The 57,671-nt window shown below is 59.0% G+C and carries 49 protein-coding genes and 1 tRNA gene (2 of these 50 cut by a window edge); 28 read left to right on the forward strand and 22 right to left on the reverse strand.

What is annotated here, in order from left to right; all coding sequences use genetic code 11:
* Positions 1 to 964: the 3' portion of an FAD-dependent monooxygenase gene (locus tag KIN_RS06455; protein ID WP_159805091.1), read on the forward strand. 191 nt of this gene lie to the left of the window's left edge; only the last 964 of its 1,155 coding nucleotides appear in the window; its start codon lies off the left edge, out of view; the stop codon is at positions 962 to 964.
* On the opposite strand, the gene KIN_RS06460 is transcribed toward KIN_RS06455, so the two are convergent.
* From KIN_RS06460 to KIN_RS06470, 3 genes are read right to left on the reverse strand one after another with little or no spacing between them, the layout of a single operon-like run.
* Entirely contained in the window at positions 955 to 2,535 is a 1,581-nt protein-coding gene (locus KIN_RS06460) for a ComEC/Rec2 family competence protein (RefSeq protein WP_159805092.1), read from the reverse strand. The two genes, KIN_RS06455 and KIN_RS06460, sit on opposite strands and share 10 nt — an antisense overlap.
* Complete coding sequence (locus KIN_RS06465) at positions 2,532 to 4,754, reverse strand: gluzincin family metallopeptidase (RefSeq protein WP_159805093.1); 2,223 nt, start codon at positions 4,752 to 4,754, stop codon at positions 2,532 to 2,534. Before KIN_RS06465 ends, KIN_RS06460 begins: the two co-directional genes overlap by 4 nt.
* Positions 4,751 to 5,914 (reverse strand): patatin-like phospholipase family protein, encoded by a 1,164-nt coding sequence (locus tag KIN_RS06470; RefSeq protein ID WP_159805094.1) that lies wholly within the window; start codon positions 5,912 to 5,914, stop codon positions 4,751 to 4,753. The genes KIN_RS06465 and KIN_RS06470 overlap by 4 nt, the downstream gene beginning before the upstream one ends.
* 328 nt (positions 5,915 to 6,242) lie before the next feature.
* Between KIN_RS06470 and ppk2 the strand changes: the two genes are divergently transcribed.
* The gene (ppk2, locus tag KIN_RS06475) at positions 6,243 to 7,109 is read left to right on the forward strand and encodes a polyphosphate kinase 2 (RefSeq protein WP_243144845.1); all 867 of its coding nucleotides are present in this window, start codon (positions 6,243 to 6,245) and stop codon (positions 7,107 to 7,109) included.
* Positions 7,110 to 7,186: 77 nt separating this feature from the next.
* Here ppk2 and KIN_RS06480 read toward each other — a convergent pair whose 3' ends face one another.
* The 3 genes from KIN_RS06480 to KIN_RS06490 are packed head-to-tail and all read right to left on the reverse strand — an operon-like array spanning position 7,187 to position 10,504.
* Positions 7,187 to 8,155, reverse strand: coding sequence for a glucokinase (locus KIN_RS06480; RefSeq protein ID WP_159805096.1), 969 nt, complete (start codon positions 8,153 to 8,155; stop codon positions 7,187 to 7,189).
* Positions 8,152 to 9,471: a GH1 family beta-glucosidase gene (locus tag KIN_RS06485; RefSeq protein WP_159805097.1), complete on the reverse strand. Its 1,320-nt coding sequence runs from the start codon at positions 9,469 to 9,471 to the stop codon at positions 8,152 to 8,154. Before KIN_RS06485 ends, KIN_RS06480 begins: the two co-directional genes overlap by 4 nt.
* Position 9,472: 1 nt before the next feature.
* Positions 9,473 to 10,504 carry a LacI family DNA-binding transcriptional regulator gene (locus KIN_RS06490; protein WP_159805098.1) on the reverse strand — a complete coding sequence of 344 codons (1,032 nt, stop codon included), beginning with the start codon at positions 10,502 to 10,504 and terminating at the stop codon, positions 9,473 to 9,475.
* A gap of 267 nt (positions 10,505 to 10,771) precedes the next feature.
* Here KIN_RS06490 and KIN_RS06495 point away from each other — a divergent pair, with 267 nt between their 5' ends.
* The 5 genes from KIN_RS06495 (at position 10,772) to KIN_RS06515 (ending at position 17,128) form a co-directional block, all read left to right on the forward strand.
* Positions 10,772 to 12,115: an ABC transporter substrate-binding protein gene (locus KIN_RS06495; RefSeq protein WP_159805099.1), complete on the forward strand. Its 1,344-nt coding sequence runs from the start codon at positions 10,772 to 10,774 to the stop codon at positions 12,113 to 12,115.
* A 96-nt stretch (positions 12,116 to 12,211) separates the two neighbouring features.
* Positions 12,212 to 13,192, forward strand: coding sequence for a carbohydrate ABC transporter permease (locus KIN_RS06500; protein ID WP_159805100.1), 981 nt, complete (start codon positions 12,212 to 12,214; stop codon positions 13,190 to 13,192).
* A 13-nt stretch (positions 13,193 to 13,205) separates the two neighbouring features.
* Positions 13,206 to 14,330 carry a carbohydrate ABC transporter permease gene (locus tag KIN_RS06505; protein WP_159805101.1) on the forward strand — a complete coding sequence of 375 codons (1,125 nt, stop codon included), beginning with the start codon at positions 13,206 to 13,208 and terminating at the stop codon, positions 14,328 to 14,330.
* A gap of 37 nt (positions 14,331 to 14,367) precedes the next feature.
* The gene (locus tag KIN_RS06510) at positions 14,368 to 16,017 is read left to right on the forward strand and encodes an alpha-glucosidase family protein (protein ID WP_159805422.1); all 1,650 of its coding nucleotides are present in this window, start codon (positions 14,368 to 14,370) and stop codon (positions 16,015 to 16,017) included.
* Between the two features lie 13 nt (positions 16,018 to 16,030).
* Positions 16,031 to 17,128, forward strand: coding sequence for an ABC transporter ATP-binding protein (locus tag KIN_RS06515; protein ID WP_159805102.1), 1,098 nt, complete (start codon positions 16,031 to 16,033; stop codon positions 17,126 to 17,128).
* A gap of 1 nt (position 17,129) precedes the next feature.
* On the opposite strand, the gene KIN_RS06520 is transcribed toward KIN_RS06515, so the two are convergent.
* Positions 17,130 to 17,492 (reverse strand): hypothetical protein, encoded by a 363-nt coding sequence (locus KIN_RS06520; protein ID WP_159805103.1) that lies wholly within the window; start codon positions 17,490 to 17,492, stop codon positions 17,130 to 17,132.
* Positions 17,493 to 17,651: 159 nt separating this feature from the next.
* On the opposite strand from KIN_RS06520, the gene edd reads away from it, so the two are divergent.
* From edd to KIN_RS06535, 3 genes are all read left to right on the forward strand, one after another.
* Positions 17,652 to 19,457: a phosphogluconate dehydratase gene (edd, locus tag KIN_RS06525; protein ID WP_159805104.1), complete on the forward strand. Its 1,806-nt coding sequence runs from the start codon at positions 17,652 to 17,654 to the stop codon at positions 19,455 to 19,457.
* 93 nt (positions 19,458 to 19,550) lie between these two features.
* Entirely contained in the window at positions 19,551 to 20,192 is a 642-nt protein-coding gene (eda, locus tag KIN_RS06530; protein ID WP_159805105.1) for a bifunctional 4-hydroxy-2-oxoglutarate aldolase/2-dehydro-3-deoxy-phosphogluconate aldolase, read from the forward strand.
* A gap of 48 nt (positions 20,193 to 20,240) precedes the next feature.
* On the forward strand, positions 20,241 to 21,032 hold the full coding sequence (locus tag KIN_RS06535; RefSeq protein WP_159805106.1) for a DUF2189 domain-containing protein: 792 nt from the start codon (positions 20,241 to 20,243) through the stop codon (positions 21,030 to 21,032).
* Between the two features lie 4 nt (positions 21,033 to 21,036).
* On the opposite strand, the gene KIN_RS06540 is transcribed toward KIN_RS06535, so the two are convergent.
* The 3 genes from KIN_RS06540 to KIN_RS06550 form a co-directional block, all read right to left on the reverse strand.
* Positions 21,037 to 22,593 carry a trimethylamine methyltransferase family protein gene (locus KIN_RS06540; protein WP_159805107.1) on the reverse strand — a complete coding sequence of 519 codons (1,557 nt, stop codon included), beginning with the start codon at positions 22,591 to 22,593 and terminating at the stop codon, positions 21,037 to 21,039.
* A gap of 225 nt (positions 22,594 to 22,818) precedes the next feature.
* Positions 22,819 to 23,619 (reverse strand): isocitrate lyase/PEP mutase family protein, encoded by an 801-nt coding sequence (locus tag KIN_RS06545; RefSeq protein ID WP_159805108.1) that lies wholly within the window; start codon positions 23,617 to 23,619, stop codon positions 22,819 to 22,821.
* Positions 23,616 to 24,788, reverse strand: coding sequence for a pyridoxal phosphate-dependent aminotransferase (locus tag KIN_RS06550; protein WP_159805110.1), 1,173 nt, complete (start codon positions 24,786 to 24,788; stop codon positions 23,616 to 23,618). The genes KIN_RS06545 and KIN_RS06550 overlap by 4 nt, the downstream gene beginning before the upstream one ends.
* Before the next feature lie 321 nt (positions 24,789 to 25,109).
* On the opposite strand from KIN_RS06550, the gene cysS reads away from it, so the two are divergent.
* From cysS to KIN_RS06565, 3 genes are all read left to right on the forward strand, one after another.
* On the forward strand, positions 25,110 to 26,507 hold the full coding sequence (cysS, locus tag KIN_RS06555) for a cysteine--tRNA ligase (RefSeq protein WP_159805112.1): 1,398 nt from the start codon (positions 25,110 to 25,112) through the stop codon (positions 26,505 to 26,507).
* 145 nt (positions 26,508 to 26,652) lie between these two features.
* A complete protein-coding gene (gene cimA / locus KIN_RS06560) occupies positions 26,653 to 28,269 on the forward strand; it encodes a citramalate synthase (protein ID WP_159805114.1) in 1,617 nt (538 codons plus the stop codon).
* On the forward strand, positions 28,266 to 29,030 hold the full coding sequence (locus KIN_RS06565; RefSeq protein WP_159805116.1) for a squalene/phytoene synthase family protein: 765 nt from the start codon (positions 28,266 to 28,268) through the stop codon (positions 29,028 to 29,030). Before cimA ends, KIN_RS06565 begins: the two co-directional genes overlap by 4 nt.
* Here the strand turns inward: KIN_RS06565 and KIN_RS06570 are convergent.
* Genes KIN_RS06570 through cobA form a run of 3 tightly spaced genes read right to left on the reverse strand, consistent with a single transcriptional unit; the run spans position 29,027 to position 32,385 of the window.
* A complete protein-coding gene (locus KIN_RS06570) occupies positions 29,027 to 30,253 on the reverse strand; it encodes an MFS transporter (protein ID WP_159805118.1) in 1,227 nt (408 codons plus the stop codon). The genes KIN_RS06565 and KIN_RS06570 overlap by 4 nt on opposite strands.
* Positions 30,254 to 30,271: 18 nt before the next feature.
* Positions 30,272 to 31,543 (reverse strand): cobyrinic acid a,c-diamide synthase CobB, encoded by a 1,272-nt coding sequence (locus tag KIN_RS06575; RefSeq protein ID WP_159805120.1) that lies wholly within the window; start codon positions 31,541 to 31,543, stop codon positions 30,272 to 30,274.
* The gene (gene cobA / locus KIN_RS06580; RefSeq protein ID WP_159805122.1) at positions 31,540 to 32,385 is read right to left on the reverse strand and encodes a uroporphyrinogen-III C-methyltransferase; all 846 of its coding nucleotides are present in this window, start codon (positions 32,383 to 32,385) and stop codon (positions 31,540 to 31,542) included. Before cobA ends, KIN_RS06575 begins: the two co-directional genes overlap by 4 nt.
* A 117-nt stretch (positions 32,386 to 32,502) precedes the next feature.
* On the opposite strand from cobA, the gene KIN_RS06585 reads away from it, so the two are divergent.
* From KIN_RS06585 to KIN_RS06605, 5 genes are all read left to right on the forward strand, one after another.
* Entirely contained in the window at positions 32,503 to 33,561 is a 1,059-nt protein-coding gene (locus tag KIN_RS06585; protein ID WP_159805124.1) for a cobalt-precorrin-5B (C(1))-methyltransferase, read from the forward strand.
* A complete protein-coding gene (locus KIN_RS06590; RefSeq protein ID WP_159805126.1) occupies positions 33,558 to 34,295 on the forward strand; it encodes a cobalt-precorrin-6A reductase in 738 nt (245 codons plus the stop codon). The genes KIN_RS06585 and KIN_RS06590 overlap by 4 nt, the downstream gene beginning before the upstream one ends.
* Positions 34,282 to 34,905: a DNA-3-methyladenine glycosylase family protein gene (locus KIN_RS06595; protein WP_159805128.1), complete on the forward strand. Its 624-nt coding sequence runs from the start codon at positions 34,282 to 34,284 to the stop codon at positions 34,903 to 34,905. The genes KIN_RS06590 and KIN_RS06595 overlap by 14 nt, the downstream gene beginning before the upstream one ends.
* Complete coding sequence (locus KIN_RS06600) at positions 34,902 to 35,573, forward strand: alpha/beta hydrolase (protein WP_159805130.1); 672 nt, start codon at positions 34,902 to 34,904, stop codon at positions 35,571 to 35,573. The genes KIN_RS06595 and KIN_RS06600 overlap by 4 nt, the downstream gene beginning before the upstream one ends.
* Positions 35,574 to 35,757: 184 nt before the next feature.
* Complete coding sequence (locus KIN_RS06605) at positions 35,758 to 36,342, forward strand: HNH endonuclease (RefSeq protein WP_159805132.1); 585 nt, start codon at positions 35,758 to 35,760, stop codon at positions 36,340 to 36,342.
* 10 nt (positions 36,343 to 36,352) lie between these two features.
* Here the strand turns inward: KIN_RS06605 and KIN_RS06610 are convergent, their stop codons facing one another.
* Positions 36,353 to 37,312 (reverse strand): radical SAM protein, encoded by a 960-nt coding sequence (locus tag KIN_RS06610; RefSeq protein ID WP_159805134.1) that lies wholly within the window; start codon positions 37,310 to 37,312, stop codon positions 36,353 to 36,355.
* 124 nt (positions 37,313 to 37,436) lie between these two features.
* Here KIN_RS06610 and zwf point away from each other — a divergent pair, with 124 nt between their 5' ends.
* From zwf to pgi, 3 genes are read left to right on the forward strand one after another with little or no spacing between them, the layout of a single operon-like run.
* On the forward strand, positions 37,437 to 38,891 hold the full coding sequence (gene zwf / locus KIN_RS06615) for a glucose-6-phosphate dehydrogenase (RefSeq protein WP_159805136.1): 1,455 nt from the start codon (positions 37,437 to 37,439) through the stop codon (positions 38,889 to 38,891).
* The gene (gene pgl / locus KIN_RS06620; protein WP_159805138.1) at positions 38,888 to 39,547 is read left to right on the forward strand and encodes a 6-phosphogluconolactonase; all 660 of its coding nucleotides are present in this window, start codon (positions 38,888 to 38,890) and stop codon (positions 39,545 to 39,547) included. Before zwf ends, pgl begins: the two co-directional genes overlap by 4 nt.
* Positions 39,544 to 41,142 carry a glucose-6-phosphate isomerase gene (pgi, locus tag KIN_RS06625; protein WP_159805140.1) on the forward strand — a complete coding sequence of 533 codons (1,599 nt, stop codon included), beginning with the start codon at positions 39,544 to 39,546 and terminating at the stop codon, positions 41,140 to 41,142. The genes pgl and pgi overlap by 4 nt, the downstream gene beginning before the upstream one ends.
* Here the strand turns inward: pgi and KIN_RS06630 are convergent.
* The 7 genes from KIN_RS06630 to KIN_RS06660 all read right to left on the reverse strand — a co-directional run bounded on the left by KIN_RS06630 (position 41,128) and on the right by KIN_RS06660 (position 46,480).
* Complete coding sequence (locus tag KIN_RS06630; RefSeq protein ID WP_243144831.1) at positions 41,128 to 41,652, reverse strand: acyl-CoA thioesterase; 525 nt, start codon at positions 41,650 to 41,652, stop codon at positions 41,128 to 41,130. The two genes, pgi and KIN_RS06630, sit on opposite strands and share 15 nt — an antisense overlap.
* Complete coding sequence (locus KIN_RS06635; protein WP_159805142.1) at positions 41,606 to 41,923, reverse strand: hypothetical protein; 318 nt, start codon at positions 41,921 to 41,923, stop codon at positions 41,606 to 41,608. The genes KIN_RS06630 and KIN_RS06635 overlap by 47 nt, the downstream gene beginning before the upstream one ends.
* A 53-nt stretch (positions 41,924 to 41,976) precedes the next feature.
* Positions 41,977 to 42,050 (reverse strand) — tRNA-Gly (locus KIN_RS06640).
* 49 nt (positions 42,051 to 42,099) lie between these two features.
* On the reverse strand, positions 42,100 to 44,151 hold the full coding sequence (locus KIN_RS06645; RefSeq protein WP_159805144.1) for an ASKHA domain-containing protein: 2,052 nt from the start codon (positions 44,149 to 44,151) through the stop codon (positions 42,100 to 42,102).
* A 3-nt stretch (positions 44,152 to 44,154) separates the two neighbouring features.
* Positions 44,155 to 45,216 carry a methyltetrahydrofolate cobalamin methyltransferase gene (locus KIN_RS06650; RefSeq protein WP_159805146.1) on the reverse strand — a complete coding sequence of 354 codons (1,062 nt, stop codon included), beginning with the start codon at positions 45,214 to 45,216 and terminating at the stop codon, positions 44,155 to 44,157.
* Positions 45,217 to 45,231: 15 nt separating this feature from the next.
* Positions 45,232 to 46,161, reverse strand: a complete 930-nt coding sequence (locus KIN_RS06655; protein WP_159805148.1) for a methylenetetrahydrofolate reductase — start codon at positions 46,159 to 46,161, stop codon at positions 45,232 to 45,234.
* A gap of 19 nt (positions 46,162 to 46,180) precedes the next feature.
* A complete protein-coding gene (locus KIN_RS06660) occupies positions 46,181 to 46,480 on the reverse strand; it encodes a virulence factor (protein WP_159805150.1) in 300 nt (99 codons plus the stop codon).
* A gap of 242 nt (positions 46,481 to 46,722) precedes the next feature.
* On the opposite strand from KIN_RS06660, the gene KIN_RS06665 reads away from it, so the two are divergent.
* On the forward strand, positions 46,723 to 47,865 hold the full coding sequence (locus tag KIN_RS06665) for a Ppx/GppA phosphatase family protein (RefSeq protein ID WP_159805152.1): 1,143 nt from the start codon (positions 46,723 to 46,725) through the stop codon (positions 47,863 to 47,865).
* 75 nt (positions 47,866 to 47,940) lie between these two features.
* The gene (locus KIN_RS06670; protein WP_159805154.1) at positions 47,941 to 48,654 is read left to right on the forward strand and encodes an RlmE family RNA methyltransferase; all 714 of its coding nucleotides are present in this window, start codon (positions 47,941 to 47,943) and stop codon (positions 48,652 to 48,654) included.
* On the opposite strand, the gene KIN_RS06675 is transcribed toward KIN_RS06670, so the two are convergent.
* Positions 48,651 to 49,100: a YaiI/YqxD family protein gene (locus KIN_RS06675; RefSeq protein ID WP_159805156.1), complete on the reverse strand. Its 450-nt coding sequence runs from the start codon at positions 49,098 to 49,100 to the stop codon at positions 48,651 to 48,653. The two genes, KIN_RS06670 and KIN_RS06675, sit on opposite strands and share 4 nt — an antisense overlap.
* A gap of 114 nt (positions 49,101 to 49,214) precedes the next feature.
* Here KIN_RS06675 and guaB point away from each other — a divergent pair, with 114 nt between their 5' ends.
* The 5 genes from guaB to alaS form a co-directional block, all read left to right on the forward strand.
* Positions 49,215 to 50,663: an IMP dehydrogenase gene (guaB, locus tag KIN_RS06680; RefSeq protein ID WP_159805158.1), complete on the forward strand. Its 1,449-nt coding sequence runs from the start codon at positions 49,215 to 49,217 to the stop codon at positions 50,661 to 50,663.
* Positions 50,664 to 51,848 (forward strand): RsmB/NOP family class I SAM-dependent RNA methyltransferase, encoded by a 1,185-nt coding sequence (locus KIN_RS06685; protein ID WP_159805160.1) that lies wholly within the window; start codon positions 50,664 to 50,666, stop codon positions 51,846 to 51,848.
* 86 nt (positions 51,849 to 51,934) lie between these two features.
* On the forward strand, positions 51,935 to 54,268 hold the full coding sequence (locus KIN_RS06690; protein ID WP_243144832.1) for an ATP-binding protein: 2,334 nt from the start codon (positions 51,935 to 51,937) through the stop codon (positions 54,266 to 54,268).
* A 263-nt stretch (positions 54,269 to 54,531) separates the two neighbouring features.
* The gene (recA, locus tag KIN_RS06695; RefSeq protein ID WP_159805162.1) at positions 54,532 to 55,617 is read left to right on the forward strand and encodes a recombinase RecA; all 1,086 of its coding nucleotides are present in this window, start codon (positions 54,532 to 54,534) and stop codon (positions 55,615 to 55,617) included.
* Between the two features lie 178 nt (positions 55,618 to 55,795).
* A protein-coding gene (gene alaS / locus KIN_RS06700) for an alanine--tRNA ligase (RefSeq protein ID WP_159805164.1) crosses the window boundary here: on the forward strand, positions 55,796 to 57,671 show its 5' portion. 788 nt of this gene lie beyond the right edge of the window; the window shows 1,876 of its 2,664 coding nt (coding positions 1-1,876); the start codon lies at positions 55,796 to 55,798; its stop codon lies off the right edge, out of view.

Raw genomic sequence — 57,671 nt, forward strand, 5'->3', positions numbered from 1 at the left:
GTTTTTCGAGCCCGAGGCAATCACGCTGAGATCGGGGAAGACCGGCCGCGTTCTTTTCCGCTTGCCGATGAAAGACACAGCAACCGAGCGGTGGGGCGCGCCGTTCATGCAGGTCCACCGCGCGGATCTGCATGACGCGCTGCTCCGGGCCGGGCAGTCCCTTGGCGTCACTCTGAAAACCGGATTGGATGTCCGCAGCTACCGGTCGGATGGCGTCGTTTTCACGGACACGCAGGACTTTGACGGCGATCTGGTCATCGGGGCCGATGGCGTCAGGTCGGTGATCCGGGATCAGATGCTGGGTGCCGATCCTGCGCGGTTCACCGGCAATGTTGCATGGCGTCTGACAGTCGATGTCGATACGCTCTCCGATCCGCCGCCGCCCGAGGGTGCGATCTGGGCGGGGCACAAGCGGCACGCTGTGACAACCCGGATCCGCAGTGGCCAGATGGTGAACTTCGTGGGCATTGTCGAGCAGGAGGATTGGACGGAAGAGGGATGGTCGATCCCCGGCGATCCCGACGTGTTAAAAGCAGATTTTGGAAATTGGGCGCCCCCGTTGCAAGAGATCATCAAAGCGGCGGATGCGCCGTTTCGATGGGCGCTGTTCGACCGCCCACCTTCACCGAAATGGTCAGACGGTGTCGTCACGTTGGTGGGCGACGCAGCCCATCCGATGCTGCCATCCATGGCTCAAGGTGCTGTTCAAGCGTTAGAGGACGCCGCTTGTCTTGCCCTGTCTTTGCGCAAAACCCGAACCCGTCCGGCGCTTGAGGCGTACCATGCCCGTCGCATCGACCGGGTCAGCGCTATTCAGGCGCGGTCGGCGCAAAACCTGCGGATGTTTCACAAAAGCGGTCCGGCGCTGGTGCCATTCTGGGTCGCAGGGCGGGCTGCACCCGGTGTCTTGCAATCCAAGCAGGACTGGATTTACGGCCATGACCCACTGTCTCTTCAGCCATGATCCAGGCTATCGGGCACCCAAAGCTGCCGGAACATCTTTTCCTCGGGCGGGCTGCATCGCTGCCGGAATTTATCGAACGTGGCCTCTTCCTGCGCAGCGCGCGGCCCGTCGGGCAGTATACCGTTCAGCGTGATGATCCGGCCTGACGCCTTGTGGCGAAGCGCCCGGTCAATGGCTTTCAGCGGATGGCGCCACGGAAAGGGTCGCACTGTGCTGGCCCACACCTCGTTCGACGGAATCATGGCTGTGAAGTGCTTGGCATAGGGGCCACGGGCCAACCAAGACAGGTTCGGATGATCACTTTGCGGCGTGCCGTTCAGCGTGGCATTGTGAGATCCGTGGTGGCCGACTTTGTAGAAGGTGCACCGTCCCAAAAGATCGAGCGCCGTCTGCGAGACGCCATCCACAAGCCATTTCAAATCCGCCCAACTGCGCCAACTGCCTGCTTGCGCATCCCCTGTAAACAAAAGTGTCTGGCCGCTGCCCATGAGTTCGAACAGCAGAACCAGCGACGTGTTGTTGACCTCTGAGTTCAACCGTAATGCGAGGTTTTCGGCATCGTCCGCCGAGATGTCGTCAATCTTGCGATCTTGCTCGCCGTCCGTCCGGTAGGTGCGCGCCAAATACGCTTCGCCCAGATCGTTGCGGTCGATCTTACCTTCGAGAATTTGCGCCTCGTCAATGGAAAACCGCGGTGCAAAGGGGCTGTCATGACGCTTCAAGACCGCCCCGCTGAAAGCCGCGAACAGCGCACTGCCGTCGGACCCCGCCGCAAACGCAGGGCTTGTGTGAAACTCCTCCCGCCGGAACGGATTCAACCGCGTCAACAGATGCGGATCGCGGGGCGGGCCAAAAGGGTAGAGCCGCACATTCTCGACGCCGGGCAGCGGGATCGGCCCATCGCCGGGAGACAGATACTTGATGCGCACGCCGGGCATGTTGCGCAGATATTGCAGCCGCGTCTTGTAGCGAAACCCCCGGATTTTGCGCCGCGCGTTCAGAGCGAGACCGAAATTTTCCATCGCGTCGTCTGAGGGTGCGTCCACAGCCTGTTTCAGAATTTCTGCGCCGTCGCGACTGCCGGTTTCGCTTTCCAGAAAGTCAGCAATCACATCAGCGCTGTGCGTGACCCCGCTTTGATGCGATAACCTGTCATGGGCCAGCGCAAGGGTCAGTAACTGATCCCCGAAACTGTCGCGCAGATCATTGGCGTCGTCATCGTCCGGATCTTCTGTCCAGGCCAGCCACAACTCTTTCACCGTGAAGGTCGCGAACGGATGATCCTCGTCGCCCCGTTTGGGAAATCCGCTCACGTGGTCTTCATGCTCGTGGGTCACAACGACCACATCCAGAACGCCGCCCGTTGCCGCGTGAATGTCGCGCAGAACCCCGTCCATGGTCGGACCGTCCGCGATACCTGATCCGGCCTTCATGCCGCAGTCAAGCAGCATATGAAACGGGCGGTCATCTTCAGGCGCCCGCCGGAAGGTCAGCAAAAAGCAATCTCCGTGCCCTTGCCGATACATGCGGATCAGGACGCCGCTTTCGGGTGGGCTCAATCGATCGGTCATGCGGGCCATCCCGTGCCATCGCCCGCGCTTTGGGTATGGCGGTGCAAATCTGTGAACGCCTGAGCCGAGCCAGCGTCATGTCCGCCGAAAAACGCGGTCTGGTGCGCCTGATCGATCCGCCTGAGATGGGCGCGCTGCCGGTCCACGCCACGGTCATCAGAGATCGTGAACGGCGTGCGGATCAACCGCCTGATCTTGTAGGTGCGCGTGTCGATCAGAAAGGTCGTTCCCGCGCGGTAGATGAAATCGCTCCCGTCGCAGGGCAGTTCACCGGCATCAGCCGCCGCCTGATCCGCAGGGTCCAGAAAGCCATGACGGCTCTGGATCAGTTCGATGACATATTCCTGATCCAATTGCCCCCGCTGGCCCATCCGCGTCGCGATCCGTACCGCGTGAACATGCAGGGATGGAAGGTCGGTGTAGGTCGATCTAAGCACTGTGAGCGGCGCCGTCTTGTCGAACTCAATGCCGATAAGCTGCGCAAACGGCGTCGATTCCTCCCGCGTCAGGAGGAACCAGAGCAACCGCTTGTAGTGGTTCATCACATGAAACTGCACGCAGCGCGGCAGGGTCGCGCCGATGTCCAGAACGTTGGTCTGAAACATCTGCGTCTTGCTCAGGGCATCGACCGTGCTGGCCGTATCCTTGCGCTGCGTGGCGAGCGCCATCAGCCGCGTCCGCATCGCCCGCGCGGCCTGTTTCAGATCGTCGTTCGTCTGCCGGAACAACAGTTTCAACTGACGCTTGCGCGCGAAGGGCAGACCGGCGTCATCGCGCATCTGGCGGCACAGTTCTTCCAGAACCAGACGCGGGTTGCTCATCAACATGCCAATATGGCCGCTCACCTCGTCAAGGTCCACCGACCGGATTGCATCCGCGCGCGAAGCCTGCCGATCCCGGTCTGCGGTCTGGATGTCCGGCCAGCACAGCGCAGGTTCCGACAGGATAGGCATTCCCGCCGGGACAATTCCCCATGCGGTGAACGCCTCGATAAACGCGTCGCGGTAGCCTTGCTTGTCCTCGGGAAACAGATCCCGGTCGGCGGTGATGATCGCGCGAAAGTAATCGCCAAAGCTGACATTCACCGGCGGCACGTAATCCATCGCCCGGATGCAGATCCTCATGACCCGGCGGGCGCATTGGGCAGCCTCAGCGGCAAGACGTTTTTTCAGGTCGGGGTCGATTTCGCCCGACCGCAGAATGCCCGAGCCGTTGGAGGCGATGCGGAAGAGGTCGCTGACCCGCGTCTTGTAGATCGTCAGGAACGCCCGAAATACCGCCGCAACCAGAACGGCACCCCGTGCATGCGGGCCTTCCGCTCCGTCCAGGGCCAGCTTGTCGGGCGCGCGCAAAGTCCATTCGCCGCGGTCCATCTGACCCAGAAAATCCCGAAGCGCATGGCCCCGCCCCACGCTCAGCCCGAACTCCTGCGCCAATTGGCCAAGAATGCTTTGCTTCCCCAGATCGCCACGGGTCTTTGCAATCTGATCCTCCAGCACCTCGGGAAAGGAGAAGAGCTGAAACAGTGCGATGATATCGGCGAAGGCTTCGTGCAAGGCACGCATGTCGGGGCCGGAGTTTTCGGCAAACCGCGGATGAAGCCCATCAAGGATCGCGTGGACTGTCTCGTGAACAACGATGTCATGGCTCAGGCAGGTAAACACGGTCGTGCCGGGCGGCGCGCCTGCGCTCTCTGCATCCGCCGTGAAGTAGCCAAACAGCAGCGCCTTCTTGTCCGGGTTGTAGAACGCGTTTGCCTCGCGCAGGGCATGGGGATAGATCCGCAGCCGTTGCACGAACTGCTCTTCCCAGAGCCCGTCTTCCGATTTCTTCGACACCGGCGCCCAGTGTAAACGCCGTCCCAACGCCTCTTCGAACACCGCGATTGTGTTCATGGCAACCGCATACACCATCTGCTGGTGAAACTTCGGGTTCTCTGGCGAGGGCGGCAGCCCATCATCGAACTGGACCGCATCTGCGTTCAGGTCGATGGGTGCGTAGAACACGCGGCTCGCGGGGTCATAATCAATGACCTCCAGATATTCGCCGCTTGGTCCCAGTTTTGGCGCGACCCGGTCATCGGGGTCCAGATCATGGGGCAGGGAGATCGTCACATACCGCGCGGCGCGGTTCTTGAAATCTCGACCTGCCGTCGGATCAAACGCAAATACCCGCAGACGTCGGGGACGCTTGGTTCCCAGATAGGGTGCTTCGGTCATGGCAAGACTGGCTCACTCGGGGCGGGCGCGTTGGGCATCAGGTATTTTCTTACGGTGCCGTCGGCATAGGAGTATCCCGCCAGAATGGCCGCGCGCTGGACCTCGGGTTCGAACCGCTTGAGACGGGTGTCCATGTCACGCGCGATCTGCAGCATCGCGTCCGAGGCCTTATAGCCGGTCCACTCCAGATCATCGGGATCCGTTGCGATGGACCAATAGGCCCCACGCCGCTCGGGCAGGCCATCCCGAAGCATATTGCGGTAGAGATTGATCAAGCTGCGTTCCCGCCAATCGACCGACACATCCAGAAAGCTGTTAATGATCCGCATCATCATACCCGGCCACCACTGGAACTGCTTGTGAAGTGATGGAATGTTCTGCCCCGCATTGGCCGCGATCAGAATCCCGCACCGCTTCCAGATCGGCTCCAGCCCGATATTGTCATAGGTTCCGCCGTCAACCAGAACCGGCGCGGTTTGCAGCGCAGGATCTGTGTAGCGCGCACCGGCCGGACAACTGACATCCTCCCCACTCAAATCAAGCCGTACCGGCGCCAATATCGGCGGAAACGCCGAGGACGCCGCGACCGCTGTGCTGAGCTTGATGGTCTTTGTCGTCGACCGAAACGCCCGCCAATCTGCGACGTAATGGTGGTTGAACCGGGTCAGCCCGCCGGTCTGCAGGTTCATGGCACAAAAAATGAAACGGGTTTTCTTGGTGATCGTGCTGAGTTTGCGATCGTGGAAGATATGCCGGTCATAGGCGCGGGCCAGTGCATTGCCGCCCGAGATGCCAGGGATCAGACCCTTCAGCGTGGTCATGATATCGACAGAGGTCGAGGTTGCCGCCAGAACCGGCTTGATGAAATGGTCGATCATCTGGTCATGAGATGCGCGACCGCTGTCCCAGCTCATCAGGTCCCAATTCATCGCAAGGATGCCTGTTGCGATGGACCCGCCGGACACAGACGTGATCCGCTGCGCACGCCCCAGAATACCAAGCTCATTCAACCGCAGCAGGGCGCCCGCGTGAAACAGCGTGGCCCGATATCCGCCGCCGGAAAAGGCAAGACCGATGGCAGTTGGATCATATTTCGGGGACAGTTCCGACGATTTAAAGTAGCCGGATTCCGACGATGCGGATGGGAAATCATCAAGCATAAAAACTCTCGAAAAAATGAAACTTGTAAAAATATACTGGCGCTACGTTAACCGAAAATCGGGTGATTTGGCGAGTTTTTTTTCGCAACGTCCGGGCAAACACCGGTCACCTGGGTCGGTATCCCTCGGCTGTGTTCCGTCGTCTCCGGCGTATTTTGCACAAGTTCCGGGCGCGATTCCGGGTCCTTCAACGAGATGCCGCGCGAGAATTGCATCGCCCCACGAGGCATTGTGTTGATGACTCAGATCAAAGCGGGTCGTAAAGTTTTCCGACAGCATTCGGAAAACCTTCAGGAGTGCGGATATGTCGAAAACAAAGACGATCGAGATGCCAGAGCAATTGCCCAAACGCACGGATGCCATCATCGGATTTGAGCGCGGGGAGTACCCCTATGCCGAACGCGTAAGCCGGGAAGTTTACGAGAAGGAAAAGGCTGAGCTTCAGGTTGAATTGCTGAAGGTGCAGCATTGGGTTCAGGAAACCGGCCAGAAATTCGTTCTTTTGTTTGAAGGGCGCGACGCGGCTGGCAAGGGCGGCACCATCAAGCGCTTCATGGAGCATCTCAACCCCCGCAGTGCGCGTGTCGTGGCCCTGAACAAGCCAACCGACGAAGAGCGCGGCCAGTGGTTTTTCCAGCGATATGTGAAGCATCTGCCGACCTCGGGCGAGATCGTTCTCTATGACAGATCCTGGTACAATCGCGCGGGCGTCGAGCGCGTCATGAACTTTTGCCAGCCTCAGGACTATCTGGAATTCATGCGGCAAACGCCGGAATTTGAACGCATGCTGGTGCGCAGTGGGATCAAGTTGTTCAAGTACTGGTTTTCGGTGACACAGGAAGAACAGAAGCGTCGCTTTGAGTCTCGCGAAACGGATCCTTTGAAACGGTGGAAGCTGTCGCCGGTTGACCGCGCGAGTCTCAGCAAATGGGACGACTACACCGAGGCCAAGGAGGCGATGTTTTTCTACACCGACACCGCTGATGCCCCATGGACCGTCATCCGCTCCAACGATAAGAAACGTGCCCGGCTGAACTGCATGAAGCATTTTCTGTCGCAACTGGATTATGACGACAAAGACGAGACCGTGGCGACGCCTTTCGATTCGAAGATCGTCCATCACGCAGGAAGCGTCGTGCACAATTCCGATCATATCTTAGCCGCGTCCCTACATCCGAAGACACGCAGATCCTGACACCTGGATGTCGCTGATCCGTGGCAGGCGGCTTACTAAAAACGCCGTCGATACGTTCTTTGTCCCGCGCGGACCGGCTAGGTTCCCGACATCAAACAGGTCGCGCAGCCGGTGAGGGCGGCGTAGTCGTCCTCGATCACGTGGACCGAGAAGTTCTGCATAAACCCCGAGAACCGCCCCTTGTCGCGGAACGCCTCCGCGAAGCCAAGACTTGCGAAATGCGGCGTGAACGCCCGGGCCACGCCGCCCGCAAAATAGACCCCACCGAACGGCAACTGGATCAGCGTCAGGTTGCCCGCAACCGTGCCTAGCATCCGCACAAACATGCGGGCCGCTTCGACCGCCCGGGGATCACTTCCGGATTCGAAATCGGCCACGATCGTCTGCGCGTTTTTCTCGGCCGGGGCGCCGCCTTCGGTGCAAAGCCAAGTATACACCCGCTCCAGCCCGCGGCCCGACAGCATGTCCTCGACCGCGGGAAATCCATGGGCCGTTTCGAAATACCGAATGAGCCGCAACTCCGCTTCGGACCGGATCGGCAGGTTGGCATGACCGGATTCTGACGGCGTCACCAGCCGCCCCGCAGGTGTCTCGAACACCGGGGCGATGTTGAAGCCCGTGCCCACGCCGATCACCAGCTTGGTTGCCTCAGGCGGGCTGTCATGACCTTCCAGAAGCTGCGTGACAGACCCATGGGCGAGATGCCCAATAGAATGACCTTGGGCCTGTAAATCGTTGAGAAGACGCACGTTATCGGCCTTGGCGGCGCGCGAGATCGTGGTCTCGTCGATCTCCCAATTGAGGTTGGTCAACTCGCCGCGACCATCCTTCACGGGGCCTGCAATGGCCACGCAGGCCCCCTTGCAATCCACATCGTCGTGATCGGCGAGAAACTTGCGCAGTACCGTCTCAAGCCCGGGAAATTCGGCATTGCGATAACGCGTCACGGTCTCGGTCAACAATTGGCGACCGTCGGCCAGAGCCACACGGGTGTTCGTCCCGCCGATATCGGCCACGAGGGAGTATGTGTTGTCAGGCAGGCTCATCGGGCGAGGGCTTTCTGTAGCGCGTGGTACGAGGCTTTGGGTGTGCGCGTCAGGGTTTCGAAATCGACATGGATCAGACCAAACCGCTTTTCGTATCCAAGCGCCCACTCGTAATTGTCCAGAAGCGACCAGAAGGTAAAGCCCTTGAGTGGCACGCCCGTCTCCATCGCGCGCTTCGCGGCCGCCACGTGGGCCTCGATATAGTCTGTGCGCGCCGTGTCTGGGATGCCCGGGCGGTCGTCATTGGCCATCCCGGATTCAGTGACATAAAGCGGCAGACCCTTAGTGTAGGTCTCATGCGTCCATGTCAGAAAATGATAGAGGCCGTCCGGGTAGATCTCCCACTCCATCTGCGTGGTGGGCAGGGGGCCCGGCACTTCCTCATGAGCGGGCCATGGGCCTGATGTCGGCGCAATCCGTTTGCAGGTGTAATAGTTCAGCCCAAGCCAGTCGAGCGGCGCTTGGATAACATCGAACTCATCCTGCCACCCCCGCGGCATATGCGACTCAAGGCCCGCCATGACATCGTCGGGGTAGGCCCCTTTGAACAGACCTCCCAGAAAGAAGCGGTTGTAATACCCGTCATAAAGCCGCGCGGCCTCTCGTGCTTCGCGGGTATTGTTGGCCGCATGGGCAAACTCGAAATTGCATACGGCGCCAAGGTTTTTCACACCCAAGGCGCGCATCGCGGCAATCGCCCGACCATGGCCCGTCATCACGTGGTGCATCGCATGAGCGGTGGCACGGATATCGCGAACACCCGGCGCGTGATGACCCAGAAAATGCGACAGCCAGCCCACACACCAAGGCTCATTGATCGGGGCGGCGGAATAAACCCGATCCCCGATGCGCGACATGATCACAGTGGCAAAATCCGCAAACCAGTGAGAGATGTCGGGATTGCGCCACCCGCCCAGATCGGCCAGCGGCACGGGCAGCTCCCAATGGTAGAGCGTTGCCTGAGGTTTAAGACCACGTTCCAGCATCGCGTCGACCAGACGATCGTAGAAATCCAGCCCCTCAGCGTTCGGCGTGCCGCGCCCCTCCGGCAAAACCCGCGCCCAGGATGTGGAAAACCGATAGGCATCAAGGTTCATCGCGGCGGCGAGATCCAGATCCTCTTCAAACCGGTGATAGTGATCGCAGGCCAACGCGCCGCGCTCGGCCCGGACGACATTGCCCGGCGTTGCGGCGAACGTATCCCAATGGGTGGCACCCGCCCCGCCAAAGCCGTGGCCCTCAATCTGATAGCTGGACGTGGCGGCTGAAAACAGGAAATCAGGTGGAAAATCAGCGCGTTGAAAGGCAAGGCTCATGTCAGGACTCAGACGGCGCGGGACCGGTGGAAGGTCCAATCACAAGTTCCGCCTCCCACTGCTCGTGCTGCTCCTCGGGCATTTCGTCGTTGATCTTGGCGATTAAAAGCTCGGCGCAACGCCGCCCCGCCGCCCGAACAGACGATTTCAATGCCGTGAAAATTGGCTTGTCCGATCCGTTCGGCAGATAGGAAATGTCATCGTCAAAACAGACCACCGAGACATCGCGGCCCATGATCAACCCCCGCTCTTCGATGGCGCGCCGGACGCCCAACGCCATCACAAAAGATGACGCGATAAAGGCTGTCGGCGGGTTCGGTTGATCGAGCATCTCGCCCCCGGCTTTGTAGCCGAACGGCTCTGTCATCTCATTGGATCGCATCAAGCTGGTATCGGCTGCGATCCAGGCGGCCTCAAGCGCGCCCAGATAGCCCGACCGACGCCGGATCGCGAAATCGTAGCTTTCCAATCCGTTGAGCAGGGCAATGCGGCGATGCCCCAGCTCCAGCAAATGTTCCGTGGCGCGCTGGATCGCCCGGCGGTTGTTGACGTCAAGCCAACTGTAGGGGGTCTCGGTGCCGGTCGCGCGGCCATGGACGAGGAACGGCAGCTTAAGACTGTCCAGCAGGGGAATGCGCTGATCGTTCTCGGACGGTGCATGCAGCAACACCCCGTCGACAACACCATTGGCCTTCATGTCTTCGTATATTTCCACCTCATCCGCGTCGCTGACAACGGACAACCGCATGGCATATCCGTTCTGCGCGTAAATCTCGCCAGCGCCCGCCAGAAAATCGGTGAAGATGATGTTTACCATCTCCTCCCGCGCGGACAGGGGAATGACGTGGCCGATCATCATGGTGCGACCCGTGGCAAGGCTGGTCGCGCGCAGACTTGGACGGTAATTATGACGCTCGGCGGCTTCACGCACGCGTACGCGCGTTTTTTCGCTTACTTCGGGGTAGCCGTTCAGCGCACGGCTCACGGTGGTCTGGGACAGACCAAGAACTTCGGAAAGTTGACGTAGATTCATGGCGTATTCTGCCCCTGTTGCGCTTGACGCGCTTTCGAGTTGCGCACTGGTTTAGAAACCAATTGACGTGCCGTCAAAGGGGAAATCCAAAGGTGGGGGATTTCGCAATTTCCATACGCTTTGTGGCAGGTTACACTTTTTACTTGATCATTGTTGACACGGACTGGACGTTAGGTCACCGTTTAACAGCCAAATCGCTTTGGATAATTTTCCAAAGCAGCATAGAGAGCGAAGCAGGATCGGGAAATCCTGCAATGGGAGGACATAATGAAAAGACGTTATTTCGCTGGCGCAGCTGCGCTGGCTCTTGTTGCTGGTATGGCGCAAGCGGATGGACATCAGCCTTTCGCGGTGGGTGAGGGCGACTTCAACTGGGACAGCTACAACGCGTTTGCCGAGAAGTATGACCTGAGCGGTCAGACCATCACGATCACCGGACCATGGACCGGGTTGGACAATGACAACGTCACGCAAGTGCTCAGCTATTTCGAAAGCGCCACCGGGGCGACCGTGAACTACTCGGGCTCCGACAGCTTTGAGCAGGACATCGTGATTTCCGCCCGCGCGGGCTCCGCACCGAACGTCGCCGTGTTCCCACAGCCGGGCCTTGCGGCCGACCTTGCCTCCCAGGGGCTGCTGACGCCGCTGCCAGAAGGCACGGGCGACTGGGTGCAAAGCAATTACGCTGCCGGTCAGTCCTGGGTCGATCTGGGCACCTATCCCGGTCAGGATGGTACCGAGGACCTCTACGGCTTCTTCTATAAGGTCGATGTGAAATCCCTCGTCTGGTACTCGCCCGAGGCCTTCGACGAAGCGGGCTACGACATCCCGGAGACTATGGAAGAGCTCAAGGCGCTGACCGATCAGATCGTCGAAGAAGGCGGCACGCCGTGGTGCATTGGACTGGGCTCCGGCGCGGCCACAGGCTGGCCTGCGACCGACTGGGTTGAAGACATGATGCTGCGGACGCAATCGCCCGAAGATTACGATGCATGGGTCTCCAACGAGATGAAGTTCGATGATCCCAAGGTCGTCGCCGCCATCGAGGAATATGGCTACTTCGCCCGCAACAACGACTATGTGGACGGCGGCGCATCCGCCGTGGCCAACACCGACTTCCGCGACAGCCCTACGGGCCTCTTCGACATTCCGCCGAAATGCTACATGCACCGCCAGGCATCCTTCATCCCGACCTTCTTCCCCGAAGATGCAGAATTCGACTTCTTCTATTTCCCCGCCTACGAGGGCAAGGATCTGGGCAAGCCCGTCCTTGGGGCCGGGACACTTTGGGCGATCACCAATCCGTCCGATGGTGCGAACGCGTTGATGGAATACCTGCAGACGCCCATTGCGCATGAAACATGGATGGCGCTGTCAGGCTTCCTGACACCTCATTCCGGCGTGAACACGGACCTCTATGCGAACGCGACCAACAAAGCGCTCGGTGACGTTCTTCTGAACGCCACCACATTCCGCTTTGACGGATCCGACCTGATGCCCGGCGAGATTGGGGCAGGCGCGTTCTGGACAGGTATGGTAGACTACACCACCGGCAAGGATGCCGCCGAGGTCGCCAAAGGCATTCAGGACCGTTGGGATACGATCCAGTAAGGCGGGCTAAGACCTGCTGAAAAGACCGACCGCGGCGCACAGGCGCCGTGGTTCAACAAAAAGGCAAAGCGCCGCAAAAATCTGGGAGGGCTCGTGATGTCACCGCTGCTGCAAGGTGTTCTCACCATTCTGATCGGTGTGGGGGGATGTGTAGGATACTTCTACGCGTCCAACCTGATCCTCGACAAAGTGATTTTCCCGCCCACGAAGACTGATCCGGGCCGCAACATCAACCGCGCCAACATCGTTCGTCCTTGGCTGTTTCTCTTCCCCGCACTCTTCGCCCTTGGCCTTTATCTGGTCTACCCGGTCATCGGATCGTTCTGGCGGTCGCTCTACAATCGCGCAGGTGACGAGTTCATCGGCTTTGGCAACTACACCACGATGTTCGGCGACGCGGGCTTTCAGACCGCGCTCTTCAACAACTTTCTCTGGGTGCTGGTCGTCCCCGCCGCCTCCACCTTCTTCGGGTTGCTCGTGGCACAGCTCACCGACCGGCTCAGCTGGGGAAATATCGCGAAATCGCTGATCTTCATGCCCATGGCCATCTCTTTCGTGGGGGCCTCGCTGATCTGGAAATTCGTCTACGCCAACAATGCAGATATCGGCCTGATCAACGCAATCCGCGATCTTTTCGGCGCGTCGGAGCCGCTGGACGTCCTGCAATTGCGCTTCTGGAACAACTTCTTCCTGATGTTCATTCTGGTCTGGATCCAGACGGGCTTTGCCATGGTGATCCTGTCGGCGGCCCTGCGTGGCATCCCCGAAGAAACCGTGGAGGCCGCTATCATTGACGGGGCCAACCCGTTTCAGATCTTCTTCAAGATCAAAGTGCCGCAAATCATGGGCACCATTGTTGTGGTCTGGACCACGATCACCATCCTTGTGCTGAAGGTCTTCGACATCGTCTACACCATGACCGGCGGCAATTTCGGAACAGAGATCCTGCCAAGTTATATGATGAGCTACATGTTCCGCGACGATGGGCGCGCGACTGCCGTGGCCTTCGTGATCATGATCATCGTGCTGCCTGTGATGATCTGGAACATCCGCCAAGCGCGCGCAGAAATGCGCTAAGGGAGGACGACTTATGGACAATATCGCTGGAACAAAATCCTCGCTCTCCTGGGCCGTCAATATCTCGGTCGTGCTGCTGGTCCTCATCTGGTTGATCCCGACAATTGGTCTTCTGGTGTCGTCTTTCCGGGACCGGGATCAGATCTCGGCCTCCGGCTGGTGGCTGTCGCCCTTCGCGGTAGAACAGAACTTTCAGGTCCGCGCCTCGGCCGACGATGCCGTGGAGCGGGACGGTGTCTTTGTCATTGAAGGCAATGTCTTTGAAGATGGAGAGGGCGAAGTTCTCCGCTTTGGCGGCGCGCGCAGCAACCCAACCGCAAGTGGGGCGGGCGAGCGGGCGGAACTGACCCGCGACCGGACCCTGCAACTGGAGGCCAACGGCGACTACGTCTACACCTCCCCGGCAGAGATCACGCGCGATCCCAGTATCTATTTCTCAACCGCGACCCCGCCGGAATTCTCGACCGAGAATTATCAGACGATCATGGCTTCCGACAACATGGACCGGGCCTTTATCAACACCCTGACGGTCACGATCCCCGCCACAATCATCCCGATCCTGATCGCAGCCTTCGCGGCCTATGCATTGGCATGGATGGATTTCCGGGGCAGGGGATTCCTGATCGCGATGGTGGTCGGTCTTCTGGTTGTGCCCTTACAGCTGGCCCTCGTACCGCTCTTGCAACTGCACAATCAGGTCGGAATCGGTCAAAGCTTCCTCGGCATCTGGCTGGCGCATACGGGCTTCGGTCTTCCGCTCGCCATATATCTCTTGCGAAACTACATGGTCGGTCTTCCGCGTGATATCATCGAAAGCGCCAAGGTCGACGGGGCAACCGATTTTCAGGTCTTCACCAAGATTGTTCTGCCCCTCAGTTTCCCCGCCTTGGCCTCTTTCGCCATCTTCCAGTTTCTCTGGACGTGGAATGACCTTCTGGTCGCCAAGGTGTTCCTGCCCTCCAACAGCGAAAGCTGGGTCATGACCGTAAAGATCGCCGATGACCTTTTGGGCTCGCGTGGGGGTGACTGGGGTATTCTCGCCGCGGCAGCGTTCATTTCGATCGCCGTTCCGCTTGTCGTATTTTTCACAATGCAACGCTATCTGGTGCGCGGTCTCTTGGCCGGCTCCGTGAAGTAAGCCCTTTTGAAGGACAGGTTTTCTTCCCATGACACGGATGGACACACTTACAATGCCCAAGCCCGAAGGACCAATTGACGAAGACTGGTGGCGCGGCGCCGTCATCTACCAGATCTATCCCCGCAGTTTTCAAGACAGCACCGGGGACGGGATCGGCGATTTGCGCGGCATCACATCGCGTTTGCCCTACGTGGCGTCGCTGGGTGTGGATGCGATATGGATTTCGCCGTTCTTCCGCTCGCCCATGAAGGATTTCGGCTATGACGTCAGCGACTACCGCGACGTGGATCCGATGTTCGGCACTCTGGAGGATTGCGACCAGCTGATCGAAAAGGCCCATTCGCTGGGCCTCAAGGTCATCATCGACCTCGTTCTGTCGCATACCTCTGACCATCACCCGTGGTTTCAGGAAAGCCGCATGTCGCACGACAACCAGAAGTCGAATTGGTACGTCTGGTCCGATCCCAAGCCCGACGGAACGCCACCGAACAACTGGCTGTCGATCTTTGGCGGCTCTGCGTGGCAATGGGACGCGCGGCGCGAGCAGTACTACCTGCACAACTTCCTGACCTCCCAGCCCGATCTGAACTTCCATGAACCCGAGGTCCAGGACGCGCTTCTGGACATCACCCGGTTCTGGCTGGAACGGGGTGTCGACGGCTATAGACTGGATACCATCAATTTTTACTTCGCCGACAAGGACTTGCGCGACAATCCTCCGTTGCCGCCCGAAAAGCGCAACGCGAATATCGCGCCGTCCGTGAACCCCTACAATCATCAGGAACATCTCTACTCCAAGAACCAGCCGGAAAACCTTGGGTTCCTCGGACGGTTCCGGGAACTGCTGGACGAATATCCCGGCTCCACCGCCGTGGGCGAGGTGGGCGATGCGCAGATGGGGCTGGAGCTTTTGGGCCAGTACACCAAAGGCGTCGGCGGCGTGCATATGTGCTACGCCTTCGAGTTTCTCGCGCGCGACGCACTGACCGCCCAACGGGTCGCCGAAGTCATGAACAAGGTGGACGCCGTTGCCGCCGATGGCTGGGCCTGCTGGGCCTTCTCGAACCACGACGTGGAACGCCACGCCTCCCGCTGGGACCTGAGCGAACCGGCCAAGCGCTGCTACGCCACGCTTTTGATGACCCTGCGCGGCTCGGCCTGCCTCTATCAGGGGGAAGAGCTTGGCTTGGGCGAGGCGGACGTGCCTTTCGAGGATCTGCAGGACCCGTACGGCATCCAGTTTTGGCCCGAATACAAAGGCCGCGACGGCTGTCGCACGCCCATGGTGTGGGAGGCGTCCAACGACACGGGCGGCTTCTCAGAAGGCAAGCCGTGGTTGCCCGTGGGCGCTGAACACCTGACCGTTTCGGTGGCGGATCAGGAAAGCGACGAGGACGCGATGCTGCACCACTACCGCCGCGCCATCGCCTTCCGCCAAGCGCATTCCGCCCTGACCAAGGGGTTGCAGGAAGACCTGAAGGTCGACGGCGACACGCTTAGCTTCGTGCGGCAAAGCACGGACGAGACGATCTTTTGTGCCTTCAATCTGTCGGACGAACCCACCGAAATACAACTGCCCGCAGGCAGTTGGAGCGGGCTGACCGATCTTGGCGGGCCCGTTGCCGGACAAGATAAGACGATAGCGTTGGAGCCTTGGGACACGGCTTTCGCTCAAAAACAGGACTAGGGGAGAAAAACAAATGGCAAACCTGAAACTGACGGATGTGGGCAAAGCCTACGGCGGCACGGTCGAGGTGTTGAAGGACATCAATCTCGACATCACCACGGGGGAGCTGATTGTTTTCGTGGGGCCCTCCGGCTGTGGCAAGTCCACACTTCTGCGGATGGTTGCAGGGCTGGAAAAAATCACGGCGGGCACGCTTGAGATCGACGGCGAGGTGATGAACAACGTGCCCCCCGCACAGCGCGGCATCGCAATGGTTTTCCAAAGCTACGCGCTCTATCCGCACATGACCGTGCGCGACAATATGGCCTTCGCCCTGAAGATCGCAAAGAAGACCAAGGAAGAGATCGACGCCGCGGTAGAAAACGCCGCGCGCATTTTGCAACTGACGGAATATCTCGACCGTCTGCCCAAGGCCCTGTCCGGCGGCCAGCGGCAACGGGTTGCCATCGGACGCTCCATCGTGCGGGACCCGAAGGTTTATCTTTTTGACGAACCGCTCTCAAACCTGGATGCGGCCTTGCGTGTCGCCACCCGGATCGAGATTGCCCAACTCAAAGAGTCGATGCCGGAAAGCACCATGATCTACGTGACCCACGATCAGGTCGAGGCCATGACGCTGGCCTCCCGCATCGTGGTTTTGGCCAACAAGGGCATTGCGCAGGTCGGCAGCCCGCTGGAGCTTTACGAGCGCCCGGAAAACGAGTTCGTGGCCCAGTTCATCGGGTCCCCCGCCATGAACCTTCTGGCGGGTGAAATCGTCGCCACAGGCGAGGTGACCCAAGTGACCTTACCTGAGGGGGCCGGATCAATATCCGCCAATATTCCCACCACCGACGCCGACAAGGGGCGCAAGGTGAATGTCGGCATCCGTCCCGAAGACATGGTTTTGGCCAGCGGTCCCGATTATGCCTATCGCGGCACTGTCGAGATCAGCGAAGCCTTGGGCGAGGTAACGCAACTCTATTTCAAGAAGTCAAAGCCGGAGCACGAGCCCGTCATCGCCAAGCTGCCCGGCATCCACACCAATGTCCGGGGCAACGAGATGCACATGACGGCAGCGCCCGAAAAGGTGCATCTCTTCGCGGACGGCAAATCACTGCTCTACCGCTAGTCTACATTTCCGTCTGAATGCCGCGATCCTTGGCGAAGGACCGGCAATAGGCGGTCCAGTCGCGAAAATCCTGTGTAAAGAAGACCGTGCCGCCGCGATCTTCCCATTCTTGTGTTTTGCTGTCGATCAATTCCCACAAGCTATCCTTCGTCAGGCCGCGCCCTTCCTGCGTGGCTTGTGTAAACGCGGCGTCGGCCCAGCTTTTAGCTGCGTAGATCAGCCGATCAACGGCGTCTGGCGACGTCGCCCATTGCGCCGCGTTCTGATGCAAGGCCGCACAATCGGCCATGCTCTCGCTGAACGGTTGCGCTGACGCTGCTGCAGGCGCTAAAATAATAAGGCCCACTGCCAGAAAGCGTTTCATACCCATATCATCCTCTTTGGCCCTCACAGAATCTAAGCGATCCGCTTGGCAAAACTGTGGCGGTTTTTACCCACCAGCTACGTCCGCATGCGGTGCCGGTTTTGGGCTGGACTGGTAGCGCTAACAGGTTATATGTCCGGCAAGCTGATGGAGACAGTCATGACCCTGAACGCCACAATCGCCGACGTCACCGCCCGCATTCAGGACCGCTCGAAAGACAGTCGCGCGCTCTATCTCAATCGCATGCGCCGCGCCGCCGAAGACGGCCCACGCCGGGCGCATCTGACCTGTGGCAACCAGGCACATGCCTACGCGGCAATGGGCGACGCCAAAGATCGGCTGGTCGGTGAAACCGCGCCCAATATCGGGATCATAACCGCCTATAACGACATGCTCTCGGCGCACCAGCCGTTCGAGCGTTTTCCCGCGCTGATCAAGGACACGGCCCTGAAAAACGGCGGCACCGCGCAGGTTGCAGGCGGCGTGCCCGCCATGTGCGACGGCGTCACCCAAGGTCAAGTGGGAATGGAGCTTTCGCTTTTTTCCCGTGATGTCATAGCCTTGGCCGCCGGTGTTGGCCTCAGTCACAATACGTTCGACGCAGCCGTCTATTTGGGCGTCTGTGACAAGATCGTCCCGGGCCTCATCATCGCGGCAGCGACCTTCGGCTACATTCCGGGCGTGTTCCTGCCCGCTGGGCCCATGCCATCGGGTCTGCCCAATGACGAAAAGTCGAAGGTCCGCCAGCAATTTGCAAAAGGCGAAGTCGGCCGCGACAAACTGATGGAGGCCGAGATGGCCTCCTACCATTCCCCCGGCACCTGCACTTTCTATGGCACGGCCAACTCCAACCAGATGCTGATGGAGTTCATGGGGCTGCACCTGCCGGGCGCGTCTTTCGTGAACCCCGACACCGACCTTCGTGATGCGCTGACCGAGGCCGGGGCCAAGCGTGCGCTCGAAATCACAGCCCTCGGCAATGATTACCGGCCGGTTTGCGATATTCTGGACGAAAAGACCTTTGTGAACGGTCTGGTGGGGCTGATGGCCACGGGTGGCTCCACCAATCTGGTGATCCACATCATCGCCATGGCCCGCGCCGCCGGGGTCTTGCTTGATCTGCAGGATCTGGCCGAGATTTCAGACGCAACGCCCCTGATGGCGCGGGTTTATCCCAACGGTCTGGCCGACGTGAACCATTTCCATGCGGCGGGCGGCCTTGGCTACATGATCGGCGAGTTGCTGGACGCGGGCCTTCTGCACCCGGACACCAAGACCGTGATGGGCGACGGGCTGTCGCTCTACGCAAAGGAACCGAAGCTGAAAGACGGTGAGATCGTCTGGGAAGACGAGTTGCGCGAAACCCAGAACGACCGCATCCTGCGCCCGGCGAAGGATCCTTTTGCGCCGCAGGGCGGCCTCAAGCAACTCTCGGGCAATCTGGGACGCGGCGTGATCAAGGTCTCCGCCGTCGCGCCCGAACGCCACATCATCGAAGCCCCGGCAAAAGTCTTTTCCGATCAGCAATCCGTCAAGGACGCCTTTAAGGCGGGCGATCTCAATCAGGATACGGTCGTTGTCGTCCGCTTTCAGGGCCCAAAGGCCAACGGCATGCCCGAATTGCACGGCCTGACCCCAGTGTTGGCCAACATGCAGGACAAGGGCCATAAGGTGGCGCTGGTCACAGACGGGCGCATGTCCGGGGCATCAGGCAAGGTGCCCGCCGCGATCCATGTCACGCCAGAGGCCATGGATGGCGGTCTCATCGGCAAGATCAACGACGGCGACATCGTCCGCCTCGACGCCAAGGCCGGAACCCTTGAGGTTCTGGGCGAAGGCATTGCGGACCGCACCGCCGCTCAGCCTGATCTGTCAGACAACGGCCACGGCGTCGGGCGTGAGCTTTTCGACATATTCCGCCAGACGGTCGGGCGGTCGGACGCGGGGGCGGGCGTTGTCGTCTGATCTCGCCTCACGCCGGATATCCCAGATGAACCCCGGCCACTTCTTTCTGGCCAAAATATTCAATTCCACCCTCCGCCACGGGAAGGACCGCCCATGACACCGCAAGACGCCAGCCAACAGGCCTTGGAAATCTGCCAACTCGCCCCAATCGTTCCGGTTCTGGTGGTCGACGACGCCCGCCACGGCGAACCCTTGGCGCGTGCGCTGGTCGCGGGGGGGCTTCCCGCGCTTGAGGTGACCCTGCGCACCCCCGACGCGCTCGACGTGATCGCCGAGATGGCGCAGGTCGAGGGCGGCGTTGTTGGCGCAGGCACGCTTCTGACACCCCAGGACGTCGTCGCGGCCAAGGAAGCGGGCGCACTGTTCGGTGTTTCCCCCGGCGCCACGGACAGGCTTCTGGACGCCTGCGAGGACGCAGAACTGCCCCTGCTGCCCGGTGCAGCCACGGCGACCGAGGCCATGCGCCTTCTGGAACGGGGCTATACCATGCTGAAGTTCTTCCCGGCCGAGGCATCGGGCGGTGCGGTGGCACTCAAAGCCATCGGCGCACCCATTCCGCAAGTCAGTTTCTGCCCCACGGGCGGCGTCAGCCTGACCAACGCCGAGACCTATCTGAGTCTTCCCAACGTCGTCTGCGCAGGGGGCAGCTGGGTTGCGCCCAAGGACAAGGTGGACGAAGGCGACTGGGCGGCCATAGAAGATCTGGCCCGTGCCGCCGCAGCCCTGTCCCGCTGACCAAAGGCCGCCCGTGACCGCCACGGGTTTTGGTGCTAGGCTCACCCCATGGCCACGCAAGACAGTCATATCCCACCCCCTGCGGCATCGCCTGTGCCGCAGATCGGCGACGTGACGGTCGTTGAACTGATCAACGCCCTCAAATGCGGCTGGGACGATTTCAGGCGCGCGCCGCTCTTCGGTCTCTTTTTCAGCGCCTTCTACGTTGCCTGCGGCTTCGGGCTTGCGCTGATCCGGGCGGACACCTTCGTCTGGACGCTGGTGCTGTCACTTGGTTTCCCGCTGGTCGCCCCCTTCGCAGCCGTGGGTCTTTATGAGGTCAGTCGCCGTCTGGAAGCGGGCGAACCCCTCAAATGGACGTCCGTTCTGGGTGTGGTCTGGCAGCAGCGCGGACGTCAGATCCCGTGGGTCGGCGCCATCCTGATGATCATCTTCCTCTTCTGGAGCTTCTTCGCCCACATGTCCTTCGCGCTCTTTCTGGGCACCATGACCCTGACCAACATCACCACGTCGTGGGAGATATTCAATTCCATCTCCGGTTACCTGATGATCGGCTTTCAGATCCTTGTGGGGGCAGGGGTCGCGCTGTTGGTCTACACGATGACGGTCGTGTCCCTGCCGCTGTTGCTCGAGCGGGAGATCGACTTTGTCACAGCAATGCTCGTCTCCATGCGGACCTTTGCGCGCAACCGGCGCGTGCTGCTGATCTGGGCGGCGCTGATCGCAATCTGCCTGCTTGTGTCCATGCTGCCCCTGTTTCTGGGCCTCTTCCTCGCGCTGCCAATTCTGGGCCACGCCACATGGCACCTCTACCGCCGCGCGCTCTACACCCCGGTCTAAGCCCCTAGGGCAGGTGAATTGGGAAGGCCGCGCGGATCTTTTGATCAAGATCCGGTGCAAACGCCGCCAAACTGTCGGAGGCCAGGATTTCCAGCTTCCGCCGGGTGGCGTTTTTCAACAGATCAGGTCGCTCGTTTTCCATCCACTCCTTGGGTGAGGTTCGATCCGCAAGGGCCGGATAAACATAGTCAGTTTCCATCAGTCGCAGGGTCTGATCACTGCCCAGATAATGACCGGTCCCGGGCACCCCATTCTGTCCCAGACAGGCCGTGCGCATCACCTCAAGGCTCAGCGTATCATCATTGACCTCGATCCCCCGGACACACCGGTTGGCCTGCCCGAGAAGATCGTCGCCCAGGATCAGACTTTCAAGGCAGAACCCCAGAAGTGACGCATGCATGCCCGCTGCTTCATATACCATATTCAGCCCGGACACCCCCGCCAGTACGTTGGAGCACATCTGCTCCCACCCGGCCTGCATGTCCGGCAGCTTGGCGTCCGCGATGCCCGCCGCGGCACCACCGGGCAGACCATAGAACCGATGCATCTGCGCGCACCCCGCGGTCAGCAGTGCCTGTTCGCCGGACCCACCGGACATGGCGCCCGTCCGCAGATCAGACACGAAAGGCCATGTCCCGAACACCGCAGGATAGCCCGGCGAGATCGCATTGACATAGACGACACCGGCCAGACATTCAGCCACCGCCTGAACGATCGCGCCCGCAATCGGGGCAGGGGCTGTCGCACCGGCCTGACCGGCGGATAGCAGCAGAACGGGCATGCCACCTGCGATGCACGCTTCCATCACCTTGCAGCTTTCTGTCGCGAACTTCATCGGTGGCACCACAAAGCAATTGCTGTTCGATACAAAAGGCCGTGCTCGCCAAGCGGCTTCGCCTCCGGCGATGGTATGCAACAGATCGAACGCGCCTGGGACGTATTCAGGATCGGTGAAGGATGTGCCGATATGCTTGGTGGTGCCCCGGCAGGCGGCATAGACCGTATTGAGGTCCATCTCGTAATTGTCTGATATATCACGACAAACCACAGGCCGCTGCAAGAAGTGGATGTTGTCCAACCGATCCACGATCCGGGCGGCATCATAGAGATCTTGCACGGTCGTGTCGCGATAGCTGCGATCTTCAATTTCGACCATATGAACCGCCGCACCCGCCGTACCGAAATACACACGCGTGTCGGTCAGTTCCAGATCATGGCGCGGGTCGCGACCACACAGCGTGACCTCCCTTGCGGCGACGGCAAGCATGTCTTCGACCAAGGCGCGGGGAAAGCGCAGCCTGCCATCTGCACCAAGCGCCGCGCCCGCGGCGGTCATGGTTTCAACGCCGCTCTCCGGCGCATCCGCAAGGCCAATCGTCTCCAGCGCTGTCAGCGCCGCTTCGTGAATACGCGCGACTTCGGTCTCGGTCAGAGGCGTGTAGCGTCCGCCCCGCTGGCCCGGGCGGATCGGCCGTTTGTCTTCGGTCAAAGGGGCAGCGCGCAGGGCATGACGCGCGGCGCGGCCACCGGCGCGACGGGGTGGTTTCGTTTGGGTGTTCATACATAGGGTCCGTGCAGGTTGAAGGGTCAGGTCAATTCAGGCTTTCACGGACCGACCGGGTCTGCCGCGGGCTGCACGCCCCCGCGTTGCGCCGATCGTGCGGCGCGTCAGAACTTCGTAGCAGAATGGCGTCTGCATTCTGGCCTCCCTATGCAGAAGGCTAACGGATGCCTGGGGCCAGTCTCGCCTGTTCGCGCCACAGTGTCGTTTTTAGACGAAGCTCAGCTAGCCCAACAGCATCGCGTCGACTTTCTTACCTGGCATGGCTTGAAGCAATGGTGAGAAATCCCCGTTGCCGAACATCGCCTCGGCGGCATCATTGATCGCCCTATGGGTCACGCGGGCCAGGGCGGACCCCAGCGAGATTCGGGCAAACCCCATCTCCGCATAGGTGGCGCGGCTGATTTTTGCATAGGGCCCAGCGGCCAGGACATTTACCGGCTTTTCTGTGGCTTCCACCACACGCTTCAGGTCGTCCATCGACTTCGGCACGGGGATATAGAGTCCGTCGGCGCCTGCCGTGTCGAACGCCTTGATCCGGCGCAGGCCTTCCTCGATGTCATAGGCGCCCGTCATCACACCGTCCGCCCGCGCCACCAGGAACACATCGCCCTTGGCCGCCCGGGCGGCGCTCGCCGCGGCCTTGATCCGCTCGACACTCAGATCGAAATCATAAGCCTGATCGCTGGCCCCTTTGACGTCCTCGATACACAGACCCGCCAGACCGATCTCGGCCGACAGCCGCACGGTCTCCGCGCAAATCTCGGGGGCCTCCCCGAACCCATCCTCAAAGTCGCCAGAGACCGGCACAGTGACGGCGGCGATCAAATCCTGCGCGTGGGACAGCGCCTGATCGCGCGTCACATGCCCGCCATCGGGCAGGCCCAACGTAAAGGCATGCGCGGCGGACGAGGTGCCAATCGCTTGCGCGCCGAGCGCCTCAAGCATCTTGGCCGAACCTGCGTCCCACGCATTGGCAAGGATGAACGGATTGCCCGGCTGGTGTAGATCCCGAAAGCTGGTCATATGCTGCGCTCCTTTGCAAATTCCAGAAGTGTTTTCAGTGCGGTTGCGAAGAGATCATCATCCACCGTCATTGCCACGCGCACATGACCCGCGGCGGCGGTGCCGAAGCTTTCCCCGGGCATCACCGCGATATTTCGGTCGGTCAGCAATGCATCGGCAAACGCAGTTCCGGACAGCCCGGTCGCACGGATGTCCAGCATCAGATACATGGCGCCCGACGGCGGCACCGGATGGACGACATCTTGCCCGGCCAAGAGCTTCAGCGCCAGATCGCGGCGGCGCTTGAACGGGGCAGCGACCCGATCCTCAAGGGCAGGGCCCGCGTTCAGCGCGAACTCAGCCGCATCCTGAATATAGCCGGGCACGCCGTAAGTCGTGTGCGTCGCCAGTTCAATCAATCTGGCAATCGCAGCCTCCGGCCCCGCAATCCACCCCACCCGGCTGCCCGTCATAGCGTGGCTTTTCGACATGGAACCAATCACAAGCGTCCGCTCCGCCATTCCCGGCAGCGTCCGCGGGCTGAGATGCGCGCCGTCCCACACCTGCGTGTCATAGACCTCGTCCGAGATCAGCCACAGGTCGTGGTCCCGGCAACAGGCCGCAACGGCCTCCAGCGTTTGCTTCGAATAGACCACGCCACTGGGATTGTTGGGCGTGTTGATCAGAAGCGATCTCGCACCCTGTGGGATCTGGCCCAGATCCGCCGCGGTCGGCTGAAATCCGGTCTCGGGGCGGGTGACAATGGCGCGGGGCACAGCGCCTACCGCGCGGAGCGTGCCGGGATAGGTCGCATAGTAGGGATCACAGTAGAGCGCGACATCCCCCTCGTCGCACACCGCATGATGCGCCGAAAACAGCGCCGATTGTCCGCCCGGTGTGATCAGGATGTTGTCCCGCGTCGTCGCCACACCCGTCCGCTCCGTGATCCGCGCGGCAATTGTATCGCGCAACCCGCCGGTTCCCGGCACCATCGCATAGCCCGTATGGCCACCCCGTGCTGCGCGGTCCATCGCGCTCAGGATCTCGGGGTCAGTCCGAATGTCATGCTCCCCAATGGTCAACTCCACCACCGGAACACCCGCCGCCACCATCCGGCGCGCACGGTAGAACAGGTCCCAGCCATCCGATCCGTCCCCAGTCAGATGCGATATGCGCCGCGAAAGGGTCATCCAAACCTCCCTCGTTTTTACCGGAGCCTGCAGGCCGCCCCCGCGCCCTGTCAAACCGGATCGCAAATGGGTAACAATTTGTGACCTATTCCAACGCGGATTAGGGCCCGGTCTCGTGTCACGCCCCGGATGCCATCGGCTCGACCTGATGAGCCATGACTGACTTGACGGGGCGGGCGGGGCCGCGCTATGCCCGCTTCATGACCAAGACATGCATCCAAGGCTGCTGCATTACCATCTGACATTCGTCGGGCGGGTCTTTGGTGTTTCCTCTACAGGTTGAAGTTGCTAAGCCCCGCCGGGACAGGCGCGCGAGGCGATATGACCATCCAGCTCTACAACACGAAGACGCGGACAAAAGAGCCGTTCACGCCCATCGATCCGGAGAACGTCCGCATGTATGTCTGCGGGCCGACGGTTTATGATCGCGCCCATCTGGGCAACGCGCGTCCGGTTCTCGTCTTCGATATCCTCTATCGCCTTCTGCGCCATGAATATGGTGAAAATGCAGTGACTTACGTCCGAAACTTCACGGACGTGGACGACCGGATCAACGAGACGGCGCAAAAACGCAAGGCCGCAGGCGCCACCGGCACATTGGAGGCGTTGATCCGAGAGCGCTCCGACGAGACGATCCGCTGGTATCACGACGATATGGACGCACTCGGCGCATTGCGCCCGACCCATGAGCCCCGCGCGACGGCGTTCATCGCCCAGATGATCGCGATGATCGAGGATCTGATCGACAAAGGCCACGCCTACGCCAAGGACGGTCACGCCCTGTTCCGTGTCCGCTCCTACACCGAATACGGCAAGCTCTCCGGTCGCAGTGTCGATGACATGATTGCAGGCGCACGGGTCGAGGTCGCGCCGTTCAAGGAGGACCCGATGGACTTCGTCCTCTGGAAACCGTCCACCGATGATTTGCCCGGCTGGGACAGTCCTTGGGGCAGGGGCCGTCCGGGCTGGCACATCGAATGCTCCGCCATGGCGCACGAGCTGTTGGGGGAGAGCTTCGACATCCACGGCGGCGGCATCGACCTTCAATTTCCCCACCACGAAAATGAAATCGCTCAAAGCAAATGCGCGGGCCATGGCTTCGCAAACGTCTGGCTGCATAACGAGATGTTGCAGGTCGAGGGAAAGAAGATGTCGAAATCCCTCGGCAACTTCTTCACCGTGCGCGATCTGCTGAACCAAGGCGTCCCGGGCGAGGTGATCCGCTTCGTGATGCTATCGACGCATTATCGCAAACCAATGGATTGGACAGAGAAGAAGCGGGACGAGGCAGAGGCGACTTTGCGCAAGTGGTTTGCGATTGCGGAAAACGCCGGAATACTTTGGAACGAAGGAAGCCTAGACCCGGAATTAATGAACGCACTTGCGGATGACTTGAACACTCCGCGTGCAATAACTGCATGCCATAGATTGGCGAATGCAGGTGACCCAGATGAGCTTCGCCGTAATATGGAGATTTTGGGCTTTTATCAGAAAGGTCTTCCGGCTTGGGCCGACACCTCCGCTACTCACTTCACGCAATATGAGGAGAAACTGAATAATCTGCGTAACATCGCAAAGCAGACAAAAAATTACACCGCAGTCGACGATATGAAGGCTGCATTGATCGCAGCCGGAGTCGAGGTCAAGATGGATAAAGAGAATGTCTATCTCTTCATCGGAAGGGGCTTCGATCCCGAAAAACTCAAGGCGCTGCAATGAGTGAAGCCTCGCATCAGTCGGACTCCCCGGTCTTCCGTCCTTCAGACGATAGCAAGCCGTCCCAATTCGTCGGTCAAAAGGTCCGATGGAAGTCCGATAAAAGTCCGACGGAAGTCCGAAAGCCGGTTGAGCGGGGAGTGGACCAATGATCCGCGACCGTCTCTACCTCTTCGACACCACACTTCGGGACGGTCAGCAGACCCACGGGGTGCAGTTCTCGACGTCCGAAAAGCTGCAGATCGCGACCATGCTGGACAACTTGGGGATCGACTACATCGAAGGCGGCTGGCCCGGCGCAAACCCAACAGACAGCGAGTTCTTCGCCCAAGCGCCAAAGACCAAAGCCACCATGACAGCTTTCGGCATGACCAAGCGGCAGGGACGTTCCGCCGAGAATGATGATGTGCTGTCCGCGGTCCTGAACGCCAACACGCCTGCGGTCTGCCTGGTCGGAAAAACGCATGAATTTCATGTCGTTAAGGCGCTCGGGATCTCACTGGAGGACAATCGGGACAACATCGCGAGATCCATTGCGCACCTCACCTCACAGGGTCGCGAAGCGCTCTTTGATGCCGAACATTTCTTTGACGGATACGCCGCAAACCCCGATTACGCGCTCAGTTGTCTGCACGCCGCGCGTGATGCGGGCGCACGCTGGATCGTGCTGTGCGACACCAATGGCGGCACGTTGCCCCATCAGGTTCACGCCGTGACCGAAGCCGTCATCGCCAGCGGCATCCCCGGCAATCATCTGGGCATCCACACCCATAATGATACCGAAAACGCAGTCGCCAACACCCTTGCCGCCGTCGACGCAGGCGCACGCCAGATCCAAGGCACCCTGAACGGTCTGGGCGAGCGCTGTGGCAATGCCAACCTCATCTCCTTGCTGCCCACACTTCTGTTAAAAGAGCCCTATTGCAGCACCTTAGAGACCGGTATTGATGTGGAAAGCCTTACCTCCCTCACACGGGTCAGCCGGACTCTGGACGATATTCTAAACCGCGTTCCCCAGAAATCCGCCCCCTATGTCGGCGCCTCCGCCTTCGCGCACAAGGCCGGACTCCACGCCTCTGCGATCCTCAAAGATCCAACCACTTACGAGCACGTCGACCCGGCCAGCGTTGGCAATGCGCGGATCATTCCGATGTCCAATCAGGCCGGTCAGTCCAACCTGCGCTCACGGCTTGCGGACATGGGTCTCACGGACGTGGACGGCGCGGCATTGCCCGCGATCCTCGAGCGCATCAAACAGCGCGAGGATCAGGGCTATTCCTATGACACCGCGCAGGCCTCTTTCGAGTTGTTGGCGCGGGATGAACTGGGGCTTCTTCCCAGTTTCTTCGAGGTCAAACGCTACAAAGTGACGGTCGAACGGCGGAAGAACAAATACAACAAGATGATTAGTCTGTCCGAGGCCGTCGTTGTTGTAAAAGTTGGCGATACCAAGATGTTATCGGTGTCGGAGTCGCTTGACGAACTGGGTTCTGATCGGGGTCCGGTCAACGCGTTGGCAAAGGCACTCGCCAAGGATCTTGGGCCTTACCAGAAGGCCATTGCGGATATGCGGCTGGTGGATTTCAAGGTGAGGATCACCCAAGGCGGGACCGAGGCCGTCACGCGGGTCATCATCGACAGCGCGGACGGGGCGGGGCGTCGGTGGTCCACAGTTGGCGTATCACCCAACATTGTTGATGCCAGTTTCGAGGCATTGCTCGACGCGATAAACTGGAAGCTGGTACAGGAAGGCGCGGAACCTTGAGCCTTGAGGCCTGCGCCGACCTCATCGCCCGAGCGGACCCGGACAGGTTTGCAGCCATACGGCTGGCACCGATTGAGGCACAACAGATCTTGCTGCCCATCTATGCGTTTAACGTTGAGGTCAGCCGCGCGCCATGGGTCACGCAGGAACCGATGATCGCCGAGATGCGCCTGCAATGGTGGCGCGACGCGCTGGACGAAATCGCAAACCGTGGTATCGTGCGCGCCCACGAAGTGACCGTTCCACTCGCGCAGGTGCTGGATGCGGGTGGTGCTGCGGCGCTGGATAAAGCGGTTGCGGCAAGACGGTGGGATATCTTCCGGGACCCGTTTGAAAACGCAGAGCATTTCGAGGAATTTATCGCGTCCACCAGCGGCAATGTGATGTGGACAGCAGCGCGCCTGCTTGGTGCTGAGGACGAAAGCGGCGTTCGAAACTTCGCCTTCGGTGTCGGTATATCGAACTGGCTTCAGGCGATCCCCGCTCTGTTGGCGTCCGGTCGGCAACCGCTTTTGGAGGGTAACACAGCCGCAATCAGGGACTTGGCGGATGAGGGACTGAGGCGGATCGACAGCGCTGCCCGCGCGCGCAAGACGTTGTCAGCGGCAGAGCCTGTGCTGCTGACCGGTTGGACGGCGCGTCCAATGTTGGATGCGGCACGGCGAAACCCGGAGGCTGTGCTGACGGGGCTTCCACAACTGAGCCCGTTTCGCCGTGATACAAGGCTCGCCAAGCTGTCCTATTTCGGCTGGTGGCGCTAGGCCGTCCGGCGGACACGAGACTTCATCGTCAACCAAACCAACGCGCCGGCCGCAAGGATCAGGAACGGCACCATTGCGTAGTTTACGGCGGTCCAACCTTGCTCGGGCGTGCCGCCAGAACAGTTCATCAGCCCGCCCGAGGCGATTGAGGCAATCGTGACGCAGCCAAAGACCAGCATGTCATTCATGCCCTGAACGCGACCACGCTCCTCTGCCGTGTGGGATTGCGCCAGAAGCGTCGTTGCGCCGATAAAGCCGAAGTTCCATCCGATACCCAGTAGGATCAGGGCGAGGAAGAAATTGCCCAGTTGGACGCCCTCAAGCGCCACGATACCTGCAGCGGCCAGAATGGCCAAACCGATAGCAATGATCGTTTTCGCCCCGAACCGCGCGATCAGATGACCAGTGAAGAACGAAGGCGCAAACATCGCCAGCACGTGGCCCGAAACGACATTGGCCGCAGCAACCTCAGTGTAGCCACAACCGACAACTGCCAAAGGCGTCGATGTCATGACAAGGTTCATAAGCGCGTAGGCCACCATCGCGCAGATGACGGCCACGGCAATAGTGGGTGTTTTCAAGAGCTGCCCGCGGCTTCGTCCAAGGTCGGAGCCTTTGACGGCAACCGGTGGTTTCGGGATGTCGAGGAAGAAGAATAGAATGATACCGATAACGTTGATCGCAATCGCAGCCGTGTAGACGTCGAAATAGCGCATCACGGTTGCGTCGGGATTATTTGTCGTCAGGTACGCTACGATTTGTGGCCCGATAATCGCGGACAGAAGCCCGCCCGCCATCACATAACTGATCGCCTTGGGTTTAAAGGCATCGGACGCCGTGTCCGTCGCGGCGAAGCGATAAAAACCCTGCGCGGACATATATATCCCGGTCAGGTAACTTCCGGCAAGAAAGAGCCAGAAATTCCCTAAAACCAGCGCGATGGCGGCTATAATTGATCCCAAAACACCGCCAAGGGCACCTGTGATGAATCCGGCGCGACGACCAAAGCGCTGCATGAAGGACGACAGCCACGGTGCTGTGGTCATCGAGCCGAAGACAATCATCGAGATCGGCAGCGTGGCGAGGCACGGATTGGGGGAAAGCTTTTGACCGGCAAGGCCACCCACGACGAAAATCATCGTGATCTGACTGCCCAAGAAGGCCTGCGCCGCTACCAGAACGGCCACGTTGCGACGGGCGCGCTTGTCGTCTGTCATGTCCATGGGGTCAGCGGTATCCCGTCATCTGGACGGGGGCAAGATGCGGTCTATGATATGTGCAAAAGATCCCGCCACGCGACCGTGCCGCAGCCCCATAGGGTCCAATGCGATACCATCCGCATCATGCGCGTCGAACAGGGGGTCGCCCGCAGCGCTCACGGTTGTCGCATAGTGGAACTCATGGCCGCGGTAGTGGCCTTGGATCGGCCCCTTCGAAGCGCTCAACATGCGATATCCCAAGTGAAGCTTTGGAGCTTGAAAACTTGTTTCGAGGTTCAGCAGACCAGCCATTTGATGGCGAACACCATTCGCGTCAACCAGACCTTTGCCCAATATCATATAGCCGCCGCATTCCCCGTAGATATCAACCGCTTCGGCAGCAGATCTGATGCTATTTAAAAAATTCGAATTATCTGCAATCCGCCCCGCATGAAGCTCGGGATACCCACCGGGAAGATACACGAGATCGCACTGGGGAACGGGTTCATCGTTCAGCGGAGAGAAGAAGCTGACCTCTGCCCCGGCGTCCCGCCAGTCCCTCAGAATATGCGGGTAGGCAAAAGCAAACGCGATATCGTGCGCCACCGCAATGCTCTGGGCGGGTGGGGGCAGCCCCGTCGCAGTACCACGTGAGAGCGGCGCAGGTGCCAGCGCGTCAAGGTCCACATGCGTTTCGATCAGATCGGCAACGTCTTCGAGCCACGTTTCGAGATCCGCCCGCTCGCCTGCCTGAACCAGTCCCAAGTGACGAGACGGATGTATCAGATCCGTCCGTCTCGGGACGGCGCCCAAAACTGGTACGACATCCGCAAGGGCCGCCGAGATCATTGCCGCGTGCTTGTCGCTGCCCACTTTATTTAGAATGACGCCGGTTATCACAAGGCTCGGGTCGTGGACCATAAAACCCTTCACCAAAGCGGCTACACTATGGGCCATACGACTGCAGTCGACCACCAAAACCACCGGCAGATTCAAATGACGCGCCACATCAGCGGCAGACCCAGAACCAGACATGCCAGCACCGTCGAAAAGGCCCATCGCGCCTTCGACAATCAAAGTCTCCGAACCGTAGGACAGAGCCCGCATGCGATCTGGCGTCATTGCCCATGCGTCTAGGTTCAGACATGGCCGACCGCACGCCGCCTCATGGAACTTTGGGTCGATGTAATCAGGACCTGACTTTGCACCGCGCACGAGACCGCGACGGGACAGTGCGCGCAGCAGGCCCAGAGTGATGGTGGTTTTTCCTGATCCAGACGAGGGCGCGGCAATCAGCAGGCCGCGACCGCTCATGCGCTTTCAGCCGGGCGTCCGCGCCCAAGCGGATCGAGGTTGCGCGGTGCTGCACCGGCGGCCATTGCCTGCCAATCCAGCACCTGTCGCATCTCAACTGCCCGGCCAACGCAAATGATGGCAGGCGGCTCCAACCCGGCGGCGTCGATGTCATCGACGATTGTGCCAAGTGTCGTTTCCAGCACCTGCTGCGCCTCGGTTGTTGCGGTTGTCACGACGGCGACAGGCTCCGACAGCGGGCGGCCAGCACTGATCAATTCACCGGCTATTCTCGCGATGTGCTTCATGCCCATATAGATCACGATCACTTGCGATCCCGTTGCAATCGCACGCCAATCTAGAGATCCGGGGGTGTTGCCAGATTGATCATGGCCGGTCACGAAGGTCACGGACTGGTTTACATCCCGATGGGTCACGGGGATGCCTGCATAGGCCAGCCCACCGATCCCCGCGCTGATACCGGGAATGATCCGGATTGGCACGTCATGCTGCACAAGCGTCTGCGCCTCTTCGCCGCCACGTCCGAATACGAACGGGTCGCCCCCTTTAAGACGCAACACGCGCTTCCCAGCACGCGCCAAATCGACGAGCCGCAAGGATATGTCACGCTGCTTGGCGGATGGCTTTCCACCGCGCTTGCCCGCGTAAATGTGTTCAGCCTGCGGGGCCCAGTCGAGGATCGCCTCCTGCACCAACGCGTCGTAGACAATCACGTCTGCCTGCCGCAACGCGTTGAGGGCATGCAGTGTCAAAAGCCCCGGGTCACCGGGACCCGCACCGCACAGCCAGACCCATCCCGGTTGCAGTTCAGGCCAAGGGTGAGAAGGTAGAGAGTCAATCATGTCTCCGTTATGCGACCAACTTGAACTGCACGGAAGACCGAAGACGACATCTTTTGGTCTTATGCGGCCATCTGTCTGCACAATTGCACCTGCCCCAGACGCGCCTATAGTCGCCCCATGGATGGAACGCCCGAAACCCGGTTGCGGCGCGGTTGGACAACCGGTGCCTGCGCCACCGCCGCCGTGAAGGCCGCGCTGTTTCATCTATGGGGCGATGGGTTCCCGAAGACTGTCAGCATCACGCTGCCCAAAGGTGAGACACCGCAGTTTCCACTGGCTCATACCGCTGGTGGCGACACTTGGGCGGAAGCAGGTGTCGAGAAAGATGCAGGCGATGATCCGGACGTCACCCACGGTGCGCTTATCATCGCGCGGGTTGAAAACGGATCGCAGGGTGTTCGGTTTCACGCGGGGCAGGGCGTCGGCATGGTCACGAAAGCGGGTCTTCCCATTGCTGTGGGCGAGGCCGCCATCAACCCTGTTCCCCGTCAGATGATGGAAAACATCGTCAGTGAATGTGCCCGGCGGTTCGGTCGCACGCCTGCTGTTGAAATCACCATCTCGGTTCCCGGTGGCGCAGAACTTGCCAAGAAGACATGGAACCCGCGTCTTGGCATCGAGGGTGGCATATCCATTCTCGGAACCACTGGCGTCGTGCGACCGTTTTCCTGCGCAGCTTGGATCGCGTCCATTCACCGGGGCATTGATGTCGCACGTGCAGATGGTCTCTCGCACGTTGCGGGGTGTACCGGCGCGACGTCCGAGCGTGTGGTTCAAGAGATGATGCATCTGCCCGACCACGCGATGCTGGACATGGGCGATTTCGCAGGAGGCCTGTTAAAATATCTCGCGAAACATCCGATTGACCGGATCACCATCGGCGGCGGGATTGGCAAGATGACCAAGCTGGCGCAAGGCGCCCGGGATCTTCATTCCAAGCGTTCCCAAGTCGATTTTGGCATCTTGTCCAATTGGGCCGTCGCAAGCGGTTTGCCCAATGTCGAAGACGCAAACACAGCACTTGAAGCGGTCGGACGCGCGGGCGACGCACTTGCAGAGATTGTGGCGGAGCGCGCGCGCGCGCATGTCGCACAATTGTTGGGCGACGCGGCGGTGCAGCCCAGCACGGTCGTGATTGATCGGGCGGGGCGGGTTCTTGCCACGGCGGGCCTATGACGATCCTGGTGCTTGCCGGAACGGCAGAGGCGCGTGACCTCATCGCGCGATTGATCGCAAACGGCGAGGAAGTGATTGCCTCACTGGCTGGCGCGACCCGCGCGCCTGTTCCTCTTGGGACCGCAACACGGCAAGGCGGATTTGGTGGCGATGCGGGCTTTTCCTCTTGGCTCGCTGCACATGAACCGCAGTTGGTGATTGATGCGACCCATCCCTATGCCGAACGTGTGACACGACGGAGCGCTCGTATCTGTCGGCAGGTCGGCATTCCTTTCTTGCGCATAGAGCGTGAGGGATGGACACCAAGTGCCGAAGACGACTGGATATTCATCGACCGGCCTGAAAGTGCCCGCAATCACCTTCCAGCGGGTTCTCGTGTCTTCTTGGCAACGGGCCGCCAGACGCTCAGGCAGTTCGAGAACCTCTCCGATTGCACATTATTCTGCCGTCAGATTGATCCGCCTGACCGTCCTTTTCCCTTTCCAAACGGCGAGTATGTTGTCGGCCGCCCACCGTTTTCTATTCCTGAGGAAGTGGATCTGTTTACCAAGCTCGCAATAGATTTCCTCGTCGTGAAAAATTCCGGAGGTACAGCGTCTCGATCGAAACTTGATGCCGCTGCTCAGATGGGGCTGACAGTTTTGATGATTGAACGACCGCAAACGGTTGCATGCGAGACGGTCGCTACGGTTGGTGACGCAATGGATTGGGTCGCGCGCCATGCGCTCGATTGAAACCCATGAGGACATAGCGGAGGGCGTGGCGTGGCTGCGCAAAAACGATCCGCGGTTTATTCCCGCTTTGGATCTGTGCGACCAACTTCCCCTTCGGCGCAGGGAAGAAGGGTTTGCGTCGCTCCTTCATACGATCGTGGGCCAGCAGGTCAGCGTCGCGTCGGCGGCTGCGATTTGGACGCGACTGGAAGACGCCGGGCTGACCGACGAAGCAAAAGTCGCAGATGCAAGCGAAGACGATTTGCGCGCCTGCGGGTTATCGCGGCAAAAAATGCGATACGCATCAGCTCTTGCAAATGCGCGGGTCGATTACCCAAATCTGCGAACGATGGCACCCCCTGATATCATCAAGACATTGACCGCTATTCCGGGCATTGGTCACTGGACGGCAGAGATTTATGTCATGTTTTCATTGGGTCACCCGGATGTATTCGCGCATGGCGATCTGGCTTTGCAAGAGGGCGCACGGATGTTGTTTGGTCTCCCGGAGCGGCCCAAGGAAAAAGACATGCGTGTGATGGCCGAGGATTGGTCGCCTTGGCGAGCGGTTGCCGCCCGGGCGCTCTGGGACTATTACGCCCGGATAAAACGGCGCGAGGGCATAGGATGACACGGGCATTGGACGGGGGCCGCCGCGGCTCCAAATCGGGCGAAGACACGAGCCTTGTGATCTTCCTCCATGGATACGGTGCAGATGGAAAAGATCTATTGGGCCTTGCGGATCCACTGTCAGATCATCTGCCGGACACGGTGTTCACCGCACCCAACGCGCCTGAGCGATGCATCGGAAATCCGATGGGGTTCCAATGGTTCCCGATCCCTTGGATCGACGGGTCCAGCGAGGAAGAGGCTGAGGCGGGAATGCTCCGGGCAGTTGATGATTTGAACGCATATATTGATGCCACAATGGAAGCAGAGGGTGTTGACGCTGATGCCACGGTCTTGGTCGGGTTTTCCCAAGGAACAATGATGGCATTGCATGTGGCCCCGCGCCGGGCGGACGAGGTTGCGGGGGTCGTCGGTTTTTCGGGCCGCCTGCTTAGCCCTGAGCTTCTCGCCGACGAGGCTGTTTCAAAGCCACCAATCCTGTTGATCCACGGCGATCAAGATGATGTCGTCCCCCCGATTTCAATGCCAGAGGCAGGGGATGCGCTGACCGAAGCCGGATTTCAGGTGTACGGTCATGTGATGAAGGGCACCGGCCATGGAATTGCACCGGATGGGTTGAGCGTCGCGTTGTCGTTTATCGGACAACAGTTTGGGCTTGATCTGGGTTGACACCCAACCTGTGGATAACGGTCACATCTCTGTCAAAAAGCTGCGCTATCTGATCTGCGACATACACTGCATCTTGCGGGGGTTGTCAGGTCGCAAAGACAATATATAGTTTCGATGTATAGCTGGGGCGGGGTTCCCCGCCTTGGTGTCGGTCAGACAGAGCAGGGCGGGAGACGAGTCACCAATGGACGGCGATTTCAGGCAAGAATTTGTAAGGGAGCCAGGCAGCCTTCGGCACAACCCGGCCCTCGTGCTGAATGCGGATTACCGACCGCTCAGCTACTACCCTCTGTCCCTCTGGACATGGCAGGAGGCGGTTAAGGCCGCATTTCTGGACCGGATAACAATTCTGGCGGAATATGATGACGTCGTCAGATCGCCGACGACAGAGATTAAAATCCCATCTGTCGTGGTCCTCAAAGACTACGTCAAACCCCAAAAGCGGGTCGCATTCACGCGGTTCAATCTGTTTCTACGGGATGAGTTCTGCTGTCAGTACTGCGGCACGAAGGGCGATCTGACCTTCGATCACGTGATCCCGCGGGCACGGGGCGGTGTTACGTCTTGGGAAAACGTTGTTGCGGCATGCTCGAAATGCAATCTGCGCAAAGGGTCCAAGTCGCTGTCTCAATGCGGAATGAACCTGCGTAAAAAGCCAGTGCAGCCCGCATCGGAGCAGCTGCGCAATATGGGACGGAAGTTTCCACCAAATCATCTTCATGAAAGCTGGATCGATTTTCTCTACTGGGATGCAGAGTTGGAGCAGTAAAGAACTGCGCTTAAGCTGAGCAACTCGCGCCGCCCAAGACACAGAACTTCGCGCAATGGGGATGGTTCAACGCCACATCTCGCTCTGCCTCTTCCAAGGTTTCGCCGAGCTCAAATTCCCGATCATACGCCAAGAGTGTGCAGGCCAGAACGGCCGGTTTGTCAGCTCCCTTACGCTTCACCACCATCCGCGATGACGAACACATGACATCATCAGGGGACTTGTTGAGGATTGACCAGCAAGACGTTGTAACCTCTGGAACTTCGACCATCTCATCCATTTCGGGAAACAGCACTGTCTGGGCTGGATCCGACGCATCAATAGCAAATCCACTATCCGCAAACAGACGTGCGAACCCGGACCGTGCGTCTTCTTCACTCTCGGCCCATTCGATGCGGCCAGCGACAGCCATCCGGGCATTCTGCGCGCTCAACCAAGCCATACCTTCAAGGGTTTTGGCGTAGGCGCCAACGCCACGCTCCTTGTCGTGCAGCGCCTCTGACCAATGATCGAGCGACACGCGGAATGTCAGCTTATCCCCATAGCTCCCGATCAAGGCAGTAATACCGTCCTGCATGGATTTACGCATCATCGGACGCATAGCGTTGGTTAGAACCAAGACGTCATAGCCGCGAGCCAGCGAGCGCCGTAGAATCTCGATGATGTCCGGGTTCATGAAGGGCTCACCGCCGGTGAACCCGATTTCACGCACACCCCAGTTCCGAGCTTCAAGCTGATCAAGATAGTCGCTCACCTCATCTGCGGTGATGTACACCAGCTCGTCATTGGTCGGTGAGGACAGAATATAGCAGTTCTCGCAGGTGATATTACACAGCGTGCCGGTGTTGAACCAAAGTGTCTCTGGGTGGGTCAGCGCCACTGTCGCACGCGGTTCGCCTTTGGCAGTTGTCGACGGATTTTCGAATTTGCCCAGATTGGCGGTGCGCGCGGTCTCGACGGTGTCTTTCATGGGCCTCAATTCCGTTACTTGAAACTTGGCTAACGGCTTGCGTGGGCGAAGGAAAGTCCCGATACATGGCCTGACAGGCTTGTGATGCGCAGAACGCGCACGACGAACGCGGAAGGAAGCGCCCATGGTCTCACGCACGATCCCCGTGGATACGTTTGATCTGGTGATCTTTGGTGGCACTGGGGACTTGGCCCGGCGCAAGATCCTGCCGGGACTTTATCGTCGGTTTGTTGCAGGTCAGATGCCGGAGGACGCGCGGATCATAGGCGCGGCACGCTCTGATCTGGATGATGCGGGCTTCCGCGACATGGTGGGTGATGCCATCGCTGAATTCATGCCGGGTCAGTCCAAGACGGATAAGACGGTTAAGCAGTTTCTCAGCCGCCTGCATTATACAGCGATTGATGCGCGGGGCGAGGCGGGATGGTCAAATTTGGCGAAGCTTGTCCGCAAGGACGTCGTGAGCGCATTCTATTTCTCAGTCGGACCGGGCCTGTTCGGTGACCTCGCATCTCGACTGCAAAAACATGGGATTGCGCAGGAAAATGCGCGGATCGTGGTGGAAAAGCCGTTTGGCCGTGATCTGGCAAGCGCGAAGGAGCTGAACGGCGCATTGGCCGCGTCCTTCGAAGAGCATCAGATCTACCGGATCGACCACTATCTTGGCAAAGAGACGGTTCAGAACCTTATGGCCGTGCGGTTTGCCAACGTTTTGTTTGAGCCGCTCTGGAACGCTCAGTACATCGACCACGTGCAGATCACCGTCGCCGAAACCGTAGGCGTTGGCGGACGGGGCGGGTATTACGACAAATCCGGTGCCATGCGGGATATGGTTCAAAATCATCTGATGCAGCTTCTGTGCCTCACCGCGATGGAACCTCCTGCGCGATTTGAGCCGGACGCTGTACGCGATGAAAAGCTCAAGGTGATCCGGGCGCTTGACCCGGTCGAGGCAGATGACATCGTGCGGGGGCAATATGTCGCCGATGAGAACGGACCATCCTATGTCGAGGACGCCGAAAATCAGGACAGCCTTACCGAAAGCTACATCGCGATGAAGGTCAAATTGTCCAACTGGCGATGGAACGGGACCCCGTTCTATTTGCGGACTGGCAAACGGCTTAAGGCGCGCATGTCCGAGATCGTGGTCCATTTCAAGGAAACACCGCATTCCATCTTTGACGAGGACGCGGGCAGTCATGCGAATGTCTTGTCCATTCGATTGCAACCGGACGAGGGCATTGACCTCCGGGTGACCATCAAGGAGCCCGGTCCGGGGGGCATGCGACTTGTGGATGTTCCACTCGACATGACCTTTGCAGACGCACTTGGTCCCGAAGCCGAAGACATTCCAGACGCATATGAACGTTTGATTATGGATGTCATACGCGGGAATCAGACCCTGTTTATGCGCGGCGATGAGGTTGAGGCCGCATGGGCCTGGACCGACCCGATCATCGCAGCATGGAAAGCGCGGGGTGACAGGCCGAAACCTTATGAACCCGGCACCACTGGCCCCGAGGACGCATTGATGATGATGCACCGCGAGCATCGACGCTGGAGAGAGATCAAGGCATGAAGCTTGAGGAATATCCCGACAGGGACATGATGATGATCGACCTCGCCAATCAACTGGCGGGTGAGTTGGAGGAATGCTTGCTTGTCCACGAGTTTGCATCCTTTGCGGTGCCCGGCGGTACGACCCCGGGGCCTGTTTTTGACGCGCTAAGTGCCGCGCCTTTGGACTGGACGCGGGTTCATGTGATGCCCACCGATGAGCGCATGGTTCCCGCAGGACACGACCGTTCTAACGAGAAGCTGATCCGCGAAAGGTTGCTGACGGGACGTGCAGCAGACGCCGGATTTTTAGGCTTTGCAGGACGAAGCGAAGATTTGGACGGGCTCGCGACTGATCTGGCGCCTAATTTGCCGATCTCAGTTCTTCTGCTGGGTATGGGATCAGATATGCACACGGCATCCCTTTTTCCCGGTGCGGATGAACTGACTGCGGCGCTCGATAAGGGCGCGCCACCGGTCATGAAGATAACAGCCCCCGGCGCGCCAGAGCCGCGCCTTACCCTGACACGACCTGTTTTAGAGGGCGCGATGAGCACACATGTCTTGATATCCGGCAATGAGAAGCGCGAAGCTTTGCACAGGGCGGCTGCGGCCACCTTGGAAGAGGCTCCGATCAAAGCCGTTCTCGCGAACGCAACTGTCCATTGGGCGCCATGAACTGGGCCGCGTTGAAAGCCCGCGGGGATGCGCGACCAACCATCCGCGCGTTGTTCGACGCCAACGCGGACAGGGCCATTGCTTTTTCGCTGAGAGCGGACGATCTGCTGTTCGATTACTCCAAGACCCATCTGTCCGACGCGGACCGCGACGCCCTTCTGGCCATGGCAGAAGACGCGGATGTCAGCGGAAAACGTGACGCGATGTTCACCGGCGAGAAGATCAATGAAACAGAGGGGCGGGCGGTTCTGCATACGGCACTGCGCAACCTTTCAGGCGACGGCGTTTTTCTGGATGGCAGCGATGTCATGGCCGAGATCGAACAGACCCGTGCACGTATGGCAGAGTTTGCAATTGCCGTCCGTGACGGATCGTTCAAAGGGCAGGGCGGGCGCATCACCGATGTCATAAACATCGGCATCGGCGGCTCAGACCTTGGTCCTGCCATGGCGGTCTTGGCGCTGGCACCCTACCATGACGGACCGCGGACGCATTTTGTCTCCAACGTCGACGGTGCGGACATCGCGGACACGCTGGATGGTCTGAACGCGGACACCACGCTGGTGATTGTCGCATCGAAAACATTCACGACGATCGAGACCATGACCAACGCAAAAACGGCCTTTGATTGGATGGCCGAAAGCGTGTCAGATCCGGCCGCCCAATTCGCGGCGCTGTCTTCATCGACGGAAAAGACCGCCGACTTCGGCATCAGCGCAGAGCGTGTGTTCGGGTTCGAGGATTGGGTTGGTGGTCGCTATTCCATGTGGGGACCGATCGGTCTGTCGCTGATGATCGCGATTGGTCCGGACAATTTCACCGATTTCCTGCGCGGCGGCCACGACATGGACCGCCATTTCAAAACCGCACCACTTGCAGAAAACCTGCCCGTCCTGCTGGCGCTCATTGGCATCTGGCACAATCAGGGCTGCGGGTTTTCGACCCGGGCTGTCCTTCCCTACGAACAGCGTCTGGCGAGGTTGCCCGCCTACCTCCAACAACTGGAGATGGAGAGCAACGGCAAGTCGGTCGCGATGGACGGCAAAGATGTTCCGGTTCACACGGGTCCTATTGTATGGGGTGAGCCTGGAACCAACGGGCAGCATGCATTTTATCAGTTGATCCATCAGGGGACACGCGTGGTTCCGTGTGAGTTCATGGTAGGCATTGAGGGGCAGGAGCCTGACCTGACCCACCAGCACGATCTTTTGATCGCCAATTGTCTGGCCCAGTCAGAGGCTTTGATGGTCGGAAGGTCACTTGATGAAGCTCGTGAGATCATGCGCAAAAAGGGTCTCGAAGGCGACGAGTTAGAGCGGCAGGCCCGTCACAGAGTGTTCCCCGGCGACCGTCCGTCCACCACGCTGGCATACCCCAAGTTGACGCCCTATGTCCTCGGGCAGATCATCGCGCTCTACGAGCATCGCGTGTTTGTCGAAGGGGTCATGCTTGGCATCAACTCCTACGATCAATGGGGCGTTGAACTGGGCAAGGAACTCGCAACCGCGCTTAGTCCCATCCTGTCCGGCGAGGTATCCGCTGAGGGCAAAGATGGCTCCACCCGTATGTTGGTTGAGCATCTAGGCCGGCGCTGAAGCAAGATCGGTCGCGGTATCCCGCGCAAGTACGGTTTCTCTGAAGTCGGGCGGGATCTTCGTTTTCTGTCCGCTCTGATCCAGAAAGACCAGCACGGCAGATCCGGTGGCCCGGAGATTGCCCGACCAGACCGCATAGTGCATTTGACAACTTGTGCTGCGCACGCTGTCCGTGCGACCTGTCACGATGTAATCCTCGCTCAGTTGCATCTCGGCCAGATAATCAACCTGTACCTGACGGAGCACCATTCGCGGCCCGTCCGCGCCATAGGTCGTGATCCCGTAGTCGCGCAGGTAATGAACCCGGAATGCTTCGAACCAACGCAGGTAAGCCACGTTGCTGACATGACCCAAGGCATCCAGTTCACCAAACCTCACACGGTCTGCAACCCCATAATTCCAAGGCGGAGGAATGTTCCACGCGCGAAGTGTTTCGGACGCCAAGCGGCGGTGGTAGCGCAGATCAGTCGTCATCGTCGTCGTTCGATCCCCGACCGCAATTTCTGTCATAGATGCCCCGCCCACTACCGATCAGATCAGGGAAAGTCGCCCTAGTCCATGCGAGCGTGCGCCGGCGACTAAAGGCGATCTGATCGGTCAATCCCCGGTCACCGGAAAATACGAACATCTCGCGATCCGGAAAGATCAAACGCAATCCGCTTTGGTAGACGCCGTTATCTGCCCGCTCGTTGCACCTGAGGGCAGCGAACCCCGCGCCGTTCGCCTGACTTGTCACAGTGCATATCGTCGCCAACGATATCGCCAGAGTAAGTGCCCGCATGAGATATCCTCCTCGCGGAGGAATTAATGTGCCGGGCGTGTTGGACAAGGGAGTGGAGCGGGTGAAGGGAATCGAACCCTCGTCTTAAGCTTGGGAAGCTCCTGCTCTACCATTGAGCTACACCCGCAACGTTGCTTGGAATAGGGTCGTGTCTGTCAGGCGTCAACCTGAAACCATTAGCCGCGCCTGCGTCTGCGTCGTGGTCCGTCGGCGCCGCCATCTGATCTTCCTCCGGTGTTGAAATTCACCTCCGGCAGATCGACAATTGTGCGCAGGATGCGGAAGGGCTCGACGGCATTCGGAATGTTGGAGGCGTTGACAAAATGCTCCTGAAAACGGGGTTCAATCGCCGTTTCTATCTTATGAATGTTGTGAACGGTTGTCTCGATATCCCGGCGGGCATCCGTATTAAGAAGCGCAATCCGCGCGCCCGTACCTGCAGCATTGCCAGCGCTTGTGACTTTATCCAGCGGGCAGTCGGGGATCATGCCCAGCACCATCGCGTGCTTCGGGCTGATATGCGCACCAAACGCGCCGGCCAGCACGACCCGGTCGACACGATCAACGCCGAATTTGTCCATCAGCAGCCGCGCTCCGGAATAAAGTGCCGCCTTGGCCATCTGGATCTCGCGGATATCCCGATTTGTGACAGTGATCTTTGGACCACCTAACGCCGTGCCATCCCATAAGAGGTAAGAATGCGTTCTTCCATCAAGAAAACAATGGCTTGAACCGGTCTGCTCAGGTGATCCGATCAAGCCTGACCCGTCGAGAAGTCCGGCCAACCGCATCTCGGCCACCATCTCTATGATGCCCGAGCCACAGATGCCTGTTACTCCGGTGTTGGCAACGGCAGCCTCAAACCCGGGGTCGTCGGACCACAGCTCTGACCCAATCACCTGGAATCTTGGGGCTTTCGTCGCGGGATCAATCTGAACCCGCTCAATGGCACCCGGTGCGGCGCGTTGCCCGCTGGAGATTTGCGCGCCCTCAAAGGCCGGACCGGTGGGCGACGAACAGGCAAGAACCTTTTTGGTGTTGCCCAGCAGAATTTCCGCGTTCGTGCCGACATCAACGACCAACAAAAGCTCTTCCGATTGTTCCGGCGCTTCTGACAGCGCCACCGCAGCGGCATCCGCACCCACATGGCCTGCGATACATGGCAGCAGGTAAACCCGCGCGGCCGGGTGTAGGTTCAAGTCCAACTCCATCGCGCGCAGAGATATCGCTTCGGATGTGGCCAGCGCGAAGGGCGCCTGTCCCAACTCAAACGGATCGATCCCCAAGAAGAGATGGTGCATGACCGGGTTGCAGACGAAGACAGCGTCCAGGATCAGATTGCGATCAATCGCAGCCTCCGTGGCGACTTGGACGAACAGGGCGTTCATCCCTTCACGCACGGCGCGGGTCATTTCATCGGCCCCGCCCGCATTCATCATCGAATAGCTGACCCGGCTCATCAGATCCTCGCCGAACCTGATCTGCGGGTTCATCACCCCGGAGGACGCCACGACTTCGCCGGATTGCAGATCGCAGAGATGAGCGGCAATGGTGGTTGAGCCCAGATCAACCGCTAGCCCGTAGATCGATCCGTCGTAGAACCCGGGCCAGACATGCATGATGCGTGGGCTGAATGTGGCGTCGCCCAGGTGGACGGCGCAGGTCACAGTCCAATTGCCCTTCCTAAGCGCAGGCTGGAGCATCTTCAAAACGCCGATATCTGCTTCCAGATCGGGCAGGTCCCAGTCTGACCGCAGCGCTTTTACCAATCTTTCCAGATCGCCGGACGGCTCGTGCATGTCTGGTTGCTCTACCTCGACATAGTAAAGCCGCGTCGAGGGATTCATGACGATCTCGCGCGCCTCGACCCGCTTCCGGACAACCTGCCGGTGCATCTGGCTTTCGGCAGGCACATCAATCACGACGTCGCTTTGCACCATCGCCTGGCATCCCAAGCGTCGCCCGGGTGTCAGGCCGCGCTTGTCTTCATAGCGCTGCTCAACGGCATTCCAGTCTGACAGAGCGGTTTTTTCCACATGTACGCCGTGCTTCGGAAAATCGCCAAATGACGGCGTGATCTGGCATTTCGAACAGATCCCGCGTCCGCCGCAGACGGAGTCCAGATCTACACCCAGTTGGCGGGCAGCGGTCAGAACCGGCGTTCCGACAGGGAACCGCCCACGCTTTCCAGACGGTGTGAAAATGACAAGCGGATTGGCGTCGTTCATGGTCTATGCGCGGCGCCGTCTGCGCCCACCCGAACGGCCCCCGCGACCGCCTTCGGCACCGTCCGCGCCGGGTGGTTTGTTGAACCGGATCCAAGCCCCGCCGTGGGGATCGTTGTCTGTCAGGAAGTTTGCAGCGCGGATCGCCTCCATCTCCTTGCCGGCGCGGGGTTTTGTTGATCCAAGGCCGGTCACGCTCGCCAGCACCTCCGGATCAATATCGTCGGGCACGATGATCCCCGCAGCTGCCAGTTCGGCGCGCTTTTCGTCCAGCTTCTTGGGACCGACGGGCAGGGCGATCGGATTCATAATCGCGCTTGTCATACCCGCGCCCATCGCCATGGGCAGAAAAGCATTATTGATGCCGTGGCGATTTGGCAGACCGAAGCTGATGTTCGACGCCCCGCAGGTCGTGTTCACGCCCAGTTCCTCGCGCAAGCGCCGCACGAGCGTAAAGACCTGCAGCCCCGCCGTCGCCATCGCACCAACGGGCATCACCAGCGGATCGACGACGATGTCATGTGCAGGAATGCCGAAATCCGCAGCCCGCTCCACGATCCGCTTCGCTACGGCGAACCGAACATCTGGGTCTTCGCTGATCCCCGTATCATCGTTTGAGATCGCAACGACCGGCACGTTGTACTTCTTAACCAGCGGCAGGATTGCCTCAAGCCGGTCTTCTTCACCGGTGACGGAGTTCAGCAGCGGTCGACCTTCGGCCAGTTCCAAACCTTTTTCCAGCGCGCCGGGAACAGAGCTGTCGATGCAGAGCGGCACATCAACAAGACCCTGCACAAGCTCGATCATTTTGCCCATCAGTGGCGGCTCGGTTTCGTTCGGATTGGGGTTTGAGTTGTAAACCACGCCCGCATTGACATCGAGTACGGACGCACCTGCCGCGACTTGCGCGAGTGCGTCAGATTCCACAGTTGAAAAGTCATCTGCTTCAAGTTCGGCCGCCAGTTTCTTTCGGCCGGTCGGATTGATACGTTCTCCGATCACGCAAAACGGTTCATCGAACCCGATCACGACCGTTTTTGTCTTTGATTCCAGAACCGTGCGGGTCATAAAGTCTCTTTCAATTTAGGTTTGATCGGCGGGAACGGCAGATTTGCCACCGTGCTGTATCGCCCAATTTGCATTCGTCTTGATGCCGCCCAGCGGGAAGAAATGGACCTGCTCGATGTTAAAGTCGGGATGTGCGGCCTTGTGGGCGGCCAGTTCCGCCACAAACTCTGTCGGCTCGTAGGGCAAGAGCAGCTTCGTGACGTCCATGGCCCGTTTTTGCAAAACCTTCAAGGAAGGCCCAACACCACAGGCAATCGCGAACTTTATCAGGGTTTGTAACTTGGCAGGACCAGCAACGCCAATATGAATCGGCAGGTCAATCCCCGCATCCTTCAGGGCGTCCGCCCAAGCGATCACAGGCTTGGCCTCGAAGGCAAACTGCGTGGCAAGCGCCATCTTGGCGTCCGTACGCTCAGAAAACGATTGCTTCCAACGAACGGCGTCATCAACGTTCTTGGTCGAGCCGTCCGGATCAATGTCGCGATTGCCCTCGGGATGCCCTGCAACGTGCAGGCGCTTGAACCCGGCTTTGTCGAAAAGACCCGTTTCGAGTAACTGCATTGAGCTGTCGAACGCACCATGGGGCTTAGCGACACCGCCAGCCAGCAACAGCGCTTGATCTACGTTTGCCTCGCCTTGATACCGGGCGATCCAATCTGCGAGCGCAGCCTTATCCTTGATGATACGCGCCGGGAAGTGGGGCATGACCCGGAAGCCGTCGTTCGCGAGGCGCGCGGCGGTGCTGATCATATCTCCGATGGGAGTACCCTCGATATGCGCAATGTAGACGCGCGTTCCTTCCGGCAAGAGCCCCCTGAAGTCGTCAACCTTTTCGGCGGTCCGCGGCATGACCTCGATGGAGTAGCCGTCAAGGAATGCCTCGACCTGCGGGTTTACGGTGATATCCGGAGTGGGGTCGGCCCGTTTGAAATTCAGCAATGCCATCAGACTGCTCCTTGCCCGCTCAAGCACGCTTGCCGTCATTGGCAATCAGCGTCTTGATCATGGCTTCGTCGTATTCCGCCTCCAGCCGTGCGGCTTCTGCTTTTGCGACCTCTTGCGGCTCGCCGTCGACCTCATAGGGCGGTGCCTTCCGCCAATCTGCCAGATAAGCATCAGTATCGCGCGCGCCAACCTTCATGGCGCAGCGGTCGATGGCCTGCTCAAACCGCTCCGGTAGCTGAACCTTTGCGCCACGCCGCCCTTTGCCGACGATCACCTGTGCAGGGATATCGCGCCAGTAAACTACAGTTACATCGGGCATCTTTGCGTTTCCGTTCTTACCGTGTTTCGGAAACTGTGGACGTGGCGACATCCACGCGCGTTCCGTTTTTCGACATCTGTTAGGATCAGAGCGACAGATAGCGGCAAGCAGCCTTCGCGCAAAGGGAGGTTCACCGCCTTATTGTTCATGATATTTATGAGCCGGACCGACAGCTCGCTTGCGTGGTAAGGATTTCATGCCTACGTTACCGTTAACATAGACAACCAAGAGGCCGCATTGGCATGGCGAAGATACCGCCAGACCCAGCAGGCCGGTATAAGAAACCCGGCTTGAAACCGGTGGCCCACAGGGCCGCGGGTTCTGCTAAAGCAGACCGACCCGATCCGGCGGATCTTTATGCAGCGCTTGATCTTGGCACCAATTCGTGCCGGATGCTGATCGCACAACCCAAAGGCAGCCAGTTTCACGTCGTCGACAGTTTTTCCAAATCGGTGCAACTGGGGGCCGGACTAGAAGCCTCAGGTCTTCTCAGCCGGTCCTCAATGGCTCGCACGGTCGGCGCCCTCAAGATTTGTCAGAAGAAGCTGCGGCACCACGACGTACGCCGCATGCGACTTGTGGCGACTGAGGCCTGCAGGCGAGCCCGCAACGCTCGCGAGTTTATCAGCGTGGTCGAACGCGAAACGAAGCTTGCGCTGGAAATAATCGAACCGGAAGAAGAAGCGCGTCTGGCGGTGATCTCCTGCGCGCCGCTTGTCAGCGTGAAGACCGAGCAACTTCTGGTGGTCGATATTGGTGGTGGGTCTACAGAGTTGGTCTGGATCGATCTCAGTCGCGTCCCCAAGTTGGACAGACCTCGCGCCATTATGCGACTTCATACCGGCTTTGACGCAAAGGACAGCGCATTTCCCGCAGCCAAGGTCGTGGATTGGATTTCGGTCCCCCTGGGCGTTGCGACGCTGCGCGATCAGTTCAACGATGTGGACGATGATGCGGCCCGCTTTGCGCTGATGAGTTGGTTCTTCGAGGAAAACCTCGCGGAGTTCAGTCCCTATAATGATGCCGATCAGGTGCGCGAAGGGTTTCAGATTGTGGGAACCTCTGGAACAGTCACGACAGTTGCGGCCTCCCATCTGGGCCTCAAGCGGTACGATAGAAACAAGGTCGATGGCCTTAGGATGACGTCGGATCAGATCGACCGGGTTATTCAAGGATACCTTCACATGGGACCGGAAGGGCGCAGAACCGATCCGCGGATCGGTGGGGATCGCCATGCGCTTATCATGTCAGGTGCCGCGATTTTACAGGCGTTGCTGCGGGTCTGGCCGACCGACCGTTTGTCGGTCGCGGACCGAGGACTGCGCGAAGGTCTGCTTTACGCACAAATGAGCACCGATGGCGTTCTGGAAGAAGGGCCCTACTAGGCTGGTCTTTCTGGGATAGATCAGGGTAGGAGCCGCAGGCGCCTTTGGTGCCGCATATCTATCGACGGAATTGAAATGACGAAAAAGCCAACAAAGGGATCAAGCGGGCGTGGGCAACGCGATCTCAAGGTCAAGGTCAAGACGGCCCGCGGACGGCGGCTGTCATCCACCCGTTGGCTTGAGCGGCAGCTCAATGACCCGTATGTGAAGCGCGCGCGTGCCGAAGGCATGCGGGGCAGGGCGGCCTACAAAATCTCTGAGATAGACGACAAGTACCGGTTTCTGGTCCCGGGCGCCCGCGTCGTGGATTTGGGCTGCGCGCCCGGTGGATGGTGTCAAGTCGCCGTCAAACGCGTCAACGCATTGGGGGAGCGGTCCGGAAAGGCCCAAGGCACGATTCTGGGCATCGATCTGCAAGAGGTTGAGCCGATTGCCGGGGCCGAGCTGCACGTTCTCGATTTCCTTGCCGATGAAGCGGATGCTCAGGTGAAGACATGGATGGATGGCAAGGCCGACGTCGTGATGAGCGACATGGCCGCAGCCTCGTCGGGTCACAAGCAGACCGACCACCTGCGTATCATCGCCCTGTGTGAAGCGGCTGCCTACTTTGCGTTCGATGTTCTAGACGAGGGCGGTACCTTCGTGGCCAAGGTCTTGGCGGGCGGCGCGGAGGGTGAGCTTCAGAAACTGCTCAAGCAGAAGTTCAACAAGGTCGCCAATTTCAAACCCGGTGCCAGCCGGGCAGACAGCTCCGAAAAATTCGTCGTCGCAACCGGGTTCCGCGGCTAGCTTTTTTGCAGGCGGATCAGCTCACGGTCGAGGGCATTCAAGAAAGTTGAGCGGTCCTTGCCGCTGAAGGGGGGTGGGCCGCCTGTTTGCTCTAACCCGCCGCGCAGATCAGCCATAATCGCACGGTTCGCGATCGCCCCGCCAATATTTGCGCTGGTGAACGGCTTTCCGTTCGGCGCAAGAACCGTCGCACCGTTTTCCAGCGCGCGTCCGGCCAGCAAGATATCCGCAGTCACAACCAATGAAGAGGGACCCGCGCGCTCGGCGATCCAGTCATCTGCAGCGTCAAAGCCGTCATCCACCATCTGCATCGTAATCAATGGGTGGTTGGGCGTTCTGAGATAGCTGTTGGCCACCAAAATCACCGGGACCTTCAGGCGGTAGGCAACTTTGTAGATCTCTTCTTTTACCGGACAGGCATCCGCATCGACCAAGATTTCGACCATTGTCCCCTCAGATTTGTATCACCGCGCACATCTGCCACAAAATACGCCCTTCCACGACCGGGAAAATCATGAAATAGGAAACTGCCAAACGAAACGATCCATCAGGAGCATCCCATGGAGATTCGCGAGGCCCTTACATTCGATGATGTTCTATTGGTGCCGGGGGCATCCAACGTTCTACCGTCCACCGCAGACACGCGTACGATCGTCACCAAAGCCGTCTCCATGAACATCCCGCTTCTCAGCTCCGCCATGGATACCGTGACAGAGGCGCGTATGGCGATTGCCATGGCGCAGGCGGGTGGGATCGGTGTGGTTCATCGCAATCTGAGCATCGAAGAGCAGGCGAAGCAAATCCGTCGGGTAAAGCGCTTCGAAAGCGGCATCGTCTACAATCCCATCACCCTCACGCCCGATCAGACCCTCGCGGATGCGAAGGCCTTGCAGGAGCGCTATAGCGTGTCCGGTTTTCCGGTTGTGGGTGAAGGGGGGCGCGTGCTTGGGATCGTGACCAACCGCGACATGCGTTTTGCGAGCGATGACACAACACCCGTCAAGGCTATGATGACAAACGAAAATCTTGCGATGCTCCGTGAGCCCGCTGATCTGTCCGAAGCCAAAAGTATGATGGAGGCGCGCCGCATCGAAAAGCTTCTGGTCGTCGATGGGGACGGGCGGCTGACCGGTCTTCTGACGCTGAAGGACATCGAACAGGCCGTCTTGAACCCACAGGCCTGCAAGGATGATTTGGGTCGCCTACGCGTTGCCGCGGCGACCACTGTGGGGGATGCCGGGTTCGAGCGGTCTGAGGCGTTGGTCGATGCCGGTGTGGATATAATCGTGATCGATACGGCGCATGGCCATTCTGAGGGGGTGGCCGCTGCGGTTGAGCGGGCCAAGACTTTGTCCAACGAGGTGCAGATTATTGCCGGAAACGTAGCGACGGGCGAGGCCACCCGTGCGCTGATCGGCGCCGGCGCAGATGCGGTCAAGGTAGGCATTGGACCCGGATCGATCTGCACAACACGTATGGTCGCAGGCGTTGGCGTGCCTCAGCTGACAGCCATCATGGATTGCGCGGACGCGGCGGGCGGTATTCCAGTGATCGCGGATGGCGGAATTAAGTTTTCGGGCGATTTTGCCAAGGCCATCGCGGCTGGGGCCTCCTGCGCCATGGTCGGCTCGATGATCGCGGGAACGGATGAAAGCCCCGGGGAAGTCATTTTATATCAAGGGCGTAGCTTTAAAAGTTACCGTGGCATGGGTTCGCTTGGAGCCATGGCGCGCGGATCAGCAGACCGGTACTTTCAGAAAGACGCTGCCAGCGACAAGCTGGTGCCCGAAGGGATCGAAGGACAGGTGCCGTATAAGGGGTCCGCAGGCGCAGTGATCCACCAACTTGTGGGCGGACTGCGGGCAGCTATGGGTTACACCGGGGCTGCAACGATTGCGGACATGCACGCCCGGGCAAACTTTGTGCGGATCACAGGCGCGGGTCTCAAAGAGAGCCACGTTCACGACGTGCAGATCACGCGCGAAAGTCCGAACTACCGGGTGGGCTAAGTGACGCCGCCCGCGCGCCTGTCTGCAGCGATTGAAATCCTCGACCGTTATTTGGCCGGGGACGCCTTGGAAAGAGCGCTTACGAATTGGGCGCGTCGATCTCGGTTCGCTGGATCAAAGGATCGCGCGGCCGTCCGCGATATCGTATTTCAATGTGTGAGATGCCGGAAATCCTACGCCTGCGCCGGAGGAGCGGAAACCGGGCGCGGACTGGTGCTTGGATACCTCAAAATGAAGTCGCAAGACTCCGCGGCGCTGTTTACAGGCGCCACTCACGCGCCGGCGCCGCTTTCAGGAGAAGAAAAAGAACACCTAGCCAAAGAGATAGAGCTAACTTCTGATGTCGCACTGGATGCGCCACCCTGGCTGGAACCAGACCTTAAGAATAGTTTGGGAACGCGCTACGCCGAAGTGATGGCCACGCTCCAGAACCGCGCGCCGGTCTTTCTAAGGGTGAACCGGAAGGCGGCCACCCTTGCCAGCGCGCAAGAGAGCTTGGCAAACGATGGCGTTGAAACCCAGCCGTGCTTGACTGCGCCCTTCGCTTTGAAGGTTGTAGTCGGGGAGCGCCGCGTTCCGCAGAGTGCGGCATGGGCGGCGGGGCTGATCGAGGTTCAGGACGCCGCGTCCCAAGCCGTTTGTGAGGCTCTGCCGTTGGACGCCGATATGCGTGTTCTCGACTATTGCGCCGGCGGCGGCGGCAAGGCGTTGGCAATTGCGGATATTGCTCAGGTTCGCGTGTTTGCGCATGACGCAGATCCCGGACGTATGAGTGAAATACCAGATCGCGCAAAACGGGCGGGTGTAAAGATTTCGCGTCTGTCCACCGCTGAAGCGGTGTTGCAGGCACCTTTCGATCTTGTCCTTTGTGATGTCCCATGTTCGGGAAGCGGCGCGTGGCGCAGATCACCGGAAGGGAAATGGAAGCTGACGCAAGATGCGCTTTCCGACTATTCAGATCTTCAATATAAAATATTCACACAAGCTGCTGAATTGGTGTCGGAAACAGGTATTTTAGCCTACGCGACATGCTCTATCATCGGCCCCGAAAACACGGATCAGATTGATAGGTTTTGCGCTGAACATCCGGAGTGGCGGATACTCATCAGAAAGCAGTTTTTACCAAGCCCGGACGGCGATGGTTTCTTCGTTGCCTGCTTGACCAGAGGCGACCGCCCTGCGTAACCTTACCGCATTATTTAAGAACTTAACTTATGGTTAATGCTTTTTTTGCAAAGATACTCTGAGTCAATTTTGCTGGAGTAATTGACGTGGCTCTTTTCGCCGGTTCGAACGAGACTGTGAAAGATACGGCGGGCACTTTGTCATCGCATTCCCATTGGCTTGTCTGGGCGGCCGCGCTGATCTTGTTGATTGGTGTGACAGTGCCGGACGGTCGTGTGTCTTACCTGTTTCTTGCGGGTGGCGGGGCCGTCGCCGGTCTTGCGTTCTTCACGCGACTTCTTGGGCGCGCCGCAACACCAAGCGATGATATCGCCGCAGTACGCCCGGTTCTTGAGCATGACTACCGCGCCGCCTTAGTCGCAAACCAATCCGGCGAGATCCTCCACAAAAATCCGGCGGCGCGCACGCGGTTTGGCAACACGGATGGCAAGAGCCTTGAAAAGGTTCTCGAAGATGTTTGCACCCAGCCAAATGCTGTCGTTTTTCGGCTGCAAGCAAAGGCAGATAAACAAAACGCCGCACGCGAAGATGTCGCGACGCCCAAGGGCCGGTCGATTTTATCTGTGCATCGCGCCGGCGAGGATTGCTTCGTCTGGATGGTGGATGACGCGGCCGAGCGGGTAACCACAGCGCGTAGTGTAGACAAGATTAGCTTGCCGATGATGACCGTCAGCGGTACGGGATCCATTCTGTTCATGAACGACGCAATGCGGCGCTTCGCAGGTGGGCGGGTGAAATCCGTTGATAAGTTGTTGAATGAACCAGATGTGGTCTCCGGTCAGATAACGACTGTTGCTGGCATTGACGGCCCGTCACAAGTGCGGGTCATAATCACCTCCGCGGGTGCGGGCCGGACCGAATACTTCTTTGCGCCTTTGGAAGATGGTAGAAACGGTTCAGAAACGCTTGAATCTCTGGAAGATTTTCCTGTTGCGCTTCTCAAAATTTCCTCTCATGGCACACTGCTCGAGGCCAACAAGCTTGCCCGCGCGCTTATGGGACTGGACCAATGGGGCGGGAGCAACGGCGCATCCGGCGAGAAGCGCGTCCTCAGCGATTTGTTGGAGGGGTTGGGGCGCCCGATGTCGGAGTGGCTATCAGAGGCGGCAGAGGGTCGGTCACTCCACAAGCCAGAGGTTCTGAAAGCCCGTAATCGTGAGGAGGAAATCTATCTTCAGGTCACTCTTGGGCGCATGATCCGGAACGGTGAAGTCGTTCTGCTGGCCATGATCAGCGATGCGACCGAACTCAAGACCCTCGAGGCCCAATTCGTCCAAAGTCAAAAGATGCAGGCGATCGGACAGCTTGCCGGTGGTGTCGCCCATGACTTCAACAATCTTCTGACCGCCATTTCGGGCCACTGCGATTTGCTGATGCTGCGTCATGACCCAGGCGACCCAGACTTCGGCGATCTCGAACAGATAAATCAAAATGCGAACCGTGCGGCCTCTTTGGTGGGGCAGTTGCTAGCGTTCTCACGCAAGCAGAATTTGCAGCTCGAGATTCTCGATATGCGCGACACTCTTGCGGATTTGACGCATCTCTTGAACCGCCTTGTTGGTGCGCAAATTCAGTTGACCTTGAGCCATGACCCACAACTCATGTCTGTCCGGGCTGATCGACGGCAGCTTGAGCAAGTCCTCATGAATCTTGTCGTAAACGCTCGCGACGCCATGGAGGGCGGTGGCGAGATCAACATCGAAACCCGTAACATGAAGCTGCAAAGCGAATTGACGCGTGACAGGGCCGTTGTGCCGCCGGGTGAGTACGTTCTGGTTAAGGTATCCGATAACGGCTGCGGGATACCCCAAGATAAGCTAAACAAGATCTTTGAGCCGTTTTTCACGACCAAGCGGACTGGGAAAGGCACCGGGCTCGGCTTGTCCACAGCCTACGGAATTGTAAAGCAATCAGGTGGATTCATCTTCGTCGACAGCGAGGTCGGCAAGGGCACGGCATTTACCATCTACTTCCCGACGTCGCAATTGCCGGTGCAAGAAGATGTAGCGAAAGAGGAAGTTCCGGTTCGTATGGATCCGGTGCCGGCCGAGGGCGTGGTACTCTTGGTAGAGGACGAAGCACCTGTGCGGGCCTTCGCTTCGCGCGCGTTGAAGTTACGGGGCTACAGTGTTTTAGAAGCGGACTGCGCCGAGGAGGCGCTCTCCATGCTTGAAGACAGCGATCTGATAGTAGACGTGGTGGTTACCGACGTTGTGATGCCTGGCATGGATGGCCCGACATGGGTTCGAATGGCGCGCGAAGCGCGACCTGATATGAAAGTGGTTTTCGTGTCAGGCTATACGGAAGGGAACTTTGGTGAGAACCAAGAGATTCTCCCAAATACTGTATTCCTGCCAAAACCGTTCTCATTGAATGAACTAACGTCGACGGTTCAAAGCCAGATGAGTGTCGCTGCCTGACAATTGACGTCTAAGATAGGCGGTTTTCGAATAGGGCAATATCATGAATTCTATTATATAATAGGCGCTTATCAGATGTTTTGCATCTTCCTTGAAGGATTCGAGACCGCGTTTAACGTCCCCTTAACCGCACCAGTTACATTCTGACCTTCGTAAAAGTTTATGTTGAATTGTTCTCGTTTTGGTCTCATATATATGAGAACAAGAGGCGAACAAAGCAGTGATTGCCGCGCAAATAGCGGTATGGAATAAGGGAAGAAATCATGGCAACGGCAGATCTCCTTCAGATGACATCCAAGAGCGACAGCAATAAGCAAAAAGCGCTTGATTCCGCGCTGGCCCAAATCGAGCGGCAGTTCGGTAAGGGCTCAATCATGAAGCTCGGCGACGAGAATGCGATTCAGGAGATTGAAGCGACATCCACGGGCTCCCTCGGGCTGGATATCGCCCTTGGGATCGGTGGTCTGCCAAAGGGACGCATCGTTGAAATCTATGGTCCTGAAAGCTCGGGTAAGACGACGCTAACCCTGCATTGTGTCGCAGAAGAACAGAAGAAAGGCGGCGTCTGCGCGTTTGTTGATGCAGAACATGCCCTTGATCCCCAGTACGCCAGGAAGCTTGGCGTGGATCTGGACGAATTGCTGATTTCGCAACCCGATACAGGCGAACAAGCCCTTGAAATTGTTGATACCCTGGTGCGGTCCGGCGCAGTCAGCATGGTCGTGGTCGACTCCGTTGCGGCCCTGACACCTAAGTCCGAGCTTGAGGGCGATATGGGTGATAGCTCCGTGGGGGTGCATGCGCGCCTTATGAGCCAAGCCATGCGTAAACTGACCGGCTCCATCTCGCGCTCCAAATGTATGGTTGTGTTCATCAATCAGATCCGGATGAAGATTGGCGTCATGTTCGGTTCGCCCGAAACAACCACTGGTGGCAACGCACTGAAGTTCTATTCCTCCGTGCGGCTCGACATTCGCCGGATCGGTGCAATCAAGGATCGTGACGAAGTTGTCGGCAACGCGACCCGCGTGAAGGTCGTAAAGAACAAGGTTGCGCCTCCATTCAAGCAGGTGGAGTTCGACATCATGTACGGCGAGGGCATTTCCAAGATGGGCGAATTGCTTGATCTTGGCGTGAAAGCCGGAGTGGTTGAAAAATCCGGGGCCTGGTTCAGCTACGGCGACGAACGCATTGGTCAGGGCCGTGAAAATGCCAAGAGTTTTCTGCGGGAAAACAACAAGATTGCCTATGAGATAGAAGATAAAATTCGGGCCGCCCACGGTCTGGATTTCGATATGCCGGAAGGCGCCTCGCCAGAAGGTGAGGATGACGGGTTGGTTGAAACCTGATAACCGTCACAATCGCTGAAAGCGATCAGAGGGCGTGCCGGAAAGGCGCGCCCTTTTCATTTGCACACGCCCCTCGTGAATAAGGCGGATCGCTAACCGCCGCAGGCTGTGGACAGCAGGAGGGCAGGCGGCTACATCTGCGCTTCAATGTGATAGCCGTGCAAATGGATACCTTTTCATGCCCAGTCTCAACGACATCCGGTCGACTTTCTTGAACTATTTCGAGACGCAGGGCCATGCAGTGGTCCCGTCCAGCCCCCTCGTGCCGCGCAACGATCCGACGCTGATGTTCGCCAACTCGGGCATGGTGCAGTTCAAGAACCTTTTCACGGGTGTGGAAACCGGCGACTATACCCGCGCAACCACAGCTCAGAAATGCGTCCGCGCGGGCGGAAAGCACAACGATCTGGACAATGTCGGCTACACCGCGCGCCACCATACGTTCTTTGAAATGATGGGGAATTTCAGCTTTGGTGATTATTTCAAAGCGGATGCGATCCAGTTTGCGTGGGAGTTGATCACAAAGAGGTTCGATATTCCGAAGGACCGTCTGGTGGTCACGGTCTACCATACCGATGACGAGGCTGCCGATATCTGGAAAAAGGTCGCGGGTTTCACCGATGATCGTATCATCCGCATCGCCACTGATGATAATTTCTGGACCATGGGTCCCACCGGGCCTTGCGGTCCAAGTTCCGAGATTTTCTTCGATCATGGCGACCATATCTGGGGCGGCCCACCCGGCAGCCCGGAAGAGGACGGTGATCGTTTCATCGAGATCTGGAACCTTGTCTTCATGCAGTATGAGCAGCACGAAGACGGTTCTCGGACGGAGTTGAAGAGCCAATCCATCGACACCGGCATGGGTCTGGAACGGATGTGTGCGACCTTGATGGGAAGCCACGACAATTATGCGACCGACGTGATGCGTGCGCTGATTGAAACGTCTGCAAATGTGACTTCTACGGAGCCTGACGGCGCTGGCAAGACGCACCATAGGGTCATTGCGGACCATTTGCGGTCCTCGTCCTTCCTGATTGCAGATGGCGTTATGCCATCCAATGACGGGCGGGGTTACGTTCTGCGCCGGATCATGCGGCGTGCGATGCGTCATGCCCATCTGCTTGGTGCGAAAGATCCGGTCATGCACCGTTTGGTTCCGTCGCTGATTTCACAAATGGGCAGCGCATATCCAGAGTTGGGCCAAGCCCAGGCCTTGATCGAAGAGACGCTTCGGCTGGAAGAAACGCGCTTCAAGCAGACGTTGGACCGCGGCCTTAAACTGCTTGATGATGAGTTATCGGATCTGCCAGACGGCGCTGAATTGCCCGGCACAGCTGCGTTTAAGCTCTATGACACGTACGGGTTTCCCCTTGATCTGACACAAGATGCAATGCGGGAGAAGGGTCGATCTGTCGATACGGACGGCTTCGACAGTGCGATGGCAGAGCAGAAGGCAAAGGCGCGTGCGGCTTGGTCAGGGTCCGGCGAAACAGGTGACGCTGCGATCTGGTTTGATCTGGCTGAACAACATGGCGCGACTGATTTTCTCGGGTACGACACCGAGACAGCGGAAGGTCAAATTTTGGCGATCGTCAAGGACAGCGAAAGCGCCAAGACCCTCGAAGCCGGTCAGGACGGTTGGATTGTCCTCAATCAAACACCGTTTTACGCCGAGAGCGGCGGGCAAGTTGCCGACCACGGTTATGTGCGCCGCCTTGAAAATGAAGACGTGCTCGCGAAGTGTATCGATGTGCAGAAGATGGGCGGCGGTGCCGTCTTTGCCCATCGTGTCACACCCCAGAATGGCGCGTTTTCCGTAGGTGATGCAGTTGCGCTTGATGTCGATCACGGTCGCAGGACAGCCATCCGTGCGAACCATTCGGCGACCCACCTGCTGCACGAAGCTTTGCGGGTCGCGCTCGGGGACCACGTCGCACAGCGGGGATCACTAAACGCATCTGACCGTCTGCGGTTCGATTTTTCACACGGCAAGGGCCTGTCTCAAGACGAGCTGTCTCAGGTCGAACAGGACGTCAACATGTTCATTCGTC

The organism is Litoreibacter roseus, assembly GCF_009811795.1.
Lineage (GTDB): Bacteria > Pseudomonadota > Alphaproteobacteria > Rhodobacterales > Rhodobacteraceae > Litoreibacter > Litoreibacter roseus.

Excerpts from the sequence above, each read along its gene's own strand:
- KIN_RS06505 (WP_159805101.1), top strand. The coding sequence starts at position 13,206 with ATGGACAATATCGCTGGAACAAAATCCTCGCTCTCCTGGGCCGTCAAT.
- eda (WP_159805105.1), top strand. The coding sequence starts at position 19,551 with ATGACACCGCAAGACGCCAGCCAACAGGCCTTGGAAATCTGCCAACTC.
- zwf (WP_159805136.1), top strand. The coding sequence starts at position 37,437 with ATGGTCTCACGCACGATCCCCGTGGATACGTTTGATCTGGTGATCTTT.
- guaB (WP_159805158.1), top strand. The coding sequence starts at position 49,215 with ATGGAGATTCGCGAGGCCCTTACATTCGATGATGTTCTATTGGTGCCG.
- KIN_RS06670 (WP_159805154.1), top strand. The coding sequence starts at position 47,941 with ATGACGAAAAAGCCAACAAAGGGATCAAGCGGGCGTGGGCAACGCGAT.
- pgl (WP_159805138.1), top strand. The coding sequence starts at position 38,888 with ATGAAGCTTGAGGAATATCCCGACAGGGACATGATGATGATCGACCTC.
- KIN_RS06470 (WP_159805094.1), bottom strand. The coding sequence starts at position 5,914 with ATGCTTGATGATTTCCCATCCGCATCGTCGGAATCCGGCTACTTTAAA.
- KIN_RS06585 (WP_159805124.1), top strand. The coding sequence starts at position 32,503 with ATGGATGGAACGCCCGAAACCCGGTTGCGGCGCGGTTGGACAACCGGT.
- KIN_RS06600 (WP_159805130.1), top strand. The coding sequence starts at position 34,902 with ATGACACGGGCATTGGACGGGGGCCGCCGCGGCTCCAAATCGGGCGAA.
- KIN_RS06675 (WP_159805156.1), bottom strand. The coding sequence starts at position 49,100 with ATGGTCGAAATCTTGGTCGATGCGGATGCCTGTCCGGTAAAAGAAGAG.
- KIN_RS06635 (WP_159805142.1), bottom strand. The coding sequence starts at position 41,923 with ATGCGGGCACTTACTCTGGCGATATCGTTGGCGACGATATGCACTGTG.
- KIN_RS06535 (WP_159805106.1), top strand. The coding sequence starts at position 20,241 with ATGGCCACGCAAGACAGTCATATCCCACCCCCTGCGGCATCGCCTGTG.
- KIN_RS06630 (WP_243144831.1), bottom strand. The coding sequence starts at position 41,652 with ATGACAGAAATTGCGGTCGGGGATCGAACGACGACGATGACGACTGAT.
- KIN_RS06500 (WP_159805100.1), top strand. The coding sequence starts at position 12,212 with ATGTCACCGCTGCTGCAAGGTGTTCTCACCATTCTGATCGGTGTGGGG.
- KIN_RS06590 (WP_159805126.1), top strand. The coding sequence starts at position 33,558 with ATGACGATCCTGGTGCTTGCCGGAACGGCAGAGGCGCGTGACCTCATC.
- KIN_RS06490 (WP_159805098.1), bottom strand. The coding sequence starts at position 10,504 with ATGAATCTACGTCAACTTTCCGAAGTTCTTGGTCTGTCCCAGACCACC.
- edd (WP_159805104.1), top strand. The coding sequence starts at position 17,652 with ATGACCCTGAACGCCACAATCGCCGACGTCACCGCCCGCATTCAGGAC.
- cimA (WP_159805114.1), top strand. The coding sequence starts at position 26,653 with ATGATCCGCGACCGTCTCTACCTCTTCGACACCACACTTCGGGACGGT.
- cysS (WP_159805112.1), top strand. The coding sequence starts at position 25,110 with ATGACCATCCAGCTCTACAACACGAAGACGCGGACAAAAGAGCCGTTC.
- KIN_RS06545 (WP_159805108.1), bottom strand. The coding sequence starts at position 23,619 with ATGACCAGCTTTCGGGATCTACACCAGCCGGGCAATCCGTTCATCCTT.
- recA (WP_159805162.1), top strand. The coding sequence starts at position 54,532 with ATGGCAACGGCAGATCTCCTTCAGATGACATCCAAGAGCGACAGCAAT.
- cobA (WP_159805122.1), bottom strand. The coding sequence starts at position 32,385 with ATGATTGACTCTCTACCTTCTCACCCTTGGCCTGAACTGCAACCGGGA.
- KIN_RS06570 (WP_159805118.1), bottom strand. The coding sequence starts at position 30,253 with ATGGACATGACAGACGACAAGCGCGCCCGTCGCAACGTGGCCGTTCTG.
- KIN_RS06660 (WP_159805150.1), bottom strand. The coding sequence starts at position 46,480 with ATGCCCGATGTAACTGTAGTTTACTGGCGCGATATCCCTGCACAGGTG.
- pgi (WP_159805140.1), top strand. The coding sequence starts at position 39,544 with ATGAACTGGGCCGCGTTGAAAGCCCGCGGGGATGCGCGACCAACCATC.
- KIN_RS06460 (WP_159805092.1), bottom strand. The coding sequence starts at position 2,535 with ATGACCGATCGATTGAGCCCACCCGAAAGCGGCGTCCTGATCCGCATG.
- KIN_RS06520 (WP_159805103.1), bottom strand. The coding sequence starts at position 17,492 with ATGAAACGCTTTCTGGCAGTGGGCCTTATTATTTTAGCGCCTGCAGCA.
- KIN_RS06655 (WP_159805148.1), bottom strand. The coding sequence starts at position 46,161 with ATGGCATTGCTGAATTTCAAACGGGCCGACCCCACTCCGGATATCACC.
- KIN_RS06495 (WP_159805099.1), top strand. The coding sequence starts at position 10,772 with ATGAAAAGACGTTATTTCGCTGGCGCAGCTGCGCTGGCTCTTGTTGCT.
- KIN_RS06595 (WP_159805128.1), top strand. The coding sequence starts at position 34,282 with ATGCGCTCGATTGAAACCCATGAGGACATAGCGGAGGGCGTGGCGTGG.
- KIN_RS06550 (WP_159805110.1), bottom strand. The coding sequence starts at position 24,788 with ATGACCCTTTCGCGGCGCATATCGCATCTGACTGGGGACGGATCGGAT.
- KIN_RS06610 (WP_159805134.1), bottom strand. The coding sequence starts at position 37,312 with ATGAAAGACACCGTCGAGACCGCGCGCACCGCCAATCTGGGCAAATTC.
- KIN_RS06645 (WP_159805144.1), bottom strand. The coding sequence starts at position 44,151 with ATGAACGACGCCAATCCGCTTGTCATTTTCACACCGTCTGGAAAGCGT.
- ppk2 (WP_243144845.1), top strand. The coding sequence starts at position 6,243 with ATGCCAGAGCAATTGCCCAAACGCACGGATGCCATCATCGGATTTGAG.
- KIN_RS06665 (WP_159805152.1), top strand. The coding sequence starts at position 46,723 with ATGGCGAAGATACCGCCAGACCCAGCAGGCCGGTATAAGAAACCCGGC.
- KIN_RS06650 (WP_159805146.1), bottom strand. The coding sequence starts at position 45,216 with ATGACCCGCACGGTTCTGGAATCAAAGACAAAAACGGTCGTGATCGGG.
- KIN_RS06485 (WP_159805097.1), bottom strand. The coding sequence starts at position 9,471 with ATGAGCCTTGCCTTTCAACGCGCTGATTTTCCACCTGATTTCCTGTTT.
- KIN_RS06510 (WP_159805422.1), top strand. The coding sequence starts at position 14,368 with ATGGACACACTTACAATGCCCAAGCCCGAAGGACCAATTGACGAAGAC.
- KIN_RS06540 (WP_159805107.1), bottom strand. The coding sequence starts at position 22,593 with ATGAACACCCAAACGAAACCACCCCGTCGCGCCGGTGGCCGCGCCGCG.
- KIN_RS06575 (WP_159805120.1), bottom strand. The coding sequence starts at position 31,543 with ATGAGCGGTCGCGGCCTGCTGATTGCCGCGCCCTCGTCTGGATCAGGA.
- KIN_RS06515 (WP_159805102.1), top strand. The coding sequence starts at position 16,031 with ATGGCAAACCTGAAACTGACGGATGTGGGCAAAGCCTACGGCGGCACG.
- KIN_RS06480 (WP_159805096.1), bottom strand. The coding sequence starts at position 8,155 with ATGAGCCTGCCTGACAACACATACTCCCTCGTGGCCGATATCGGCGGG.
- KIN_RS06605 (WP_159805132.1), top strand. The coding sequence starts at position 35,758 with ATGGACGGCGATTTCAGGCAAGAATTTGTAAGGGAGCCAGGCAGCCTT.
- KIN_RS06465 (WP_159805093.1), bottom strand. The coding sequence starts at position 4,754 with ATGACCGAAGCACCCTATCTGGGAACCAAGCGTCCCCGACGTCTGCGG.